The organism is Peribacillus sedimenti, from assembly GCF_046237635.1.
GTDB lineage: Bacteria > Bacillota > Bacilli > Bacillales > DSM-1321 > Peribacillus > Peribacillus sedimenti.
Map to the genome: position 1 here is coordinate 4,977,672 of NZ_CP143547.1, position 57,671 is coordinate 5,035,342.

Genomic DNA, 57,671 nt, shown 5'->3' on the forward strand with positions numbered 1-57,671 from the left:
CAGTCAGTTTTTGAAGCTCCGCGGTAATTTGAATAGCCAGCTCCCGTGTTGGAGAGACAATGAGGGACTGGATATGAGAAGTGGCCGGCTTTACTTTTTCCAAAATCGGTAATAGGAAGGCAAGTGTCTTGCCGGTTCCTGTTTGGGCCCTGCCAATTATATCTTTTCCTTCAAGAATAGAAGGAATGGCTTTTTCCTGAATGGAAGTAGGCTGCGATATACCGGATTCGATCAGAATTTTATTTCGTTTAGTTGAGATTCCTAACTGGGTAAAGTTCATTATAATAAACCTTCTTCCTTGGCGTTCATTTTGACCAGTATAGCAAATAACATAGTGGTAATGTTGGATGAGACAAATATTTAGGATCATCGGTTAAATTCGCCACGTCCTGTGGCAACACCGATGTTAGCACTTCCATGTGCGTCAAGGATCATCGGTTGAATTCGCCACGTCCTGTGACAATACCGATGTTAGCACATCCATGTGAGTCAAGTATCATCGCCTTAGTTCGCCACATGTTGACGTGAGCTTATCCCCTCACATCTGTTCCAACAATCATTGCCCCGCCTCATGCGCAGCCTGGCAACTCTGGGTGGCCCACATCCTTGTGCGGGCTTGGCTCAACCAATTTCTTGTTAGCCTGACATCATGGTGACATCATACCCTGGGGCGAGGTACCAATACTGAATTCATCTCCCACCAGGTCTGATTAAGTCAATGACCTCATCTATCTGGTGTCTGGCGATGTGGCCGTCCACCTCATAGAGCCTGGGACGTTACTTATCTCACCTGATGGGTCGTAATACCTTAAGTGGCCTCACCTCATGCGGCATAATAAAGTCCGCAATATATCCGGGTTCGCGTTAAAGACACCGTTTGCAATTAACTCACTTTTGCGATTATAACCTCATTTATTGTGGTGTTAAACGGAATCCAATATAATTTATAATATTTGCATTTGGGAAGACACTAAGGCCGAGGGTCTTTTCATCGTAACGTCCTTCTTTAGCACATTTATTGCAACAAAGGCCTTATACATAAAAGGAGTGGCAGAATGTTTAAATTACAGCAAAGAAATACCAGTGTAAGGACAGAAATTTTAGCAGGGCTGACTACCTTTCTGACCTTGGCTTACATCGTGGTGGTCAATCCAATGATATTATCTGATGCAGGAGTGCCTTTTGACCAGGCTTTTACCGCCACTATTATCGCAACAATCGCCGGAACACTTTTCATGGCTTTTTTCGCAAATTATCCCATCATTATTGCTCCAGCAATGGGACTGAACGCTTATTTTGCCTATTCAGTGCTTGGCACTCATAATATTCCCTATTCAATAGCTTTTTCTGCGGTTTTCATAACCGGTATATTATTTTTAATTCTTTCCCTCACTTCATTCAGGGCAAAGCTGATTGATGCGATTCCAAATAATCTAAAGCATGCTATCAGTGCGGGAATCGGATTGTTCATCACATTTATTGGGCTCCGTCTTTCCGGAATTGTGGCCGACCATCCGTCAAACCTCGTAGCCTTAGGCAATTTTAAAGATCCAAAGGTTTCATTGACACTTATTGGAATTGCAATCACTATTACCTTGATGACTTTAAATATACAGGGTGCATTATTTATCGGGATGGTGATAACTGGGGCAATAGCATTTTTTTCCGGTCAGCTGCATTTTAATAAAGGAGTGGTGGCTGCGCCCCGATTACCGGAAGGATTGGTGGTATTTAATCCGCTCACATCAATAAACGACATTATTGAATTCGGGTTATATGGAGTTGTTTTTTCATTCCTTTTGGTCATGTTATTTGATACCACCGGGGCTTTATTGGGAATTGTAAGACAGGCAGGATTACTGAAAGAAGGCAAGCTTGAACGCGCTGGCAGTGCATTCTTTGCCGATTCAATCGGAACAACTATTGGTGCTATGTTCGGAACGAGCCCTACGGCGGCCTCTGTTGAATCATCAGCAGGTGTCGGTGCAGGTGGTAAAACCGGCCTAACAGGAATCACAGTAGCAGTCTTATTTCTTATCACAGCTTTTTTCAGCCCGCTGATTGGAGCTGTATCAGATGTTACGGCCATAACGGCACCCAGCTTAATCATTGTGGGAAGCTTTATGATCAGGAGTGTATCTGAAATTAATTGGCATGATTTTGATGAAGCATTTCCTGCGTTTCTGGTAATTGTCAGCATGCCGTTAACTTCCAGTATCGCAAACGGTATTGCACTTGGATTTATTTCATATCCCATTATGAAGATCGCTAAACGAAAGTTCCGGGACGTTCACCCTCTTGTTTATATTTTTGCAATCCTATTCTTGTATCAGTTGATCTATCTTGCAAAATAGAATTTGGCAGCTGCTAATATTATTAGCAGCTTTTTTTCTTTCATCTCCAGACAAGGGCATTCCAAATCAAGACACCATTGGTTTGTAACATGCAATATAAAAGCCTTAAAAACAAAAAGATGCCTGAATCAGGCATCTTGAGCACTACTTATTCATTTGGGCCAAGAAGTCTCCAAGCAGGTCATCCAGTGTTTCCTCTCTCGGTTCTTTATCTTCCATTTCCCTATCTTGTTCCGGTAAAGCATGACTCCAGTCGAAATTATCCAGGTCTTGTTCACTTGCACTTAACACATGTTCATCCGATTCAGCCTGTATTTCCTCCAATTTAACTGGTAACTGTTGTTTTTCCTGCAGATACAGTGCATCATCAATTTCAAGTGCATTACTGTTAAGTGAAGCCAATAAAGCAGTTGCCCTTAAGGGATCCGACAGCAATTGGAAAACGATGCTCCCCAGCAAGGCTTCTGAATGGGCATGTTTTAACCAATCGCGCTGGGTTTTCGTAAGCTTCTGCGGAAGGGGGATTTGGATCATCTCTCTGTCTTGGATGGAATGTTTACCTACTCCTTCCATTACAAACTCCGCAACTTTGCTGGAAAAATTCCTTTTTTCTGTCTCTTTCAGTTTTTGCAGCTGGCGAATGATATGGTCAGGAGTATCAGAGGGTAGGCGAAAAGTGATCGCCTGTCCCCTTTGAATCCCTGGAGAAGTTGTTTTTTTCATACTTTCACCTATTTAGAAGTAGTGGCTTTTTGACTTTCCTTTTTGGATTCTGTTGCCTTAGCTTCCGTTTCTTTAGATGTTCTTCTTATATTGTCGGCAATTAGTTTATAATATGCATTTGCCATCATCCAGATGCTTTCCTTTTCATCTTCAAAGAAATCGATGTTAAATCCATCAAGGTTATTATTTAAAGTTTTAATATAATCCTTTAATACGATGGCACCGCCACCAACAAAGTAGCAAATTTCTGTTTGGGAGTTCTTTTGCCATACATTTCGAAGATGGCGATATTGCTTTTTGGCAAGCTCGCCCAAGATACGATCAGTTATATCATGAACGCTTGTACGGCTTCCTTTCACCATGATGTGATTTCGGTCATTTTTCTTTGTGATGATTTCCACTACATCACGTCTGCTGTCCAGCTCTACTCCATGCTTCTTTCTTATCTCTTCCCTGATTGCTTCAAGAGCTTCGGCTACACCCAGATTGAAGCCCTGTGCCTTATCGTCATCGACCTTGCGATTTTTGATTACAGCAATATCAGTGGAAAGGCCTCCTATATCCTGAATAAGGATACGCTTATCTATAAGGTCCCTATTAATGATATTTAGGTTATTGTCCATCACCAAATTGATATAGGCTGCAAAACCTTCAGGGTATACCTTCACTTCATCAAATTTAATATTCACCTTAATTCCCTGGTACTTTGGTGTTATCAAAAACTCAACCTGATGAACAGATCCCAATAATTTAGAACGGTAACCAACATCTTTTCCTTCTTTTACTTCCCTTAGCGGAAGACCTGTTCCTAAAACATACGAAGCATCCACTACGTTGTTATTTCTTTTGAACAATCCTGCATTCTCTTCTTTTACAGCATCCAGGGCCAGGGCCGCAAAAAGCATAACCAAGGTTTGGTCCTCTTCTGATTTGCTGCTTCCCGGGTCCAATTCTGATGGATTGTCACTCTTTGTAGCCAAATTGCCTACACGGTAGATGGCATTATTGTCCTGAAGGGCAGGGGAGTGGACCCTGATATGGATTCCATCAATCGGATCTTGCTCATTTAATTCTTCAATTCCTATTACAGGACGGTCCTCTGTATCTCGGGCAATCACATTTGGTATGTATAGTTCAGAGTCCAGCTTCCCAAAAATTGCTTTTATCGCGTCATTACCTACATCAACTGCAGCGATTCTAGAATTACTCAAAATATTTCAACCCTTCCATATTTATCTTTTAATAGTAAATGTAAGATTAACATTTAACTTAATCATATGAGGGTTTGTACAAATGGTCAATACTTCTTTTGATTCATAATAGAATTGTAAACTTGTAAACTTTTTTGTAAACAATATATACAAAAATGTACACATCCCGTTATATCAACATGTATACATTATTGTTTACTTGTAAACATTTTTTGTGTACAACGTATACACTTTTGTTTACTTGTATACGTATTTTGTATACATACTTAATGTATCCTAATTTATTCCAAAAACCTCCTTCTGTTAAAAATAATTGCAGCCCCTTTTTATTCTATCTCCCCTCCTTTATTTTCACTTACACATACATGACTCCCTCACCATTCTATTAAAGGGTAAGCCCATTCAGTTAAAGCTTTGAGAGTATATACATGGTATTTGGGTATGGTAAATAATGGACCCCATTAAAATTATTATTATAAGGAGGTTGAATAATGACAGAGAAAATCGGCAGCAAACTGCCTCAATTCCCAGAACCATTTTGGAGAGATTTTGTTGCATTGCCCGCCTATGAGAAACTGGCGAACGACATCGAGACCGATGTGGCAATTGTCGGTGGCGGAATTACAGGGATAACGGCAGCCTATTTATTGGCCAAGGCCGGAGTAAATGTTGTATTAATTGAAGCCGGTGATCTGTTGAATGGAACAACAGGCCATACTACAGCAAAAGTAACAGCACAGCACGGTTTAATATATGATCAGCTGATAAAGGATATTGGAGAAGAGGCAGCAAAATTATATTATGAAGCAAACAATGAAGCTTTAAAATTTATTAAAGACATAATATCCGAACTGGGAATAGATTGTGAATTAACAACTGAGGACGCATATGTATTCGCGATGACCGATGAGTATGTGACAAAAATACAGGATGAATTAAAAGCATATAAGCTTCTGGGCATACCTGGTGCATATGCTGAATCCATCCCCTTTTCCATTTCATGCAAAGCCGCTGTAATTATGAAGGATCAGGCACAGTTCCATCCTGTAAAATATTTATCCGGATTGTTGCAGGAAATTACAGAAATGGGCGGGAAGATTTTTGAACAAACCACGGCTGCTACCTTAGATGATGAAGCAGGCGTACCGATCATCACTACGAGGGATGGACACAAGATAAAGTGTAACTACTCCATCTCAGCCTCCCACTTTCCTTTTAATGATGCCATGGGTTTTTATTTTGCCAGAATGCACGCTGAACGTTCTTATGTTATAGCTATAAAATCCAACCAGCAGTACCCAGGAGGCATGTACATTAATGCAGAAACTCCTACCCGTTCCTTACGATATACAAAGCTTGACGGAGAGGACCTAATACTGGTTAGTGGAGACCATCACAAAACCGGCCAGGACGTTTCCACCCACAAGCATTATGAGGCACTAGTGGAATTCAGTGAAAAATATCTTGGCGTCTCGGAGATTCCATACCGATGGTCAGCACAAGATATGGTTCCTATAGATAAAATCCCTTTTATAGGTCAAGCCACCGAAAAGCATCCAAATGTGCTGGTAGCGACAGGCTATAAAAAGTGGGGAATGACGAGCGGAACTGCTGCCGCACTTTTGCTTTCTGACTTAATCCTAAAGAAAGAGAACCGCTTCGCTGAGCTGTTCTCCCCTTCCCGTTTCCATGCCAAGCCCGGATTGAAGAATATTATTAGAGATAACGCCGATGTCGTAAAACATTTTGTAGAAGGTAAGTTCGCCATGGTGGATAAACACCCTGATGAATTAGGTCCAGATCAAGCAGCCTTAGTCAAAATTAACGGCAATAAAGCAGGATGTTACCGCGATTTGGATGGACAGATACATCTGGTTGATTCCACCTGTACCCATATGGGCTGCGAGGTTCAATGGAATGATGGCGAACGCACATGGGATTGCCCTTGTCATGGATCTCGTTTTTCTATCGATGGAGAAGTGGTTGAAGGACCAGCGGTAGAACCACTAAAGAAAATAAAGATTGATTAAGACAAAGCCCCTTTTTGGGGTTTTTTTTATTTTCATTTAAATTAGCAAGCTTTCTTAATCCCTAAATTAATCATTAATATAGTTGCCTGCAGGAGGTAAAGGCTAAATAAACATTCATGGCCGACCATCGTACCCAATGCTTACTGTTACCGGCCAGGAATCATTACAGGGAACACCCGAAAAAGCTTTGAAAATACTAGGTACTGTAACAATAGACTCGACCGTTCAGAACGCCGAGAAGCAAAATAAGAGGGCTATACATAATTGAATCACTAATGAGAATTGGCCAAGAGCACAGAAAAATAAAGACAGTGGATTACCGCATCGAACCATTATTCAAATATAACGAGGAAAACAAACATTTACAGGGTACAGGGTGATACATCTATTGCAAATTACCGTCTAACAAACATTGCAGGAATGATAATCGATACGGCCTTACACTTCGATGCAAATATTGTTTCTAATATAGCAATAACCTTATCCAATCAGTCCATTTATAACCCCTCGCGTTTCTCTGGCATATCAATCTGCACGGCATAAAGCTATGACACTGGCAAAATAAATGTGGTCAAACCTACCTCCTCCCCAATCAGAGTAGAAGATAAGAAGACAGCGGCTCCACTCGAGGCAGCACCAGTGTTTAAGCTAGGCCCCGCTCCAATAATGACAAAAGAAATAACAATCACAGCTGTCATCCGAGTAGTCTTCACAATCAAATAACGGAAAGAAACAGGTCCTCTCAGAGTGGAGACATATGTTTGCATTATGTATAACAAACCAGAAAAATGAAACTCCAATATTCCCTATTTTTCCAGTTTATCTAACAAGATGGTTAGATTTTTTTAGTATTTGGGTAAATGACTTTATAACAAAAGACTTTTTGTTCTAGAAGGGGGATCCATACTCGGCATGGTGAAAAAATGCTTGCTATTATTCTCACCCATTCTTCTTATCGCATTCCTATCCGGCTGTGCAGCAAAAGATAAGTTGGAAGATGGCTCGGAGCTGATTGATAAGGATACATTCGTATATGCAGCCTCAGGCGAATTCAAGCCATTCAGTTATGTAGAAGATGACATGACATTGACCGGTTTTGATATTGAGGTTGGACGGGCCATCGCCAAAGAATTAGGTTTAAAGCCTGTTGAAAAAAGAATTAAGTTTAAGGGAATCGTAGAAGGAGTTAAAACAGGGAGGGCTGATGCTGCTGTTGCGAGCCATACAATAAATCCTCAGCGTGCAAAACAAGTAGCGTTCTCAACTCCCTACTACTATTCCGGCCCGCAAATATTTGTTCGTCCTGACAGCAAGATCAAGACAGTAAATGACCTGAAAGGCAAAGAAGTGGCTGTAGCAAAAGGATCCACATATGCTGATGTGGCCTCAAAGTACTCCGATAACATCAAGATGTATGACAGCGATATAACCGCACTAAAGGCATTATCCGGCGGCCGTCATGATGCAGTAATAACAGATTTTGTAACAGGAAAGACCGCAGCTAAAGAAGGATTTGAAATCACCGGCAGACAATTGATTGAACGTAGTGAGCAGGCCGTTGTCCTACCCAAAGATAACCCTCAGCTTTTAAAGCGCGTCAACCAAGCCCTTCAACACCTTCGAGAGGATGGCACCTTAAAGAGAATCAGCAAAAAATACTTCGGAGAAGATATCACAACAAAACCTGAATAATTTAGTAGAAAGGGAGTTGTCCACTTGCCAAGTTTTTCTCATTTTTTTGAAACCTTAACTGGGTCGACCGGCGTCTTCGTTGACGCAATGCTTCTTACCTTGAAGCTGACTGTGGTTTCCATCCTTGTGGGAATCGTCATAGGATTAATTTTTGCACTCTTAAAAATATCGAATATTAAAATACTAGGCTATATATCAGACGCCTATATTTATCTAGTACGCGGGACACCGCTTATTGTCCAGATTTTCATCTTATACTTCGGGCTGAGCGGAATATTCCTTCTCCCGGATTTCTGGGCAGCCGCATTGGCTCTTGCCCTCCATAACGGTGCTTATATTGCCGAAATATTCCGTGGAACGATTCAGTCCATTGACTCCGGGCAAATGGAGGCGGCCCGTTCCTTAGGGATGAATAAATCACTCGCCATGCGCAGAATTATTTTGCCGCAGGCTTTTCGCAGGGCATTGCCTCCATTGGGCAACCAATTCATCATTGGGCTGAAGGACTCCTCCCTGGCTGCCTTCATCTCCATGAATGAGCTGTTTAACGTAGCAACAACACTTGGATCGAATAACTTTGACGAAATGACATATTTATTGATTGTCGCGGTCTACTATTTGATCCTCGTAGCCATCCTGACAATTCTTGTAAATATTCTTGAGCGGAAACTAGCAGTTAGTGATCGATAGGAGGATTAATAGTGAGAGAAAAGAGAAATATGATTACGGTAAATAAGCTGAATAAATCATATGGAGATTTACATGTCCTAAAAGATATAGACTTACAGGTGGAGGAAAGCCAGGTCGTCTGCCTTATCGGCTCATCTGGTTCCGGAAAAAGCACCCTGCTCCGCTGCCTGAACTTTCTTGAACAAAGGGATAGCGGCCAGATTATTATTGAAGGCGAAGAAATAGATCCAGCAAAACAGAACATTAATGAAATAAGGGAAAAGGTTGGGATGGTGTTTCAGCATTTTCAATTGTTTCCGCATATGACAGTATTGGAAAATATCATTGAAGCGCCGACGCATGTTAAAAAAACACCGAAAAAGCAGGCTGTCATAGAAGCTAAAGACCTGCTTTCAAAAGTGGGCCTGTCCGATAAGGCCGATGTGTATCCAAGCAGGCTTTCCGGGGGCCAGAAGCAGCGTGTAGCCATAGCCAGGGCGCTCGCAATGAAGCCCGACATTCTGCTATTTGATGAACCAACCTCGGCACTTGATCCTGAGCTTGTCGGAGAGGTACTTACAACCATGAAAGAACTGGCGGAAGAAGGCATGACCATGGTTGTCGTAACCCATGAGATGGGATTCGCCCGGGAAGTCGGCGATTGGATTGTTTTCATGCACGATGGCAGGATTATCGAGAGCGCAGCACCCGAAGAATTCTTCACCAATCCTAAGAAAGAACGAACAAAGGAATTTTTAAAGACTACAGCACTTAAATAATCGTTACTTTGGAAACTTTATAGCTATTTCAGACTGTAGACAAACGCGATGAATAATCGGGCTTGTCTACAGTCTTTTTTTGTCCCCTGTAAATGGGGACTGTTGATTTGTGTTTCAGGCCGTTCGTTTTCCGCGGGCGGGCGGTGTGCCTCCTCGTCGCTGCCGCAGGAGTTTCTTGCTTTCACTGCAATAAACAGGGTTTCGATGTTATGGCTGAACGCTGCCAAATATTTTAACCAAGTAATTAAAAATGAGTGTTTCATGCATGAATTCATTCTTCTTTGCTAATACATACAGCTATTTACCTATTTTCTGACATGTGTATATGGCAAATCACCCTTTTACTGTTATTTTTTGGTTAAATTTATATCCCTTGTGTTAACAACTGTTAATTTATGGTTAAATACGCGTTCACTAGCTTCCTTTGCCGTTTTATTCTCTTATAATTAGCTATGAAAACAGAAGAAATGACATCAGTTTTCAAAAAATTTCATTTTCATAGTATAGGAGGCTGGAAGAAATGAACTTTATAAAAAAACATGCACTGATAACTGGGCTTGCAGTGGTGATGGGACTCGGGCCAGCTACCGGCTATGCCGAGGCTGCGAAGCATGAACCAACAGAGAATGATAAATTCCTCGTCGTGGCACATCGGGGTGTCAGCGGACTGGCGCCGGAGCATACCTTTGCTTCTTATGACTTGGTTAAACAAAACAAAGGTGATTATATCGAAGTGGATCTGCAAATGACAAAGGATGGACAGCTGATTGCGATGCATGATGAAACTGTGGACCGTACGACGGATGGAACCGGAGATGTCGCTGACAAAACATTGGCGGAAATAAAGAAACTTGATGCTGGCAGCTGGTTCAATGAAAGGTACCCGGATAAAGTACGAGCACAGTATGTGGGAGCAAAGGTTCCTACTCTGGAAGAAATATTCCAGCGTTATGGAACAGACGCCCGATACTACATCGAAACAAAATCTCCTGAAGTCTATCCTGGCATGGAGAAGAAACTCGTTAGTCTGATAGAAAAGTATAAACTAGATGGAACGAATCAGCGCTCAAGCAAGGTAATTATTCAGTCTTTCAGCAAAGAAAGCCTGTTGATTACAAAAGAGTTAAACCCTACGCTTCCGCTTGTACAATTACTATGGTATGCATATGATTCAAATGGCCAACTGTATGAGGACACAGGCATCACATCGGGACCAAATGCCGTAACTGACCAGGAATTTGAGGAAATCGCCTCTTATGCAATGGGTATTGGATCAAACTATCAAATCAAAGATACCCTAATCTTAAATAAACAGTTTATCGACAAAGCCAGGGAACATGGCTTGCTCGTCCATCCATATACAGTGAATAATGAAGCGGATATGAAGCTGTTGCTTGATTACGGGGTAACAGGCATGTTCTCAGACTACGCTGGCCTTCTATATCAGGTATACAAAGATTATAAAAAAGCAGAAAAATTTTATGATGGTCACTAAAAGATTCAACTTTTAACCTGCGTTAGCCTGGTCTTATGCACTTGAAATTCATAAATCATACATTCTATTTAACCGCACCTTAGTTTAAGGAACGGTTATTTTTTTATTAGCGATATGGTGATAATAATAACATTTTCTTAAGTAAAACATCTTCTGCTTATCTGGCTTTAAGGGTTTCGTTTTTTAGCTGGCAGGCCCCCTTTTGTGAATTTTGAAACCTGCCCGCACCCAAACACAAATGGCAGCATGGAAAATTGATTGTTTTTATGGTATATATAGATAAATATCAAAGAAGTAAAACTCATGAAAGAGGTTGAGTATAGTTGGAACATCACTCTTCAAATTTTATAAGAAATATTATCAAAGAGGATATTGAGACTGGCAAGCATGATAAAATCATTACCCGCTTTCCTCCGGAACCAAATGGCTATTTACATATTGGACATGCTAAATCCATCGTTTTAAACTTTGGCGTTGCCGATGAATTTGGAGGAAAAACAAACCTTAGATTTGATGATACGAATCCTCTGAAAGAGGATATTGAATTTGTAAATTCTATCAAAGAGGATGTTAAATGGCTGGGGTATGATTGGGACAATCTGTTTTTTGCCTCAGATTACTTTGAGGAAATGTACAACCGTGCCGTCCTTCTTATAGAAAAAGGCCTGGCATATGTAGATGATTTATCAGGAGATGAAATCAGGGAATACCGTGGAACCTTAACCGAGCCAGGTAAACCAAGCCCCTACAGAGATCGCACTATAGAAGAGAACCTCGACCTGTTTACACGCATGCGCAATGGAGAATTTGGCAATGGAGAAAAGGTGCTCCGGGCAAAAATTGATATGTCTTCACCAAACATTAACCTGCGCGACCCTGTAATCTACAGAATTTCTCATGCAACACACCACAATACCGGCGATAAATGGTGCATCTATCCGATGTACGCCTTTGCCCATCCTCTGGAGGATGCAATTGAAGGTGTAACCCACTCCATCTGCACACTGGAATTTGAAGACCAAAGGCCGCTTTATGACTGGGTAGTGGAAAACTGTAATATGGAAAGTACGCCAAGGCAATATGAATTTGGGCGATTGAACCTTACCAACACGGTTATGAGTAAAAGAAAGCTTAAGCAACTGGTTGAGGAAGGATATGTAGACGGATGGGATGATCCTCGAATGCCTACTATATCCGGTTTGAGGAGACGCGGCTTTACACCAGAAGCGATACGCGCTTTTTGCCAGGAAATAGGCGTATCTAAAACCAGCGGTGTAGTAGACTCTCGTATGCTTGATCATTTTGTAAGAGAGGACCTGAAGCTGAAAGCCCCCCGAACAATGGGCGTGTTAAGGCCGCTTAAGGTTGTGATTACGAACTATCCCGAAGGCCAGACCGAAATGTTGGATGCAGAGATTAACCCGGAAGTTCCGGAAATGGGAATACGGCAAATACCGTTTTCACGTGAAATTTATATTGAGCAGGACGACTTTATGGAAAATCCTCCCAGCAAGTATTTCCGCCTTTTCCCGGGCAATGAGGTCCGCTTAAAGCATGCTTACTTTATAAAGTGCGAAGAAGTCATTAAAGATGAGAACGGAAATGTCATAGAGCTTCGATGTACGTATGATCCGGAAACAAAGAGTGGAACAGGCTTCACAGGACGCAAGGTAAAAGGGACAATTCATTGGGTTGAAGCAACCCAGGCGATACAAGCAGAATTCCGTTTATACCAGCCGCTAATTTTGGATGAAGAAATGAATGAGGAGGAAGAAGGAAAATCTTTCCTTGAACGGGTAAATCCTAATTCATTAGAAATATTAAAAGGGTTTGTTGAGCCGAATATGGCAGATGTAAAGGCTCAGGACAAATTCCAATTTTTTAGACATGGCTACTTCAATGTAGACCCAAAACATACAGCAACCGACCATCTTGTTTTCAACCAAATCGTTGAGCTGAAAAGCTCTTTCAGAATGTAATCAACGTGAAACCAAAGATCCAATTATGGATTTTTGGTTTTTTTATTACCCTCCGATAATTTCCAGTTCTTACATGCAACTTCCCTCTTTCTGTGGCTTCCCCTGCCTCCATTCGACAGATACATCCTGTATAATATAAGATAAAATCACAAAAAAATGAAAAGGTGCAGCCTATGGTTCATTTACTTCCTCTGATGCTGGAACGTGTCGGCATTATGCTTATTGCGGTCTTTCTCCTTTCTCAGCTGAAAGCCTTCCGACATATCATCCATAATGAGCAAGGTATAAAAGAAAGAATTTTATTAATTGTTGTCTTCGGATTATTCGGCGTGATCAGCAATTATACGGGGATTGAAATTCGGTATAACTCAGTCGCGGAAAATAGTTGGCTTATTCATGTAGAGCCTGACAGTGCCATCGCAAATACCCGGGTCATGGGCATTGCAATCGGGTCATTGCTCGGAGGGCCAATCGTGGGATTTGGCATAGGACTAATTTCCGGCATTCATCGCTATTTCTTAGGTGGATTTACTGCCACAGCATGTGCCGTGTCAGCAGTGCTGGCTGGAGTTGCGGCAGGTTATCTTGGAATGTTGCGAAGAAAAAGGAGGGCACCGGTGTCACCAGGCTTTGCGGTGCTTGTCGGGATGTTGATGGAAATGACTCAAATGGCGATTATACTGTTGATAACCAAGCCATTTGAGCTAGCTTTAGATTTGGTGAATGTCATTGGGATACCGATGGTCATGCTGAATGGTTTAGGCATGCTGCTATTCATGCTTATTATCCAGTCAATTCTTCGTGAACAGGAACGCACCAAGGCCCTTCAAACCAGCAAAGCCTTTTATATCGCAGATCAAACCCTTCCCTTCTTTCGAAAAGGTTTAAATTCTGAATCCTGTAAAGAAGTGGCCGAAGTCATGCTTGCGCTTACCGATGCGGATGCCATTGCGATTACCAATGATGAATCCGTATTGGCACATGTTGGTTCAGCCTCTGACCACCATGTGCCGACAAAGGGCTTTTCTACAGAATTAACCAAAAAAGTTCTCAAGGAAGGCAGGGTTCTCACCGCAAAAAGGCGTGAAGAGATCTTATGCTCTCACAAAGACTGCCCTCTTCTTGCTGCTGTAGTGCTGCCATTGAGGATCCATGAAAAGACTGTAGGAACCCTTAAGTTGTATTTCCACAATCCGGGCGATCTTACTGAAGTGGAACAGGAGCTTGCAGAAGGTCTGGCCAATCTGTTTTCTACCCAGCTGGAACTTGCAGAAGCAGAACAGCAAAGTAAGTTATTGAAGGATGCGGAAATAAAGGCTCTTCATGCCCAGGTACATCCTCATTTCCTCTTTAATGCGATTAATACGATTTCTGTGCTGTGCCGGACTAACCCTGAAAAAGCCCGGACTCTATTATTGGAGCTAAGCCAGTTTTTCAGAAGCAATTTGCAAGGTGCCAGGCATACTTTGATCACCCTTGAAAAAGAGCTTGAACATGTTAAGGCATATCTATCAATAGAGCAAGCTCGGTTTCCCGGTAAATATGAAGTCCGCTTTAACATAGAACCCGGGATTGAAAAAGTCCTGCTGCCTCCTTTCATTCTTCAGCCGCTCGTGGAAAATAGCATCCGGCACGCCTTTTCACGAACAAAAGGCAAGGGTGAAGTACAAGTGGAGGCATTGTTGAAAAATGAGTGTTTGCATATTGAGGTAACGGATAACGGCAAAGGAATTTCTTCTGGCAAACTCGATTCCCTCGGCCAGGAGGCTATTGAATCTAAATCAGGAACAGGAACAGCATTGGTAAACATTCGAGAGCGCCTGGAGGGCTTCTACAATAAAGAAGCTGATTTCAGGATTAATAGCCTTGAAGGACATGGCACGACCATTACCATTTGTCTGCCTATAGATAGAAAGGGAGGCATCGAACAACATGATCAGAACATTTATAGTGGATGATGAACCCCTTGCGCGGGATGAACTTAAATATCTTTTACTGCGGTCCCGGGAAGCTGAAATAGTTGGCGAAGCGAGCAATATGGAGGATGCTCTGGAACACATTACGCGTCTGCTGCCAGATTTGGTCTTTCTGGATATTGAACTTTCGGAAGACAGCGGCCTTGTGCTTGCTGAGCAGATTCACAAACTGCACCCCTCCCCTGCCATTGTCTTTGCAACAGCCTACGACGAATTTGCCTTGCAGGCCTTTGATTTAGATGCACTGGACTATTTATTAAAGCCATTTGACGAAAAGCGCATAAAACAGACACTGGAAAAGATTAAAGCAATAAAGAAGATTGGCAAAGCCGGATCCCTTCCAGTTTCAGAACCGTCCAAAACCGCATCTCAACAAACAGGAAAGTTAGCCATCATGGCTGATGAAAGGATTGTTTTGATCGATAAACAGAGCATCGTTTATATCACTGCGGTTGAAGGAAGGACGTTAATTAAAACCATGGATGCGGAATATAGAATATCGGAGACATTAACCTGGATTGAAAAGAAACTGAGTGATGCCCCATTAATCAGGGTACATCGCAGTTATCTAGTCAATCTTGATCATATCTCCGAAATAGAGCCATGGTTCAATTCAACCTACAATTTAATTATGAAGGATGGTTCTAAGGTTCCTGTAAGCCGTACTTATGTTAAAGAATTAAAGCAGCTGATTGGTTTTTAACTAAATTTTTTGACATTAACGAAAGGAGAGTTGTATTTCATCCCTCAATTTTTGCATTTCAGCTTTCAATACAGGTAAAACGCATTGAAAACGCTCTCATTTTATTTTCATTGGGTATAGTCAAGATGTAAATAGATATGGGGGGTTAGACAAAAATGAATGCGGTTACAATGGTTATCGGGTCTATCTGTGTTCTTATGATTGCATATCGTTTATATGGTACATTTATGGCCGTCAAGGTTTTGAAATTAAAAAAAATGGAAGAGGCCAGGAAGACTCCAGCCCATACTTTAGAGGATGGGAAGGATTATGTGCCCACTAATAAATGGGTTTCATTTGGCCACCATTTTGCAGCAATCGCTGCTGCCGGTCCTCTTGTAGGGCCAATTTTGGCAGCACAGTTCGGTTATCTTCCTTCACTATTATGGCTTTTAATCGGGGCCGTTATAGGCGGGGCAGTCCACGACGCTGTCGTCCTATTCGCGTCTATGAGACAGAATGGAGAGTCCTTGGCTGAGGTAGCTAAGAAGGAATTAGGCCCTGTTGCCGGTTTCTGTACAGGACTTGCGATGTTATTCATCATTACCATTACTATGGCTGGTTTATCCATGGTTGTCCTGCATGCGCTGGAGCATAATCCTTGGGGGACTTTCGCCGTAGGCATCACCATTCCTATTGCTATGGGAGTAGGATTGTATCATCGAAAAACAGGCAACTTAAAAGTTGCGACCATAGTTGGTTTTGCGTTAATCATGCTTGCAGTATTTCTCGGCCCTAAGATTCAGGGAACATTCCTTGGGGAACTGCTTAATTTAGATGTAAAGCAATTATCTCTTATTCTGCCGATCTATGCATTTTTTGCAGCGGCCTTGCCAGTTTGGCTATTGCTTGCTCCACGTGATTACTTAAGCAGTTTTATGAAAATCGGAGTATTTATCGCTTTGATCGCCGGAGTATTTATCGTTAACCCGACCATTCAATTCCCGGCGTTGACTGAGTTTATCCATGGCGGCGGCCCAATCCTTGCCGGTCCGGTTTGGCCATTCATTTCCATTACCATAGCCTGTGGAGCGATCTCTGGATTCCATGCTTTCGTAGGTTCCGGTACAACTCCTAAAATGCTTGACCGCTGGACTGACATCAAGGTTGTAGGATTCGGCGCAATGCTGGTTGAGTGTGTGGTGGCAATCATGGCGTTGGTTGCTGCGACAGCCCTTCAGCCTGCGGATTACTTTGCTATCAACTCCACTCCTGAAGTATTCAAAACATTAGGAATGGAAACGGTTCACCTGAAAGAGCTAAGCGAAGAAATTGGATTAAATCTAGAAGGCCGTACAGGCGGCGCAGTAACACTGGCAGTTGGCATGACATATATCTTTACAGAAATCCCATGGTTCGATAAACTTGCTTCTTTCTTCTTCCAATTCGTCATTATGTTTGAAGCATTATTCATCCTGACAGCTATCGACTCTGGTACACGGGTTGCTCGTTATCTGATACAGGACTTCGGCGGTGCCTTCTATAAGCCTCTGAAGCGGATAGATTGGATTCCCGGCAATATTTTCGCAAGTGCATTAGCATGCTTCCTCTGGGGTTATCTATTATTCTCAGGTGATATTGGTTCTGTGTGGGCGCTATTCGGGGTCTCCAATCAGCTAATGGCTTCTATCGGGCTCATTGTCGGGGCAACAGTCATCTTGAGGGTTGCTGACAAGCGCCGTTACATGCTGACCTGCTTAATTCCACTTGCATACCTTTATGTAACTGTTAACTATGCAGGCTACTGGATGGTGAAGAACGTATACTTAAATTCAGCCGCTGCGGGATATAGCGTACTGAATGGCATTTTATCCATCATCATGCTCATCTTAGGTGCCGTCATCATCGTAACAGCGGCCAAAAACTGGCTGGCAACATGGAATGCTCCAGCTGCTAAATTAACCAGAAAAACCGCTTAAGAAAGAATGTAAGGAAAGGCTATTGCGAATTGCAATAGCCTTTTTCGATTTATCACTCTATTGTCCCGTGGCAGGTTCAATATCTTTACTTTATTGAAAATAATAACAGCATATCGCCGTAGCCCTCTACTTCCATTTTTTCTTTCGGGATGAAATGGAGCGCCGCTGAATTAATGCAATATCGAAGGCCCTTTGGTCCAGGACCATCCGGAAAGACATGGCCGAGATGGGAATCTGCTTCCCTGCTCCTAACTTCTGTTCTTGTCATTCTATGGCTTAAGTCCACTTTTTCTTTTACGCTTGCCGACATGATGGGCTTTGTGAAGCTTGGCCAGCCGCAGCCACTGTCGTACTGATCCCGAGAGCTGAACAGCGGTTCCCCGGAAACGACGTCTACATAAATCCCCTCTTCTTCGTTGTTGTAGTACTCATTGTCAAAAGGAGGCTCTGTGCCGTTTTCCTGGGTCACATAATACTGCATCTCTGTCAGCTCTTCTTTTAATTGGGTTTTATCTTGCCAATGTTCTTTTATGAAGGACTCTCTTCCTGAGCCTCTTTGATATAATGCATACCGGAATGGATTCTTTTTATAAAAGTCCTGATGATACTCTTCTGCAGGATAAAAATTCTTTGCCGGAAGAATCTGTGTTACAACGGGCTCCGAAAAATGACCGTTATGTTCCAGATCCCGTTTGGACTCCTCTGCGGCAACCCTTTGTTCTTCACTATGATAAAAAATGGCTGTCCGATAGGACTCTCCACGGTCAGAAAACTGTCCGCCTTCATCAGTAGGGTCGATTTGCCTCCAGTAAAGATCCAGCAGCATGGGATAAGAAAGGACGGCAGGGTCGAATGTAATCTGAACGGCCTCATAATGTCCAGTTTGATTGGAGCAAACTTCTTTATAAGTAGGATTTTCTGTGCGACCTCCCGTATAACCGGAGACAACTTCTTTGACACCTGCCATCTCATCGAATGGAGAAACCATACACCAAAAGCATCCGCCTGCAAATGTAGCTTTTTCAAAGGGTTTCTGCGCCTCTTTTGACATTGTTATCGCCACTTTCTCATTTTGATTGATTTTTAAATTCCTAAATGGAAGGATTTAATATATTATTGCAGAATTACAATTATGAAAGTCATAAAGGAGGGACTTATGTGATAGAGCTTGTTAAAGTAAAACCTGAGCAGATAAATATCCTGCATAATTTGCTGCAGTTTTACATTTATGAATTCACCAGTTTTAACCAACAAATTACGCTGGAAGAACATGGGCTGTTTAAGCCTTTTGATTTAGAGGATTATTTCACTGTTCCGGAAAAGCACCCTTTTTTCATAAAGAATGAAGAGGAATATGTCGGGTTTGCACTTGTAGAAAGCGGTACCGGAGAAAAGCCAAGTAACATCGATGAATTTCTAATCATGCGAAAACATAAAGGCAAGGGTTACGGAAAAGCTGCCGCAACAAGCATATTTGAAATGTTTCCAGGACGATGGACCGTCTTCCAAATTGAGCGTAATACACCCGCGCAAGGGTTTTGGAGAAAGGTTATACACGATTATACCGGAGGGAATTACACGGAGAAAACGGATGAATACAAAAGGGTGAAACAGGAATTCACAATACATTCGATTATGGTATAGGGATTTTCTCACACAACTCCATATGCTCTCTTAACTTAAGACCATATTCACAACTATAAATCCTTTTTGAAGGACAACACAATCAAAAAGGCTTCGTATGGCATATAAAAGGGTGAAACACACCAAGACGTGCTTCACCCTTTATTTTGCTCGCGATCGAATTTTTTTATAAAACAAAGCTTACGATGATAGCTGATAGTACACTAACCAATGTTGCTCCATAAAGCAGCTTAAGTCCAAATCTGGCAACAACATTTCCCTGGCTTTCATTGAGCCCTTTAACCGCTCCGGCAATTATACCGATAGAGGAGAAGTTTGCAAAAGATACAAGGAAAACAGAAATTATCCCCAGTGTCCTTGCACTCATTTCCGCTTGCACCTTCCCTAGTTCGATCATGGCCACGAATTCGTTTGTAACAAGCTTCGTTGCCATAAGGCCTCCAGCTGTGACAGACTCCTTCACAGGTACACCCATTAGAATGGCAATAGGTGCGAAAATGTATCCGAGAATCTCCTGAAAGCTCTTGCCGAATGCAAGATCGAACAGATTATTGATTAAAGCGATCAATGCTACGAAACCAATGAGCATGGCTGCAACAATGATTGCCACTTTAAACCCGTCCATAATATATTCCCCGATCATTTCGAAAAAGGACTGCTTTGCTTCCTCCTGTACCTCGAGGATGTCCTCCTTGTCTTCAACTGTATAGGGGTTTATGATTGCTGAGATGATGAAGCCTCCAAACAGGTTGAGCACAATAGCAGTCAGAACGTATTTCGGCTCAATCATTGTCATATAGGCTCCGACAATGGACATGGAAACCGTGGACATCGCAGATGCACATAAGGTGTAGAGACGATGCTCCGGCAGATGGGCAAGCTGTTTCTTCACTGTAATAAATACTTCGGATTGGCCAACAATTGCGGAAGCGACGGCATTGTACGATTCCAGCTTCCCCATCCCATTTATTTTGCTGAGAACAAAACCGATTCCTTTCATGATGAACGGCAGTATTTTAAAATGCTGAAGAATTCCGATTAACACAGAGATAAACACGATAGGAAGGAGCACATTCAGGAAAAATGGGGTTTGTCCCTCATTTGCCAGTCCTCCAAACACGAAGGAAATTCCTTCACCCGCGAATGCTAATAGTTTTTCAAATGCTTTTGCAATTCCCCTGATAAGGATAAGACCAAATTTTGTATTTAACAAAACATATGATAAGACTAACTGAATGGCAACCATGACTATGATTGGTATCACTTTTACCTTTTTACGATTGTTACTCGCAAGCCATGCGAGGCCGAATACGACAAGAAGTCCGATAATTGCAATGATGTATTTCATATACGCCTCCACTAAGTTGAAATTTCTGGTTTGTCATTAGCCGGGGTAGAGCAGAATGATAAATTTTTTAAACGAATGTTTGCTGTTATTGGATTAGTCCATATCGTCTGCTTTAAAGAATCCAGGCAGTAATTCGTCTATAGTTGTGTCCTGGACATCGCCATGCAGATTGCTTAAGTATATCTTGGTATCCGGAGCTGCAAATTCAGCGATCACCTGACGGCATGCCCCGCAGGGAGATACTGGCCCGTCGGTGTCCCCTACCACTGCAATCGCCTCAAACTCATGAAAACCTTCAGATACTGCTTTGAAGATGGCTGTCCTTTCCGCACAATTCGTGAGACCATAAGAAGCGTTCTCAATATTGCAGCCGCGAAAAATTTTCCCGTCCTTGGTTAATAGGGCTGCTCCCACCAGGAATTTAGAATATGGAACATAAGCCTTCTTCATAGCTTCCTTTGCTTCAGCAATCAACATGTTTTTATCCATTCATATTCTCCCCAATCTGTAAGGTTATCACACAAATTCACCAATGTTTCTTTCTAATTTCAGCAAACGCTTTCAAGGTGTACTGCTGCCAAAGAGGTACGTACATCTTAATATATGTCTACTATAACAAATACTAAAACAGTCTGCCTATTATATTTTATAAACTTCCTTTAAAAATATTTCCTTCCTGCAGCTGAAATTGGACATTTAGAGCGCCAGCATTAGAAAAACCGATTCCTAATGAAATCGGTTTTTCGCTACAGCGAGCTATGCTGTAATCCAAATCGTATGTTCGAATCCTGCTTCTATTTCTTTATGACACTGTGGCCGCCAAATTCATTTCTTAAAGCAGCCACTACTTTTCCAGAGAATGTATCTTCATCTAAAGAACGATATCTCATCATTAGTGACATGGCGATTATAGGAGTGGCCGCCTGGAGGTCAAGTGCCGTCTCCACTGTCCATTTTCCTTCTCCAGATGATTGCATAATGCCTTTTAGCCCTTCGAGTTTAGCATCCTTAGAGAACGCATTTTCTGTTAGTTCCATTAACCATGAACGGATGACTGAACCATTATTCCATACTCTTGCTACCTTCTCATAATCAAAGTCGAAGTTGCTTTTTTCAAGAACTTCAAATCCTTCAGCTATAGATTGCATCATTCCGTATTCCACACCGTTATGTACCATTTTAAGGAAATGGCCGCTTCCACTCTCTCCGGCGTACAGATATCCGTTCTCAACAGAAATGTCCTGGAATAGCCCTTCTACATAATTGAATGCCTCTTGATTTCCTCCAATCATGGTACATACACCATTGCGTGCACCTTCCATGCCGCCGCTTGTCCCAACATCAAGGAAATGAATGCCCAGTTCCTGTAATTCTTTTCCTCTGCGGATGGAATCTTTATAATTAGAGTTTCCTCCATCTATGACAATATCTCCGGACGCTAACAGACCTTTTAACTCTCCAAGTACATTCTCCGTAATATTGCCTGCTGGAACCATCATCCAAACGACACGGCGCCCTTCTAGATTCTCAACTAACTCTTTAATTGAGGATGCGCCTATTCCGCCTTCAGCTGATACTTTTTTAACGTTTTCCTGTTCTACGTCGAATGCCACAACTTCATGGTTCCTCATTATATTTAAAGATAGGTTGTAACCCATTTTTCCAAGACCGATTAATCCTAATTTCATTCTTCGACACCTTACTTTCCTGTTTTTTTGACAGTTTACCTGTAATTTCTCCTCTCTATTATAAGAAAAATTTTTCATTTATCCAATATTAATAAGAAAAATTTTTTCACACTCTTCCATGTGTTATAATCTGTGCAGATAAATCCTGAAAGGAATATTCCTATGACTCAGAGTTGCCTAGGTAAAATACGTTCGTATTACGCTCGTTTCAGTGACAAAGAAAAAAAGATTGCTAATTATATATTGGAAAACCCGGAACAAATTATACATTGTACAATCAATGAGGTTGCTGAAGACTTAGATGTTGCAGATGCAACCGTTTTCCGTTTTTGTAAACGGATTGGCTTTAAGGGCTATCAAGCGATGAAAATTGCGCTTGCGTCTGAAATTATGACTCCCATACAGCAGATTCATGAGGAAATTACTGAAAGGGATAGTGAAAAGACAGTTGCAGACAAAATATTCAGATCCAATATTCGTTCACTGGAGAATACCTTGCAGGTCCTTGATGCAAATTCAATCAACAAAGCTGTATCCATCCTTTTGAATGCAGAAAGAATTGAATTCTACGGAACAGGCGGCTCCTCTATGATCGCCATGGATGCATATCATAAATTTATAAGGACAGGAATTAAAACGTTTGCCTTTGTAGACTCTCATTTTCAGCTGATGGCAGCATCCCAATTGACTTCTAAAGATGCAGCTGTGGTCATATCTCACTCAGGTACAAATAAAGATACTATCCGCATTTTAGAAACCGCCAATGAAAACGGTGCTAAAACCATAGGGATTACCAGCTTTCCTAAATCACCTGTCAGCCAAAAGGCAGATGTTGCTCTTATCACAAGTGCTGAAGAAACAGAATACAGGTCTGAAGCACTTGCCTCAAGAATCAGTCAGTTAAGCTTAATAGATGCATTATATGTCAATATAATGATTAAGAATAAAGAGCATGCGAACCGCTCCCTGGAAAAAGTACGGAATGCAATCTCAGAGACAAGGATGTAAATATAAACAAGGCGTGCATATACCGCTTCCGCCTTGTTTTTTTGTCCTCTTAAGGATTGATAATAGAATGAGCTTGTATACCAAAATACCCATTATTATTTTCTGAATTTACAATCTTTTTAAATAAATGTATAATATTTCATGCAGGCAAGTGCCTGTATAATTATAAATAAAGGAGGAATAAGTATTGGCAGTTAACCAGTCAGTAGCTAAGAAAAGCCGGAAAGCCGCTTCACTCGATTACAGCAAAATCGTTCAGTCAGCATCCTTCAAAGAGCTGATGCATGAGAAAAAGAAATTTATACTTCCTATGTCTATCTTTTTTATGGTATTTTACTTCACTCTTCCAGTCCTCACCGCGTATTTCACAGTATTAAACAAATCTGCAATCGGTTCCATTTCATGGGCCTGGCTTTTTGCTTTCGCCCAATTCGTAATGACAATTACACTATGCATGATTTATACAAAAAAAGCCGGGAAATTTGATGAAATGGTAGACAAAATTGCTAAAGAAGCCGGAAAGTAAGGGAGAATGAACTCAGATGAATATGCTCGCTTTTTCTTTATTTGTAGCCATTGTCGCAATAACTCTGATTATTACCTATATAGCCTCTAAAAGAACAAAAACGGCAAGTGATTTCTATACAGCAGACGGAAGCCTAACCGGGTGGCAAAACGGTTTAGCCATAGCGGGGGATTACATGTCTGCAGCCTCATTTTTAGGGATTGCTGGAATGGTAGCGCTTTCAGGATTCGACGGTTTCTTCTATAGCATCGGTTTCCTCGTAGCATATCTTGTCGTTCTCTTTATTGTGGCAGAGCCATTGAGGAACCTGGGGAAATATACCCTAGCTGATATGATTGCAGCCCGTTTTGACGAGAAAAAAGTACGTGGTGTGGCAGCTTTAAACACTATAACGATTTCCACTTTTTATATGATTGCCCAGTTGGTTGGCGCAGGTGCACTCATAAAATTATTATTAGGCATTGATTATGTATGGTCCGTATTAATAGTCGGAGTCTTAATGACATTGTATGTAGTTTTTGGCGGCATGATGGCCACTAGCTGGGTACAAATCGTCAAAGCTATATTGCTGATGGGAGGAACACTGCTCATTTCCATCATGGTTTTCGCCAAATTTGATTTCAGTGTTGTACAGATGTTTGAAAAAATGAAAACAGCCACTCCGCTTGGAGCCGATTACCTTAATCCAGGAAATAAATTCAAGAATCCGATTGATACACTTTCGCTAAATCTGGCTCTTGTATTAGGTACTGCAGGACTTCCGCATATCCTGATCCGTTTCTTCACAGTAAAAGACGCCATAACAGCACGTAAGTCTGTAGTGTATGCTACATGGATTCTTGCTGTATTCTATATTATGACCATCTTCCTTGGCTTTGGAGCAGCCGCGTTTGTCGGCTATGACAAAATTGTCGAAGCCAATGCTGCGGGAAATATGGCAGCACCGCTTCTTGCACAGGCTTTAGGCGGAGATTTCCTTTTCGCCTTCGTTTCTGCTGTTGCATTTGCGACGATCCTTGCCGTGGTGGCTGGACTTGTTCTTTCCGCCGCCTCAGCCTTTGCACATGACTTTTATAGCCATATACTACGCCGCGGACAAGCTACCGAAAAAGAACAGGTAGTTGCCGCTCGCTGGGCATCAATCGGTGTTTCTGTTATTTCTATCATTCTTGCACTATTTGCCCAAACGTTAAATGTCGCTTTCCTCGTAGCTTTGGCATTTGCAGTGGCAGCTAGTGCGAATCTTCCAATTATCATGCTTACAATCTTCTGGAAAAAATTCAATACAACCGGAGCTATTTCCGGTATGCTGGTAGGACTATTCAGCGCTTTATTCCTTGTGGCAATCAGCCCTAACGTTTGGAATCCCGAAAAAGGTGTGGCCATTCTGGTAGGTGACCCTCTTATCACTTTGACCAACCCAGGCATTATTTCGATTCCACTAGGGTTCCTAGCTGCCATTGTTGGTACCATGGTATCCAGCAAAAAAGCAGATGCCAAGAAATTTGATGAAATACTTGTTAAAGCAAATACCGGTATCAATGGTTCTGCCAGTATAAAATAAGATCGGCCATATATTGCTTACATAAAAAAACCGAAGTGCTATATAAAGCAGCCTTCGGTTTTTTTGTGGAATTACAGGTACAAGTTTATCTTGGTTGAGCTACAACACCATTGTGAACTTTAATATATCCATGCCGAAGGATATTAAATCCGCCTTCATATACATACAGCCCCATCTGCCTAATATCCATCAGTTCCCGGTACGTATGGTTCATGACATCAGCCATGATCATATAAATAGCTTAGACTTTGCCTGTAAGCGCGGTGTGGTCATGATGGCATAACCACCAGGCTTCAGAAACTTTCTGTGCCAATCCATAGCTTCCTTCTTGAACGCATCTGGAAAATGTTCCAGCAGACCAACACTAAGGACAATATCAAACTCCTGTCCAAATGATAGATTTCTTATATCATCCACCACATAATGTATATTCATTTCGTTTTTGTGCCACACCTTTGGATGTCCTGAAGCGGGATTGACACCAAGGAAAGGATAGCTTTCCGGGAAATGTCCGAACCGATCAGTACGGCAGAAGTCATCATAATCCACCATTACAATTTCCCCTTCAGGATACATAGCGTACAGCTGCATCGCTTCATATCCCTCTGCGGCACCAAGAAAAAGAATCCTCGGCTTCTTTACATCCAAGCCTTGAAATAAAGCACGCTTTCCACGGGGGTCCCAAACCCCATCCTCAATACGGTGGGCATAATTCCATAGAGACAAACGTATCGTCTCACCTAATGCTTTCTTTACGTCACTTAGCTGGAATCTGGACATATATTTTTTCAAATCGTCTTTCTTTTTCGTTAGCTCATCCGGTACATCCTTGACAAACCACTCATGGAATGATTTATTAAAAAATTCCCAAGATGTTTTTACGGACATTTCGCCATTTTCCTTTTCCCATTCACTTTTTGCAGCAGCAACTGTCTTCACTTCATATGGCTTACCAATGTCCTTCCATTTAACAAGCGACCAGTCGGAAACAATATTGGCATTAATAAACTGATCAAGCTTTTCACTGCAAGGATTTCTTAAATCTACACGATAACTGGGTTCAAGCCAGGTCGTTTCAAAATCAACTTCTGAAAATAACGGCTCATCTACTTTTAGCTGGCTAACGCTCACGCCATATTCACTTCCTTTTCGATAGATTTCGGACACTCTTAGCTGTACACATAATATTTTCTCGGCACATTGCAAAGTTCCATGACCCCTAGATTAGCGATGCCATATTATTTCCTTAACAAAAAATTAGGAAACTGCATAAGCCAAATTACCTTGTCAAAAAAACTCTCACATTACCCCTGATGTGCTGTTTTCACAAATACTAGATAATACTTAGTTAAAAAAGAGAGAGCAAAAATTTTTGTCATTCCAAAATTCGTTTTAGACCTCCATTTATTTAAGTAAGCGTTTTCATTATAATTTCCACAGTTATTGGCCGATTCCTTTTTTTCCTGAAAAGATAGCAAAAAATATATATAAAAAAGCAGGAACAAAACATTCCTGCTAGTTTGAGGCTATTATTTCATATTGTATTTTCTTACCAATTGGTTCATAACTTCTGACAATAATAAGCCCATCGCAATGGCTCCAGAAAACATAAAAGCCTTAGCTGCCAGCTGGATGGCCATATTATAATCATTGCTGACAAAATGCCGCATTGCGTCATATGCAAGTCCGCCCGGTACTAATGGTATGATCCCGGATACGCTGAAAATAATAACGGGAGTTTTATAAAACTTGGCAAAATATTGAGCTATCACCGCGACCAAGAATGCGGCTGCAAGAGTTGCAAGCACGCTGTCGGCATCCCTTGATACAAGCCCATAATAAACCGCCCATCCTGCCATCCCTACGAATCCACATTTTATCAATGATTGTTTCGGGACATTAAATATTACCCCAAAAGCTGCTGAAGCAATAAAACTGGTAATAAGCTGTGCTATCATATTGTTTCCCTTTCTCAGTAGAATGCAAAAACCACTGCTATTCCTGTACCAATTGCAAAAGCCGTAAGAAATGCCTCTGCCCCTTTTGTTATACCTGATACCAGATGTCCTGCAATTAGATCCCTCACAGCATTCGTGATCAGCACCCCGGGAACCAAGGGCATAACTGATCCGATTATTATCTTATCTATTTCATGCCCTGCTCCAATTTTCACAAACAAAAAAGCCAGCAGACCGATTACAACGGAAGAAAGGAACTCAGCGAAGAACTTTATTTCCAGGAGACGGTGTAAAAAGATCACTCCGGATAAACCTACGGCTCCTGTTATACATGCCGGAAGAAAATCATGCCATTGGCCCTGATACATGATCAAGAAGCAGCCGCTGGATATAAACGCAGCAAAAATTTGTATCCAAAGCGGATAGGCATCTCTTTCTTTTTCAATTTGCCTAAGCTGTGTGAGCGCATCTTGAGGAGAAAGTATGCCACTGGCGATTTGCCTGGAAAGACTGTTAACAACCGTTACCTTCCGTAAATCCGTTGAACGCTCAGAAATCCGAACCAGTTTGGCAGGATCCGCTCCATCTATAGAAAAAATAATGCCGGTTGGCGTTACATAGCTGTGTGAATGATCGATTCCGAAGGACATTGCGATTCTAGTCATTGTATCTTCTACCCTGTAGGTTTCTGCACCGCTTTCGAGCATAATCTTGCCTGCAAGAAGGCAAACTTCTATTATTTCATATGTATAAACCCGTTTTTCCATATTTCATCTCTCCGATTAAGGCCTCTTTCTTTCAACTTTCATTCATCATAATCTATTTTAAACAAAAAGGATATTAAAGACAGTTTACGTTTCGAAAAAATCAAGAAAATAACCTCTTGAACAGCGTAGAGGTTATGTAATTCACCATTATGAAAATGTAAAAGTTTATATTTGCATATCAGTTTAACAATTGAACCCTTTATGGTGCTTCACTATCGAAGTCTACCCCTTTTGTAAGAAGCCAAACGTTCAAATCGTTTAAAGACCGCAATGCAGGTATTGCTGTTTCACGTGAAACACATGGAAACTAGCTTGTGATAAATTGAGATTAACTGAATCCGAATTTTAAAACCGATCATCCTGCCGCGTACTTATTTGATTTTCTTCGAAATTTTACGGCTAACAGTACGATTGCACTTTTTCAAGAAACGTTTTCATACTATAATTAATTATCTGAATCATCAGTTGTTCAAAGGAGATGTATATTATGATTAAAGTTGGTATTATTGGCCTTGGAGCGATTGGCCAAAGGTTGATTCACCAGTTCAACCAGCATCCATCCACACAAATTGCAGCAGTTTGTGATATAAACCAAGAATTGGCTGAAAAGACCGCTAAAACCCTTGGCAGCATTCCATTCTTTATGAATCATGGAGAAATGCTTGAAAAGGTACAGCTGGATCTTGTTTATGTAGCCGTACCGCCTAAATATCACCATAGGGTCTCTACAGATGTCATCAGCAAGGGAATCCATATTCTGTGTGAAAAACCGCTTGCCAACTCTCTTGATGAGGCAAATATTATGCTGGAGCAGGCTCAGAAAGCAGATATTGTCCATGCCATGAACTTCCCTCTTAACTATAGTGCCGGCAGCAATACTTTTGCCAGATTAATCAAGGAACATTACGTTGGTACTCTTCGCCGTCTGGAGCTTGTCATGCGTTTCCCTCAATGGCCGAGAGCCTGGCAGCAAAACGAGTGGGTCGCGAGCAAGGAACAAGGTGGTTTTGTGCTTGAGGTGGGCATCCATTTCATCCAGCAAATACAAAGTATCTTCGGTGCCCTCTCAGTAAGGGACAGAATCATCCAGTTCCCAGAAGATCCTAATGCTTCTGAAAACAGTATACTGGCTACACTTTATATCAATGAAGAAGTTCCATTCTTAATAGATGGATTAAGCGGAATAGCAGGAAATGAACAAATCAAATTAACAGCCTACGGAACAGAAGGAACTCTTTCCCTGGTGAATTGGGGCTTGCTCGAAGGTGGAAAGCTAAATGAAGAGGTAGCTCCACTTCAAGCAGATCAAGATTTAGAAGAGTCGCTCATAGATCATCTAGTAACAGCAATTCAAGGCAAAGAAGCTACCATAATAGATTTTGCAGCAGGATACCAGGCGCAGGGCATCCTAGAGCAATTGCGAAAATAAAAAAAGAAGCACAGCTGCTCTGTCAGCTGTGCTCTTTTCATATTACTGTACTTCCATATGCAAATCTCCCTTTTTTGCCCATCCAACCATCTTAATAATCTGATAGATTCCTAGAGTAAGGGCAATCGGTAAAATCACTCCCACCGCAATATAAATAAGGAACACAATCCATCCTTGATTAGCTAAAATATTTAAAGGCGCGATGAAAGAATTCAGCCCAAGCCCGGCCAATTCGTACGGAACCTTAAAGTCGAATCCTATTGTAGCGATAGGTGCACAAATAATTGCAGCAACAAACGTAGGAATCACGAGTTTTGGATTTTTGATCAAGTTAGGAAACTGTACTTTAGGTGTGATTAAAGCCTGTGCAAGAAACCCGCCTAAATCATTCTGCTTTAGTGACATGGCTGTAAAACCAGCAAACTGAACGGTACATCCAATTAGTGCAGCCGCACTGGAAACGGGATCCAACTGCAATGCAATTGCTATAGCTGCCGATGATGCCGGTGACATTAGCAATATACTCCATACCAAGGCAATAACCATGGAAGCAAGAACTGGAGACCCTTGTACAGAAGATGTTATTTCTGCACTTAGCCATTGTAATAACGGTGTTGTAACTGCCGCTAAGCCTACCCCGGCAATCCCCCCTGCCAGCACTGCTCCGGCAGGAATAGCCATCATATCAAGCTTTGTTCTGCCAGTTATCCTTTTTCCAACCCATGTAGCAATCACAGCTGCCAGAATAGCACTGAGCGGCTGTCCCGGAACAATTGTGAAAACTCCCTCCGGAGTGGCATGAATCGCATTCGCTCCAACCGCCGCACTTGCCATGGCACTAAATATAACCAGGCTATTTCCTCCAAGCTGGTAGGCAACTCCTGCCCCTATCGCTGGTGCAAGCAGTACTTTAGCTGCCGATCCGATTCCGATAAAGGCCTCCCAGCCAATGAACTTCCCTATTGTCTCAAACAATAAACCGATGCCCAATGTTACCAAAACTGCATTGGCAATACCAGTTGAGGCTTTATACATACGCTCTACTGCATAATTTTTCATGGTTAACTGACTCCCCTGCTGTTATTTTTCAATAAAAAAACCCGTCCGATATTGGATGGGCGCTACTCTTACGTTTGAGCGCCTTGTCAAAACGCAAGCTGGACTCAAACATGCCATTTACGAATGGTAGTTTCAGTCCTCTACGTAATAATAATAATTCCCTTATGCGTCTTAGTGTGAGTGTACATGATAATGACTCCTAACCCATTCATGTTTTTTGTTATACTAACATAAATTTTCTGAATTTGTAAATAACTTTTTTTATTTAAAATATTTAAAACGCTTACATATTATAAGTCCTGATATTCTTTTCTGAAATAATAAAAGTTCTTGTATTGTAATAACAAATAAAAAAGTACGGATACCCATATTACCTAGCCTAATTGGAATCATCCGTACCGTCTATTCAACCCTTATCAGCTATGCTTTCCCAAGCCCGGTGAAGCAGGCGTATCCCCTCTTCTATTTCTTTTTCTGATAATGCACCAAAACCAAGCATGATTAAGGAGGGCTCTGTCGCTTCTTTAGCAAACCAATACTTCAAAGTGGAGTACACCTTAACTCCGTATTGCCCAGCCTTTTTTATTAGGCTTTCATTGTCTTTGTTATGTGTTTGCAATAGCAAATGTAGTCCAGCCTTGCTTCCGACAATTTCTACCTGGTCACCAAAGTAAGTCTCTACCGCTTTTAACAGTGTTTTATGTTTTACTTGATATATTTTTCTCATTTTTCGAATATGGCGTTCGAAATAGCCCTCTTTCATGAAAAGACACATGGCCTTTTGGATAATAGGAGAAACAGTTTGATTATAATGCGACAAATGCCCGTCCATTTTCTGCATCAATGTCTGAGGCAGCACCAGGTAGCTCATTCTGGTGGAAGGCAAAAAGGATTTTGAGAACGTCCCCAAATAAATTACTTTGTCATGGGCATCAAGTGCCTTTAATGATGGAACAGGCTGACCCTGATAGCGGAATTCACTGTCGTAGTCATCTTCAATGATATAACGGTCATTGGCATAAGCCCACTCCAGCAGCTTTAGCCGCTTTTGAATAGGCAGAACCATACCCATTGGGAACTGATGAGAAGGAGTAATATAGACTGCCGCTGCGTTCTTCTGTTCCAAGTCCAGTTTCGATAGATTAATGCCGTCAGAATCCAGTTTTATAGGAGTAATTTTGCAGCCATAGTTCAGGAAGACCTTTCTGACCCCATCATAGCCGGGATCTTCAAATGCAATGGATTGCCCCTGGAGAGAAAGAAGCTGACAAATTAGGCTTATCGCATTTTGTGTCCCTCCGCATATTATGATTTGTTGCGGCGAACAGGCTACGCCCCGGGATTGAAACAAGTAATTGGCTATTTCTGTACGCAGCCCTAGGTCACCCTTCGCCTCCCCATATCCAAATAATCCTGCTTCGTCTTTGTACAAGGCCTCCTGTAAGCAACGTTTCCAGATTTTCATTGGAAAATGGTTTCGATCCACATTTCCATATTTAAAGTCTATGACTTCTTCCATTCCTTTTGACTCTTTCTCATCCTCAGCATTATCAACAACAAGCCGATCCGGCTGCCAAACAGGCTGGTCGACCTCCAAAACCATTAAGCCGCTGCGGGGCCGGCTCTCGACATACCCTTCCGCTACAAGCTGCTGGTAAGCATTTTCTACCGTATTCTTGCTGACGTTTAAATGCTCGCTTAAATAACGGATGGACGGGAGCTGAGAATGAGCAGGTATGCCTCCATTCTCTATTTCCCTCTTAATATATGTATAAAGCTGGACATAAAGTGGGCTATCCAATTTCCTATCCAGAAAAGGAGTAATCTCGTACATGTTTTGCCTCCATCTGACCCCAAGATAATTTCGCCGCCTGTCACTTTTAGCGGTGCCAGGATACAGGTAAAATCATTTTATCATATCGGCAAATCAGTTAAGGGGGGTTTCTTGTGCGTTACTCAACACGTGAATGGGACGATGAAGCAGGCATGGAGATGTTTCTTGTTAACGCGAGAACCGGTTTTCTAGGTTTAGCAGATGAAAAGCTGCCTTATGTCGTTCCTCTAAATTTTGTTTATTATAACCGGGCTATATATATTCATGGGGCAGCCCATGGGCGAAAAATTGACATCATCGGACGAAATTCAAATGCCTGTTTTACAGTCAGTGAAGACCTTGGTACATTAACAGATCCTGTCCCAGCGAAGACAGACACCTCTTACATGAGCGTTATGTTATTTGGACATATTCAAATAGTGACTGACTTGAACGAAGCCACTTCTGCGATGCAGGAGATGCTGAACAAGTATGTACCTGGGTACTACCACTCTCCCCTTTCCAAAAGCCATGTTGAAAAATATCGTTCTTCGCTGGGGAGCAGGACGGCTGTTTTAAAACTAGTGCCTGAGTCCATTTCTGCAAAATTAAATGAAGTAAATGAAGCTGCAAAATTTTATCCAGGCAAAACCGCGCTCGATAAATCCAGATGATTTCACAGCATATTTGTAGACGCACTGGGTAAATGGGCCGGTAAAACAAATAGTTAAAAACTTTCCATTTTAATCCACCGCCTTCATTGCGTGATATATAATATTTAGGAGTATATTTGTTTGAAAGGAACCTGTTTATGGCTCAAACGATCATTGATAGAAACAAAGGCAGGATAAACTCCAAATGGATCATTTTATCAGTGCTGACACTTTGCTTACTATTCTTTCTGCTATGTAATTTATATCCGGTTCAAAAAGTTAATCAAAAAAAATTTTTTCAGAATGGAAGGCCTTTAGTTATTGCTCACCAAGGCGGTGAGCTGTTGGCGCCCTCCAATACCATGGCTGCATTTCAAAATGCTGCTGATTTGGGAGTGGATGTGCTGGAGACAGATATTCACATAACAAAGGACGGCCATCTGGTTGCCATTCATGACCCTAGTGTGGACCGCACAACCAATGGCACGGGAAAGGTGTCCGACTTTACATTGGAAGAGATTCAAACATTGGATGCCGGCTACCATTTTAAAGACTTGCAAGGCCAGTACAGCTACCGTGGAAAAGGAGTATATATTCCGACTGTAGAAGAAATGTTCCGGGAGTTTCCCGATATGCGTATCGAAATCGAAATCAAAGATGATAATCCGCCAAAGCGCATCGAAGAAATGGCCTCCAAGCTTTGGGATTTAATTGAAGAATATCATATGGAGCACAAAGTTTTGATTGCCTCCTTTGACCAGGACATCCTGCGGACTTTTGAAAAATATTCCAAAGGCAAAACCGCAATGGTTGCCGGAAAACAGGAAGTTACGCGCTTTGTCATTTTTCATAAAATCTTCCTGCCTAATCTATATTCCCCGGATGTTGACGCATTTCAGGTGCCTACGGAAGAAAGCATCTTTGATTTGACTGATGGTAATTTAATTCGAGGAGCGCACCGGCGCGGCTTACAGATGCATTATTGGACAATAGATGATCCTAAAACGATGGAAAAACTGCTGAAATCGGGAGCGGACGGAATATTGACAAACCGGCCAGATTTACTGCTTGAACTGATGAACAAGACAAAGTGATACAGGTACCGGGCTATCTGACTCCGGTTTTTTTTGTAATTTTTAGCTCCAAAATAAGCCAAACTATTTCCGTTGTGTTTTCCCATTTTGTTAAGATAAAAGCATGCAATATATACAAAGGAGTGTATGGAATGGCGGAAAAAGTACGTATCGGAAAAACTGAATTGTATGTTAATCCTATTGGCTTAGGTACAAACGCTGTCGGCGGCCACAATATTTATCCGAATTTAAATGAAGAGACCGGAAAAGATGTAGTTCGTACAGCTCTGGAAAACGGTATTAACTTTTTGGATACGGCTTTTATTTACGGACCTGAGCGATCTGAAGAACTCATTGGCGAAGTCATAAAAGAAAGAGGACGCCGTGACGAAGTGGTGATCGCTACCAAAGGAGCCCATAAGTTTGTCGACGGCAAGATCGTCTTTGATAATTCCCCGGCTTTTCTTAAAGACTCCGTCGAGGGCAGTTTAAAGAGACTTCAAACAGATTATATTGACTTATTTTATATCCACTTCCCTGACGAAAACACGCCTAAGGATGAAGCGGTAGGTGCCCTAAAGGAATTAAAAGACCAGGGCAAAATAAGGGCAATCGGTGTTTCTAACTTTTCAATTGAACAAATGAAAGAAGGCAATAAAGATGGCTACATAGAAGTTTTACAATCGGAGTATAACCTCTTTAAGCGTGAAGCTGAGTCCGATTTGCTTCCTTATTCAGCAGAAAATGGCATCTCTTTCATTCCGTACTTCCCTCTTGCTGCCGGACTGCTGGGCGGCAGATATACGAAGGACACTACATTTAATGACGGCCGCGCCAAGAATCCTATGTTCCAGGGCGAAACCTTTGAGCGCAACTTGGAGAAAGTAGAACTAGTCCGGGAAATTGCTGAAGCAAAGGGCGCAGAAGTAGCCCATGTCGTGCTTGCCTGGTATCTCACCCAAAACGCAATTGATGTTCTTATTCCTGGTGCCAAAAGACCTGAGCAGGTGCAGAACAATTTAAAAACATTGAATGTAAACTTAACGGATGAAGAGGTTGTGAAAATTAGCCGTATTTTCCAGGCTTAATGAAAAGAGGGAATTGGCTCAATATGCCAATTCCCATATTTTATGCTGCACCTTCCAGGGCTTCCAAAGTAACTGATACTTTAAACAGATCACCATCCGCTTCAATCTCTAAATTCCCGCCATGAAGATCCACAATGGATTTGGAAATTGCTAGGCCTAAACCAGACCCTTCTGTATGTCTGGATGCATCCCCTCTTTTAAACCTTTCCAGCAATTCATCGGTGTCCCCGCCAAGTTCGAATTGAGACACATTTTTAAAGGTTATTACAGCATGTCCGTTTATATGGTTAACTGATATATACACTCTTGTCTGATTTAAAGAATACTTCAGAATATTCCCTATCAAATTATCAAACACCCTCCAAATCTTCTGTCCATCTACATAGGCATAGATTGGCTTCTCGCGTATATTCAACCGGAACTTCAGAGTAGAATGCTTAATCATTTCGTCATATTCTCCCAATGCCTGGTGAAGAAGCTGAATAATATCTATCTTTTCCTGATACAATTCGATGTTTCCGCTTGCCATTTTAGAAGCCTCAAACAAGTCATCGATCAATATTTTTAACCGTTTGGATTTGCGATCAATAATCTCGAGGTATGCTTTACGATCATCTTCCGTCAACTCCGGAGTCTTCATTAGTTCTGTGTAAGTAATGATCGAAGTTAATGGCGTTCTCAAATCATGACTGACATTTGTAATTAACTCCGTTTTCAATCTTTCACTTTTCGCCTGTTCCCTTTGAGAAGCGTTGACGCCCTGCTTCAGTGTATTAACATTTGCAGCGAGTTTTGCCAAAACTGATGATTTGCCTGTTACAGGGAGATCAGGAGCTGTTCGTCCTTCTGCAAGCTGATTGGCATTCTTGATGATCATGTTGAAATACCCAATTCTTTTCATCATGATGACAAAAGTTGGAACGGTTACAGCAAGAAATAAAATTATGTAAATAAACGACGTTTCCGGAATAAATAAGACCACACCCAAGCCGAATCCTGAAGCCAATATTACACCTAAACAAAGAAACAGCTGAATACCTATGCTCTTTTGAAGAAAAGCCATTTTAAGCATACTCGAGGAACGAAAGACTACACCCCTCTTTAACTGAAATGCCATTTTTTCAGAATCCTTTAGGACTGGTATCAGCCACATCGCCTGAATGATAGTAACTGTGAGAAAAATCATGGTAATTAAGCTGCCTGTTATTAATTGATCAAGAAGATAAGAGTATGGATTGAATAAATATTGTTCATTCATAGCTGCAAGGGCCCACAAACTGCAAATAATGTTAAGACAAAACAGCAAAATTCTTACATCGAGTGGAATTCGATCATAAAGTATTTTTATAGTCTTCATATAGTCGATTAGAATAGCTTGTCTTTTTTTCCAATATAACAGGACTGATATGAGGAGAGAGATAACACCCATACCCGAAAAGGTATAGTATAGCATTTGCATCTTTTTATAATCTTGATTTTCAGTCATGACTGGATTGTTAGATGTTATGTTCTTTGGAATGGCTATTGTACCTTCATATTTTTGGCTTTCCCCATCTTTAATAACGGCTACCACATCATCATAGCCGGTTAATATAGTATTGTCCTCCGTGTTCAAAATATCATTTCCTGCTGCGCTATAAGATCGAGAGAAATTTACCTTTCCTTGGTCGACATCATCCTGTAATTTCGCCCCATTGATATTGGCATAAATTTCTTTCGTATCAAGATTCCTCAAATGATACACAAAAACATCCTTATCAGCCTCGAAATCCTGTCTATAATTCCCCAGTTCTTTAAAGTATTCATCCACCCTGTTCAATTTTTCCCGGATGACTTTTTCACGCACGTATTCGTCATTCTTAAAATTATTCGTTATATCCTCCAGCTTCCTATCGCGTTCCTTTTCGTAAAGCTTTGCGACTTCCTCTCTTTTAGCATTGCGGGCATCCTCAATCTTTGATTCGTATTGGCTATATATATTGGCCGTTTGTTCCGACAAAGTACCATAGCGATACCGATACTCCTCTATCTCTTCCTTGGAAACCTCGATCTTCGATTTTATATCCTCCCTGTTTTTAATGTTTAACTCATATATCGATAATAAATTTAGAAAATGCCCATATTTTTCATTAAATGCAACTGAATCAAAGTAATTCCTGGTGAGTGAGTGATTATTCAAGTGGACAAGAAAAAAAACGGTGCCCATAATTCCAGCGGAAGTCAGTAGACTCCAAATTATAAATAGGATGCTATTTTTCGATTTTGTAGCCAATTCCCCATACCACCTTTAAAAACCTTGGATTTTTCGGATCAATCTCTATTTTTTCACGTATTTTCCTTATATGTACTGCCACTGTATTTTCAGCGTTATAGTAAGGCTCTTTCCAAACGCGCTCGTAAATCTCATTAATGGAAAAAACTCTCCCCGGATGGCTCATTAGCAATTCTACAATCCTATATTCGATAGGAGTCAGTTTTATAGCTTCCCCATTAACGGACACCTGTTTTGCTTGCCGATCCAGCATTAGGCCGTTGAGGTTCACCAGCTTTTCCTTTCTTTCATATGTACCAAGTGTGACATACCTTCTTAGCTGAGATTTTACCCGCGCCAGCAATTCCATTGGATTGAAGGGCTTTGTTACATAATCATCAGCCCCGACCTGTAAGCCTAAAATTTTATCGGTATCTTCACTTTTCGCGCTTAAGATAATAATAGGAATATTTTTCTCTTCTCTAATTCTAAATGTAGTAGAAATACCATCCAACCTAGGCATCATTACATCCAATATAATCAGGTGTATTTGTTTCTCATTCAGTTTTTCCAATGCTTCAATACCATCAGCAGCTTTAATTACAGTAATTCCTTCATTTTTTAAATATATTTCAATCGCATCCCGGATTTCTTTTTCATCATCCACTACCAGAACATTAAACTGATTCATATTCTTCACTCCCCTCCAGATTATACCATTTCTTATTTATTGAATTTAACTATATCCTAAGCAATTAATCTTAACTTTTACCTATCTAAATTCTTAAGATTTTCTTAAGTTAATCTGAATAAACGCTGAACCTCCTATTTATTTCTGTTCGAAACCATTGCTACACTTTTTTCAGTTTGGTATATTGAGTGAAATACATAGCAGCTTTGCACAAATTAGGAAGAGGCGAGCCTTAATCATGAAAAAGTACCATGTGCTAATGTTCCTTATACTTGCCAATTTATTTTGGGCAGGAAATTACATGTTTGGAAAGTATGTTGTCGAAGACATGTCTCCCCTGCAAATGACGTTTTCCCGTTGGCTGATTGCGGTATTTCTTATGTTCCCATTGGCTCATTTCATTGAACGGCCAAATTGGAAGCTGGTATGGCGAGAATGGAAAATCCTCGTTGTGATGGCCGTTTTGGGTATTATTGGTTATAATTTTCTCCTTTATGAGGCACTTCGTTTTACAACACCGATGAATGCCTCGCTAGTCAACTCGATCAACCCAGCTTTAATCGTGTTATTCGCCTTTTTATTTCTTAAGGAAAAGATATCTCGCACTAATATTATTGGATTGGCGGTTTCATTGCTGGGTGTGATACTGGTTTTGACGCGGGGACAAATTCAAAAATTATTGGAAACAAATTATAATCTTGGAGATCTTTTAATGCTTGCGGCCATTCTGGTTTGGACCGTCTACTCGATTGTGGGAAGAAGGACGAAACATATCCCTCCTATTTCAGCAACTGCCGTATCCGTCGTGTTTGCATTGATTTTACTGCTGCCTTTCATCCTTGCTTCAGGAATACAGCTGCCAAGTCAAAAAGAATCATTAATCGGAATCATTTATATGGGGATTTTCCCTTCAGTGGGCTCCTTTATTTTTTGGAACATTTCCGTTCGAGAAATTGGGCCAAGCAAAGCAGGAGTATATCTGAACTTGATCACTGTATTCACAGCTATCTTCAGCCTGGTCATGGGACAGAGCATAACAGCTGTGCAAATCATTGGGGGTATCCTTGTTTTTACGGGCGTTTATCTCACCAGCCAAGGCCGCAAAAAAAACGCTATTGCACAGCATGAGACTGGTGCGTCACACAATTAAACACATAATTGTCTGGCAACAGAAAAAAGCATCTTGAAAGAGGGAAGTTCTCCATCAAGATGCTTTTTGTACTGCTACTTATTGTGTTACTGCTGCCGGCACTGCTTGTGCTTGTGCTATGCGGCCTTCTGCTTTGTATTCAAATGGTTTCGGAAGAGATTTTACGTAATCAACCGTAGCCTGAAGATCTTCTGGACCTACTTCTAAATCAGTTGATAGTGCTCCAATTCCGTATTTTGCGTTTCCATACATATAGTTGTTCACAACAACTGTATATTCTTTCGTATTGTCTATCTTGCTTCCATCTGGAAGGAAGATATCTACGACCTTACCTGTTTTAGTATTAGTATCATAAGAGTATGTGTATTTAAATCCAGCAATATGGAAGTCAAGGCCACGATCGGAAATTTGGTTATTCAACACTGTTTCTAAATCCGCACCACTTAATTTCACTTTGTTTAAGACATTTCCGAACGGCTGAATGGAGAATAAATCACCGAAAGTCACTTCACCTTCATCCAGTGGTGCACGTACCCCTCCACCATTCATTAATGCAAAATCAGAGTTCATGGCAGCCTTCATGCCATCGGCAATTAAATTACCAAGTGCAGTGTCTCCAAACCCACCTGTAGATGATGGATAGCCAGATGGCAATGCAGTGGCAGAATGACCAACTACTTCTGCCTTAATAGGAGCCACTTTATCTTCATACTTCTTCATGATAGCTGAAACAGCTAGATCGGGAGTGTAATCTTTCTGGAAAACTGTTACGATTTCAGCATTTTTCTTCACAACGTCCCCTGTGATGGGATTTAACTCAAGGTCTACATCAGAGAATGCTGAACCATAAGAGTATGCTTGCACAATAAGCTTGTTATCTACTACCTTATTTACTTTTACATGGTTATGTGCAGCGAAAATTACATCCACTTCATCGTCTATATTTTCTGCAATCTTGGAGGCATCGAATGAATCAGACTTACCTGTTTGTGTTGTTGGGTTATGGGCAAGAACGACGATCGCCTCAACACCTTGTTCCTTTAATTCAGCAGTATATTTATTAATAGCTACTGCTTCATCCGTTATTTGAAGGTTCTCATTGCCCTTAGTGATGATCATGTTTGGTGTTTCTTGTGTAACAACCCCTATAAAGCCTATTTTCTTCCCAGCCACTTTTTTAATGGCATACGGCTCAGTGAGTAATTGGCCAGTTGATTTATCATAAGCATTCGCTGCTACCACCGGGAAATTCATTCCGTCGTAATTTGGATCTCCTTTTGGATGAGCGCCTCCCTTAATCATACGGTGCAGCTCTGTGATTCCTTCATCAAATTCATGGTTTCCAATTGTACCGACATCAAAACCCATAGCCTCCATCACTTCAACCGTTGGCTCATCCTGAAATAAAGCGGAAATTAGCGGACTTCCGCCGATCATATCACCAGCGTGAACAAGAAGCGTGTTAGGGTTCGTTGCTTCTTCCTGTTTCATTGCTGCTGCGGTGTATTTCATATTGCCTGCGTTGTCATTTCCAACCTTTGTGCTGGTATCAAGCTGTCCATGTAAATCATTTAGTCCTAGTAATTGAACTTTAATAGGACTTAAATTTAGTTTAAATATCCCAAAGCCATTGCCGTCTGTTTTGCCAGTATAAGAGATGTTGCTTCCTTCTTTAATATATCCTTCCGCGTTTGGCGAAGTGGCAAATGTAATATTCACATCTCCCTCGATTGGCGCAATTGACCAGTTGCTATCAGCAGTCGGAGTGATTTCTTTTTGTTCTGTAATATAATCCATTAGAACTTGACGGTTCTCATCCGCTGAATCTACAACAAGCTCGCTGCCTTTCACACCAGGGAAATTACCTCCACCACCGGCGCGGTAATTATTAGTAACAACAATGAAATCTTGGTTCGGATCGACCGGCTTCCCATTGTATGTAAGATTCATCACACGGCTTGAATCCGGATTAATCACATTTCCATTCGGATCATATTTTGCTGGTTTCGTTACGTCAATTTGATACTGTACTCCGTCAATTACATCAAAATTATATACTTGGAAACCAGGGTTTAACAATTGCTGTTCCTCAGTTTTGAAAGGATCAATTTGATTAAATTTCCCTGCACTCATTTCAATCCATTCTTTAACAACCGAGCCTTTTACTTTGATTGCTTTTAGAGTATTGTCATACAGGTATAAGTCCCCTGCACTACGGATTGTCAAATCACCTTTTTTAATCTCTGTATACTCTGATACGCCGTTTCTGCCCGCCTTAAATGGCGCTCCAACTGACAGGATTGGGAGCTCTTTATACTCAGGTTTCTTCTCAGCCACATACTTTTCCACGTACCATTTTTGTGCATTGGTTACTACTTGGATCGAAGGGTCATCCTGTACAAGTGAAAAATAGCTGTGAATATCATCAGTCGTCTTTCCGATCGGGGTGTTCACATATTTAATGGTTGCATCATGAACCTGTTTAACATCGTCAACGATTGATTGGACAGGAGTCACGGTACTTTCGGTTACAGTTTTATTGGTAGCCGGATCTTTAACGTCTTTATAAATTTCCCTGGTAGTGGATTGAGAGTTCACAACCGACCATTTTCCTCTTTCTTTCTTGAGCTCAAGATCGATGATACCTAATGACCCTCCGCCATATCCCGCTTGTACTGCAGGGACACCGTTGATTGTTCCTTTTGCATTATCCACACCTGGCAGCGGCTTTTTATCTGCACCAAGGAATAAGCCATCCAAAGCAGCTTCACTCTTTGCAGGGAATACTTTATGAGTGTGAGAGAATGTGATGGCATCAATCCCAGGTACTTCACTCAAGGAATATATCACATCTTCAGTATTCGCTTTGTTGCTGCTGAATCCGGAATGTGTCATGGCAATTACCACATCAGCGCCTTCTTCTCTCATTTGCGGAATGAATTTCTTCGCGGATTCAACAATGTTTTTTGTGATGACCCGGCCTTCAAGATTAGCTTTATCCCACTCATTGATTTGAGGAGGAACAAAACCGATATAACCTACCTTGATCACATGCTTTTTGCCACTTTCATCAATTACTTTCTTCTCTACAATTTTGTATGGCACGAATTTATTTTGATCATTATCTGGATTATTATCTTTATCGTCTACATATACATTTGCATTTACATATGGGAAGTTAGCATCATCATATACCTCATCAAGGAAATCGAGGCCATAGTTGAATTCATGGTTTCCTAATGTGGCCATATCATAATCCATTTGGTTCATTGCTTTTATTACAGGGTGAAACTCTCCATCCTTTAATGGGTCAACTTTCGCTTTATATGTTCCTAGCGGTGTTCCCTGGATGAGGTCCCCATTGTCTACTAAAACACTATTTTTTGCCTCTTCACGTGCATTTTTGACAAGGGCGGCTGTACTTGCAAGACCTACTTTTAAATAATCAGCATTTTTATAATAGTCATAGGATAATAGGTTGGTATGAATATCAGTGGTCTCCATTAAACGAAGCTTTACTAAATCACGCTCACCTTGAAAAGGCTTTTTCGCCATAACATTGACTGGCGACTTTTTTGACTGTGCGGCATCTGCAGCACTTGCCGGTGCAGAAAGGAACGGAGAGGATATAAGAGTTAATGCAAGTGAAGCTGATAAAATCTTATTAGCACTGCGATTGTTTCTTTTTTTCATTCCTGATTCACCTTTCTAGTGAAGAATAATAGTTGAGCTAGCAAATTAGCAACCTGCCTATGACAATTTCGATAAGCCCATCGTAAAGTCAGTTTCAATATTGCGAAAAATAGCCCCCCCTCATAATAATAAGAAAATTTCCCTGTGCTAATAAGGGTAAAAGGTCATATGGGACTAAATGCATATTTTTGACAAAAATCTATAAAGTACAACACTTTCCACCAATAAACCTACGTATCACAAACCTAAATCAATCGAAAATTCTCTTTAGTTGTGACATTTATACTAATTATTCCTGTAATGACTTTGTTACGCATATTGCTAAAAAATCAAGTGATTCCGCTTACTGACTGATCGACAAATAAAAAACACCCAGAATAAATCTGAGTGCCTTGTCATTTAATTTAGGTATTTTATAGATTGTATTTCGCTTTTTGTGAATTTCCATTTACCTTTTACCAGTTTGAGATAGTGGGTAGCTACCACCTGGTTGTTTCTGAATGCCGGCCCTTTTACTTTTTTTGTTATCTGGGTGACCGATACTTTGGCAGTCGTTTTAGTTGTGGAAATAATTTTAAATTTAGTAATTTTATAGGTTAGATCGTACTGCCGGAATAAATCGATATAGATTAATTTCGTCTGTCTTTGCTGATCCGTTGTCAAATACAGACCATCCATAACTTTTGTTACATTTTCCTCTTGAAGATACTTAGCGTTGGCATAAACGGCATTTTTAATTTGCGTATCCACAGCAGTCGTTGTAACCGCCTGAGCGCTCATAGGCAATAGCTGAACACTTAGGGCAAAAGAAGCTATAACAATCAGTGAAATAAATTTTTTTAACATCCGAATTTCTCCTTTCCACTTGTATTTGCTCAACATCATTTCAAAATTATAATATAAATTGTAAAAATATACCATTCAAAATTTCAATCAGTTTTAAAAATATAATACAAAAAACATGCAGACTTTATTGTCCGCATGCTCCCTTTTCTATTATTTTTTAAATGTCACTTTTTCCGCACCTTCACCAAGTGTAATTTTCGTTTCGCTGGGTTTTGTTTCAGCAATGACCGCTCCATTTCTAATCGAATAAAGTACTGGAGACTGTTGGCGAATGGCCTCATACTCATTTTCAGCAGCTAAAACGATTAGATTGGCTGGCCTTCCTTCTGCAATTCCGTATGATTCATTTAAATGCAGTGTTTTCGCGCTGTTCTCTGTAATCAAATCAATCGAATTCACGATTTGCTCATAGCCCATCAATTGTGTCACATGGATTCCCATATGGAGCACCTGCAGCATATTCCCTGTTCCGAGCGGATACCAAGGATCAAAAATATCATCATGGCCGAAGCAAACATTAATTCCCGCTTCCTGCAATTCTTTTACCCTAGTGATACCCCTTCGTTTTGGGTATGTATCAAAACGGCCCTGTAAATGAATGTTTACAAGCGGGTTAGCCACGAAATTTATTTGGGACATCTTTAGAAGTCTAAATAACTTGGACGCATATGCATCATTGTAAGAAGCCATGGCAGTTGTATGGCTTGCAGTTACCCGTTCTCCCATACCAAGGCGGAGTGCTTCTGCAGCCACTACTTCTACAAAGCGGGACTGTTCATCATCAATTTCATCACAATGAATATCAACAAGACGGTCATACTTCTCAGCTAATTGGAACGCAGCTTTTAATGAGTCCACCCCATATTCCCTGGTGAATTCATAATGTGGAATCCCTCCTACTACATCAGAACCCATTTTTAATGACTCTTCAAGCAATTCCAGCCCATTTGGATAGGAAAGGATTCCTTCCTGAGGAAAGGCAACAATCTGAATATCCACGAAGCGGGACATTTCCTCCTTCACTTCCAGCATTGCCTTTAAAGCCGTCAATTCAGGGTCTGTAACATCGACATGCGTACGGACATGCTGGATTCCCTGGGCAATTTGCCATTTCAATGCAGTTTTTGCACGCGTTTTAACATCTTCGGCTGTCAGGGTTTGCTTGCGTTCAGACCATCTCTGAATACCCTCAAATAGAGTGCCGCTCTCGTTCCATTTCGGTTCCCCTGCGGTAAGTGTAGTATCAAGATGGATATGCGGTTCGATAAATGGAGGAAGGACAATTTTTCCATCCACGTCCATTACCTCTTGACCCTCCATAATATCTATCTGGTTTGCAACCCTTTTAATTTCTCCATCTTCTATTAAAATCTGCCATAGGCCTTCTCTGTTTCTTAGTTTAGCATTTTTTATGATCATGCTTCGCTCACCTTGTTCGCTTCAATTTTTTCTGTTGTTTGTTTTACTTTATTATCTACTATGGTCAGTAACACATAGCTTACTGCCGTAGCAATCAGGCCATTTAATGGTGGAATACCCGGCAGCAGTTTTGCAGCTGCAAATCCAAGCGCCCAGGCAATAAGGGCTGTCCAATTGACTGACTTAAATTTCATTTTTTCAAAATCAGCATATCTTCCACGGTTCACTATAAAAAAGTCCGCTATAATGATTGCCCCTATCGGCGGCAGTGCAGAGCCAAGCAGTGTAAGGAAGCCAACAAAGTTGTTATACAGCCACATCGCCAATATTGTTCCGACAATTCCATTAAAGATTACCACTTTACTCTTTTTGATTTTAGTAATGTTGGAAATGCCAAGTCCAGAAGCATAGATTGCATTATCATTTGTTGTCCAGATATTCAAACCAAGTACGATAATAGCCGGAACGATTAAGCCTTGCAGGAACATTACTTCGGAAATATCAGATTTACCTGTTGCGATCGCTCCCACTGCTCCAAAGAAGAACATTAATGAATTTCCGATAAAGAACGCCACTACTGTGGAAACAACTGCTGATTTCTTTGTACCGGCGAATCTAGTAAAGTCAGGAGTCAAAGTCCCACCGCTTATAAATGAGCCCACACAAATCGTTAAGGCGGCCGCCATCCCAATTGTTTCAGCCGGCTGGTGCTGCATCAGTGCATCAAACCCGCCCATGGAGCCAACTGCCTTAAGTGCAGAGAACCCACCTAGCGCTACAATAGCGGGGACCGCCACAAAACTTAAAATAGCCAGAGCCTTCATGCCAAAGAACGCAGTTGATGTCATTAGTAAACCAGCGATTGCAATCAAAACATACGTATCGATCCCTGTAACCTTTTGAACCGGCACCGCAAACATCGCGACCCCGACCCCAAACCAGCCTACCTGTGTAGCACTCAACAAGAAGGAAGAAAGGTAGGAGCCCTTTTCTCCAAAAGCATACCTGGTTAATAGATGTGTCGATAATCCGGTTTTGGCAGAGATATAAGAGAGAGCACCTGTATATGCCCCTAAGATAAAGTTTCCTGCCAATACAATCAAAATAAATTGAGGCATTGTAAGCCCTAAACCGAGTGTTCCTCCTCCAAGCATACTTGCCGAGAAGAATGTAAACCCAAGCATTACCACCATCATTCTCCAAAAACCATGTCTATGTGACTGCGGCACAGCCTGAAGTGAAAAATCAAGATCTACCTTTTTGTTTTCCATACCAATTCCTCCTTAATTTATAAATGAACTGGTACCGAAGAGAGACCTTCGATAATTGGTTTTAAGAGATAAAATAGAAAAGGCTTCTTGCCATTTCTGACAAGAAGCCTGATGTTTCTACATGGAAAACCCCACAGGTATACAAAACACCCTGGGTATTCCAGTTTTATCCGCTGTCCTTGTCAGCCTCACGGGACTGCTCTTAAAGGTACCAGTATTTAATTAACATCATTATTGCAGGAAAAGTGATTAAATGTCAATTAGAATATAAATGCAAGATTGCTTTTTTTTGAAACATCAATCATCTCTTCCACTTTTCCAGCAACGGTCCCTTTTCTCCGAATACCGGGTCAGTTTCGGGTACAGATACCTGCTTTATTTCCGTTACAGCCTGGGCGCGCAAGCCTGGATCTTTCTTTCTCAAGTTATGGGCCATCCCATCAGGATAGGCACCCACTACTTCAAAATCGTCACTGCTTTCAATATTCTTATGTCCCGTGCCAGCAGGAAGCACCACAACATCGCCGACCTTCAATTCGAGACGTTCCCCGTCATCTCCGCCAACCAAAATGGTAGCTGTTCCTGCCTTGACGCCCAATACCTCATGAGTGTTGCTGTGGTAATGATGATAGTCAAAGATGCCCCCTGACCAGCTTCCCCGCCAGTTATGGCGATTAAATGCCGACTCTATATCGTTTGGATTTCCGCTAAAGATCCCTTCATATACGATGACGGGAAGTTCCTGATTATTTGGGATGTCTCCTGCATCCTTTAGCTTAAAAGATCTCACTTGAGAATTCATCAATGAATCAGCTCCCTTTCGTATTTGTAGAAAGTAAAGTTAACCCGCGATTTCTCCGTTTATCTACCAATCTGCACCAAATGTATCTCCACCCTCTATAGTGCCGTTTTCAAACCCTTTATAAAACCATTGCTTGCGCTGTTCAGAGGTTCCATGTGTAAAACTTTCAGGTACCACATAGCCCTGTGCCTTTTTTTGGATATTGTCATCCCCGACTGCATTAGCGGCATTTAGAGCTTCCTCCAGATCTCCCTCTTCCAGTACATCCATTCCCTGTGCATGGTGTGCCCAAACGCCGGCGTAATAATCTGCCTGCAGTTCAAATCGAACCTGGTATTTATTGTACTCAGTCTGGCTTAACCGCTGCCGCAGGGGTGCCAGCTTATCAGTGGTGCCTAACAAAGTTTGGACATGGTGCCCCACTTCATGAGCAATGACATAAGCCATTGCGAAATCTCCTGGAGCCTGAAATTTCTGCTGGAGTTCATCATAAAAACTAAGGTCAATGTAAAGTTTTTGGTCACCGGGACAATAAAATGGACCAACCGCTGAACCCGCTACCCCGCATGCCGACTGCACACTGTCCGTATATAAAACAAGTGTCGGCTTCGTATATTCCAAACCTTCCTGTTTGAAGATGTCCGTCCATACTTCCTCGGTGTCTGCAAGAACTACCGAAACAAATTCGGATAGTTCCTTCTCCTGGGCTGTTTCCTGGTAAGGTGATGGATTATCTGAACCTGTGGATGTCATGCTGTTTAACAGATCGGTCGGATCGCCGCCAAGAAGGGTCACAAGCAGCAGTATAACAATGCCGCCAATCCCGCCCCCCATGGCCATTTTGCCTCCGCCTCCCATTCCCCGGCGGTCCTCGACATTAGAGCTGCCTCTTCTACCTCTCCATTGCATCTTGTTTCCTCCCTGGTAAATCAATGTCGTTTAAAGGTATATACCCCAGGATGGATTATTTTAATTAACATGGTGCTCATTTCTTTTGGTAAATTAATCATAGACATAAAAAAGAAACCCGGCCAAGTCTGGCTGGATTTCTCGGAGATTTACGATTACACCATGATTTTGCATATATCATTAGTAAACTCTACTGGATCCTGCAAAGGCAATCCTTCAATAAGCAGTGCCTGATTGTACAGCAGACTCGTATATAAATTTGCTTTGTCTTTATCATTTTTAAAGGACTCTTTTAGTGAATTGAACACTTCGTGATTAGGATTGATTTCCAATACCTTTTCAGCCTGTATATTCTGGTTGTTTGGCATTGCCTGCAAGACTTTTTCCATTTCTATCGTTACTTCACCATCGGTAGCCAGGCATACTGGATGTGATCTTAATCTTTTTGATGCCCTCACATCTTTTACCTTTCCTGCCAAAATGTTTTTCATATACTCGAACAGCTCTTTGTTTTCGCCTTGATCTGCCTGATCGTTGCTGTCTTTATCTTCTGCTTCAATTCCTAGATCACCGCTTGAAACAGATTTGAACTGTTTATCTATATAGGCCATTAACATTTTGATGGCAAATTCATCTATATCGTCAGTAAAGTATAAAATTTCAAAGCCTTTTTCTGCTACCATTTCAGTCTGCGGCAGCTTTTCAATTCTTTCATTCGACTCGCCGGACGCATAGTATATATATTTCTGTTCCTCAGGCATTCTTGATACATACTCATCTAACGTCACAAGCTTCTTCTCTTTTGATGAGTAAAACAACAATAAATCCTGTAATGTCTCTTTATTCGCTCCAAAATCACTGTAGACCCCGAATTTTAGCTGTCTGCCAAATGATTTATAAAATTCTTCATACCTATCTCTTTCATTTTTTAACAGACTCTGCAATTCACTTTTAATTTTCTTGCTTATGTTTTTCGCGATCAGCTTCAATTGCCGGTCATGCTGTAATATCTCCCTGGATATGTTAAGTGAAAGATCATCAGAATCAACCATCCCCTTCACAAAGCTGAAATGGTCAGGCAGCAGGTCGGCACACTTATTCATGATCAGGACACCATTGGAGTAAAGTTCAAGCCCCTTCTCAAATTCCTGCGTATAATAATCAAAAGGAATTTTCTCCGGAATAAATAGGATGGCATTATACCTCACTGCACCATCCACATTGATATGAATGTGTTTAAGAGGCTTGTCAAAGCCATAATGTTTTTCATTATAAAAATTCTCATAGTCCTCGGGAGTAAGCTCATTCTTATTCTTTCTCCAAATCGGGACCATGCTGTTTATAACTTGCTCTTCAGTATAATCTTCAAAATCATCCTCGCTGCCTTCTTTGGGTCTTCTTCCGCTAATATCCATTTTTATAGGATATCGAATAAAATCAGAATACTTCTTGATGATTGCTTTTAAGCGGTATTCCTCCAGATATTCATCATAGCTTTCTTCTTCAATATTTTCCTTAATTTTCAATAAAATCTCGGTTCCCACCGACTCTTTCTCATATGGCTCGATTGTGTATCCATCAGCTCCGGCAGATTCCCATTTGTATGCTGTTTCACTGCCTAACGCCTTGCTTATTACAGTAACAACATCTGCGACCATGAACGCTGAATAAAAACCTACCCCAAATTGGCCAATAATATCATGTCCATCCTTGGCTTCAGTTTCATTTTTAAATGATAAAGAACCGCTCTTTGCAATGACGCCCAGGTTATTTTCCAGTTCCTCTTTGGTCATTCCAATCCCGGCATCCATAATTCTTAAGATGCGGTTGTTTTTATCAGGTGAAACTTTTATGTAATAGCTATCTTGATCAAATGTTAAAGATTCATCTGTTAATGCTCTGTAATAAATTTTATCTATCGCGTCACTTGCATTGGAAATTAATTCTCTTAAGAAAATCTCTTTTTGTGAGTAAATGGAGTTGATCATCATCTCCAACAGCCGTTTCGATTCAGCCTTAAATTGCATTTTCTCCATTCAAATTTCTCCTTTCGATCAGAAAATTGTGACTCATTTTCTTTCCTTTAGCACTCTCTGTTATCGAGTGCTAATCAATTATTAAATATCATACAAAACTGATTTATGTCAATATACATATTTTTCTACCCAATATAAATTTGAAGGTCACAATTGCACTGTGCACCTTCTATAGATAAAGAATAAACTATTTCTCAATAATAAAAAAAGACATAGTTTTATGAATATTTATTAGGTAAAATGAACTATATGTGACATTTCCCAAATTTTGAATATTCATTCTTCATCTGATTTTACTATGATTGCAGGGGAGTCAAAAATGGCCAACGAAAAACTTATAAGTCAATTAAAAAATGGAGATATAATCACTACCGACGTCTACTTTAATCACACCTTATTGCTAAAAGCAGGCACGGTAGTCAATGAAAGCATCATTCAAAAGCTGCATAGCTGGGGGATTACCAAGCTTAATTTCGTATACTCCAAAATGGATCCAGCCCTTTTAGAAAGAGATTCCTTCCTTGAAAACAAAAAAGAAAAGATTTTTTATTCCAAGGAACTGTTTGATATTAAACAATTATTTTATGAAAGTCTGCAATATGTAGTTAACGAGGCAAGGTACGGCGTCATCCTGAATAATAATCATCAGCTTCGATGGCTTGAAAGCCTTTTTATTTCTTCCTTGTCCGATACCAGGATTTCAACAAGCTTATTCTCATTAAAAAAAGCGGATTCTTATAGTTACTTTCATTCATTTGATGTTTTTCTGCTGGGCTCTTTATTGGCAGACGTATCAGGGATCAAGGATATAAATTCGTTTGCTGTCGGCTGCCTGATACATGACATAGGAAAATTAAAGACAAAGAAGGCCTTACTGCAAAAGGAAGGAAAATTATCAAAAAGTGAATTTGAGGAAATCCAAAAGCACACAATCTATGGTGTGCAATGGCTAAAAGAGAACGGGTTTCCAGCTTCCTATGAGGAATTAACCAAGTCCCATCATGAGCGGATAGATGGCTCAGGCTATCCTGATGGTCTAAAGGGAGATTCCATTTCACCGGAAATTCGAATTCTGTCCATCGTTGATACCTATTCTGCACTTACGTTAAAACGTACATATAAGGAACCTGTACCTGCAACAATAGCACTGGAATTGCTGCTGAGCAAAAAGAACAAGTTTGATTTGAAATACGTAATTAACTTTTTGGAACTGCTTAATATTTATCCCGCTGATTCCATTGTCAGGCTCTCGACTGGTAAAAAAGCACGTGTCAAATCGGTCAACGAAAACCAGCCATACCGGCCGCTGCTTGAGGAAATAGGGACGTCAAAAACATTCGAACTGCCTATTAATTTTTCTGTCACCATTCGCCGGTTTATTGAGTGGAATGAAATATTGGATGTCGATGATGACGAACAAGAGAATGCAAAAAAACATGACTTAAACTCATTCCTTGATCAGCTGACAAACGGCAACAGGGAAGAAACCATGAATATCTTTTCAGCTATCTCTGAAGGAATGACCTTAAACAATATTTTTATAGATATCATAGTCAAGTCTATAAAAGAAGTTGAAACAAAATGGGAAGAAGGCCGATTATCCATAGGTGAAGAACATGATGCCTTATTAACGATCAAGGATATCTTGGAGGTAACATTAACAAATATGCAAGATAAGTAGTGCGACATAACATTTAATAAGATATTTACAGGGTCTACCCTTTTATTGGAGCGGCAGGCAGACTGCTTACAAGCAATGTTTATTATTGACCTGTCGCAGTCTGATACCCGCCTGACTCAAGTCTATGTCGTCCGCCAATACTTCAAGCATCACTACTTATATAAATGGTTCAACACTGATTCTCCACATAGGGAGACCCAATCTTTAACGTTTTTTGTAGAAATGGTTCTTCACTACCCATTCATGGCTCAATTAACGCAATATCTTTCTCCTTCTTTCAAGAATTCCATCTAACTCTTACTTAATTCGACAACGTGAACATTTTGTTAACATTCACCCTAAATATGGAAATTAATTTCCTGCGTATTTATAATTGAGGAGAAAAACAAGCCAACTTTTAAAAGGAGCGATTGGTATGCCAAACATTGTTTTTGTTTCTCCCAATAAATATATACAGGGAAAAAATGCTCTATATGATTTAGGAAAGTATATCAAAGAATTGGGCAGCAAATCTCTTATTATCGCTGATGGAATTGTTTGGGATATCACGCAAGCTTCAATTAACGAAAGTTTGTCCTCGGCATCTATTGATTATCACTTCGTTGAGTTTAATGGAGAAGCTTCCAACAATGAAGTGAACCGGATTATACAAGAAGGACGTGTAAATGAAATTGATTTAGTTATTGGTGTGGGCGGCGGAAAAACCCTTGATACCGCAAAAGCGGTTGCTGATGATTTAAAAGTAAAGATTGTGATCGTACCGACTACAGCATCTACAGATGCACCAACAAGTGCGTTATCGGTGATATATAGCGACGAGGGAGTTTTTGAGTCTTATAGATTGTACAATAAAAACCCTGACCTGGTACTTGTCGATACTGCTGTTATCGTTAAAGCCCCGCCACGATTATTTGCGTCAGGAATAGCCGATGCAATGGCCACTTGGGTGGAAGTAAGGGCGACTATAAAAAGCAATGGACAAGCAATGGCCGGCGGAAAAACCAGCATTGCGGCTAGAGCGATTGCGCAAGCCTGTGAAGAAACATTATTTCTATACGGCATTCCTGCATTTAAAGCGGTACAGCAAGGGGTAGTAACGAATCATGTAGAGGCCGTAGTTGAAGCAAATACGTTGCTATCTGGTCTGGGCTTTGAAAGTGGCGGCCTGGCAGCCGCACACGCAATCCATAATGGTTTTACTGTGTTAGATGGTGATATCCATCATCTGACTCATGGTGAAAAAGTCGCATATGGCACACTTGTTCAGCTTATGTTAGAGCTGCATCCTGAGCAGGAAATCCTTAAATATATAGATTTTTACCGTAAGCTTGGTTTGCCGACTACATTGCAAGAGTTGCATCTAGAAAATGCCTCATATGAAGATTTAATTAAAGTCGGAGAGGCGTCTATCCAGCCCGGTGAAACAATGAGTAATCTTTCAAGTGACATTACAGCAGAGGATGTGGCAAATGCAATCCTTGCTGTCGACATTCTAAGTAAGCAAACCATAAAGTAACACAAAAAAGGAACCAGATTATAGGACTGGTTCCTTTTTTCCTGCCTGATAGTTACACCTATCCCTGTTTTTTTACAACTGGTATCATTCTACTCTTTTCTGCTGCTATCCAGGATTTTGCCTAAAAAGAAACCATCAATTTCATTTATTTTTCCTCGCCAAAGGATTTCACCTTTGGAGGGCGTAGGCTTATTATCACCGCAGTATACCTTAGTTTCTTTCATGTGGATAAAGAACGCCTCGGAGTCATCATTGGACTGAGATGCTTCTCCAGCTTTACCAAGCTGTTCACTTAACATCTGAGCAACCTCATTTCCATCCACGAATATTTCACTGAGTGTGTTGAAGTACTCTCTTGCAGAAATCATCGTTCCAGTAATAACGGCACCTTTTACGTTTAAGGTAATATCTAAGGAGAAATCATGTTTATTGGCTGCCTGAACAAAAAACTCAAGAATGCTGTCCTTCGTTGCGCCATTTCTTGTACTCATCCTTACGACTCCTTCCTTAATCCATCTAAATGAAGATATGTTTCCTCCACCTCTTCATCGGAAAGAACATTATAATAGCTGATTTGACCATCCTTAGCAGATTTGTTTGATTTTGACATTGTTTTACCGTTGTCCTCGTCCGAAGTATCTGTGTTTTCATTAGAATGATATTTTTTATTTTTCTGGTCTTTATCACTATCAAATTGATTTTCAACTTCGGCTTCTTCATCGCCATCTTCTTGATCTTTTTCCTTATGGTCAATATCTTGGCTCTCTATATCCTGATCTTCGCTTTTTACATCTTTGCTATCCTCTGTCCCCGCTTCGGACACATTGCTCTCCTTTTGCGGCTCTTCTTTTTCTTTAGTTTCCTGGCTGTTTCCCTGATTGTCCGCCTCGTCTTTCATTTCTTTATTTTTCTTATCATCCTGCTTGGATTCATCATCCTTTTTGTGCGCCTCTGCTTCATCCTGTTCGCCTTTCCCCTGGTCTTCTGCATCCTTTTTATTTAGATGTTTTTTTTTTTGAAAATCGTCTTTTTCTGATCCCTCATTCTGACTAGAATTCTCTGTTTTCCCTTGATTTGTTTTTTCATGAAGCACTTTTGTCAGCAATTCTTCAATACTGCTCAAGCGATCTTGGAGTTTTTCATTTTCTTTTTTTAATGATTCATAATCTTCATTAGCAGCTTGGGTGGCTGCATCGGTTTGTGTATATTTTTCCACATCTCCTGAAGATGAAGGTACCTGTTTATGCTCCATTTCTATGTCTGCTTCTGTTTGAGCGTTTTTACTTTTTTTCTGGTTGTCAGATTCAGATTGATTTTCTTGTTTATCCTTTGGCTTCTCTAGTTGAGATTGTGACTGTTTATGCTTTTCCGTGCCGGCAGTTCCGGTTCGATTGTCCGAGCTGCCTGCTCGGGATACTTGATTATCCCCTTGAGCTTGCGATGGACTATCTTCATTCAGAGGACCTTGTAAATAGGATTCCTTACTTGTTTCATCACCTGATGATTCAAGGCTTCCTTCTTGTTTTTGTGGATTGTCCTGCTTGTTTTCTCCGGAAGACAAGGGTTGCTCTGTAGAATTATTCTCTTGTTCGTTTTGATCCTGGCTCCCGCCGTTTTTTTCCTCGATAAGCTTTGTTAGCATCGCCTCTAAGCGATCTAATCGGTGCGTCATATTTTCATTTTCTTTATGTGAAGAATCTTTATTTTCATTAATAGGTGAGTCCAGGCTTGTCTCATTGCCAGCTTCTGTTTGATCCTCTTCATTAGAGTATCCCTTGATATCCACATCTTCTTTTTTGTTAAATATCTTTCCAGTCGAGTTTTTAATGGAGCCCACTGCTTTCTTTGACTTTTCCTTAACTGCCTGGCCTAAGCCCGAGCCTGAATTTTTCAATTTTTCTGGCTGGAAAGTCTCCAAGAGTTTCTTGCCATTCTCAGGAGTAGCCACATAGCCCACTGCCGCTCCTATCAGCCCTCCTGTGATTGAACGTTTGATTGAATTGCCAGTTGGTCCTTTCTCTTTTTTCTTATCCTGTGTTTGTGTTTCGACGCTTTTTGTATTTTCCATGTTAAAAACCTCCAATTAATAATTAAGTTCAGTCGAAGCTAATCGGTTTGTCGGAATGCTTTTTTCAAGGGCTTCAATACGTTCCTGCAGCCTCTTGTTTTCTTCTTCAAGTGCCTTCGTATCATTGTTTGCAGCTTTGGATGTTAAATATGGATCTGTTTCCCACCAGTCCATGCCAATTTCCTTTGCTTTATCGACGGAAGCAACAATCAGGCGTATTTTGATGGTCAAGAGTTCCACGTCCGCAATACCCACGGTGATATCGCCTGCAATAACCACTCCTTTATCCAAAATTTTCTCTAGTACGTCAACAATCGTGCTGGATTGCATGGAATGTTCCATTTTTCAAGTCCCCCTCGCCGATGGTTTTAAAGTAAACTCCCTAAAGGACCAAGATCGATATTTAGGTCTTCATCATCCAGACCGAAGATTTCTTTCAATTCTTCCATCTTTTCTTCCAGATTCATGAGCGCCTCGCCCAAATTCTCAATTTGCTCGTCCGTCAAAGTTCCACCTTCAACACGCCTTATAGCATGCCGTTCTACAATTTGCCGTAACAGCTCGATCACCGTTAAAACCAACTGCGCCAATCCATGCTCTGCGTTATCAGGATCTAAATTAATTCTTCCATTTGTTTGGCTGGCCGGTGGCATCAGTCAACGCCTCCCTCTGTTTATCAAATTGTTCCGAAGATACGGCTTTCCGACTTCCCTGCTGTGCCTGAACAAGGGATTCTACTGAAGCAATCAGTACTCTAAGATCCAAATAAACCAGGTCAACTCCTGCAATGGAAATCACTAAATCTGCTTTGATTGCAACACCCTTATCGAGGATTACATCCAGAATGTCTATTAATGCGATATCCTTGTTTTCTATCGATTCTCGTAATGACATAGACTTCCATCCTCACTTATGAAAAACTGGAAAAATGATAGGCTGGCCATGGGCCAGATGCCTCAAACCGCCACCCTGTTTCTCTCATTTCCTTTTCATATTGTTGGATTTGTTCCAGAAACTTTTCTACCTTTGACTCTGAAATAAGATAGACGCTATTCCAGGCCATATTGTCCTTTCTCCCTGTTACATCCTTACTCCAGGTTCTTTTTACATTTCCTTTCAATGCAAATTCCGTAAGATGGGAATGAACTTTTTCACTAATTTTGTTCTTTTCTTCTTCCAGTTCAGATTCAATCAATTTATCCAGCTTTTTCTTTTCAAAAAATTGTTTGCCTTTCGGCAGTTGACTGATTTCCGCCCTCTTTGCTTCAATGACAGGATTACCCAGGCTCACTCGTTCTTTTAATACCTGATCATCACAGTACATTTTCAAGTTCCATTCTTCATTCCCGCTAATCAAAGCAAAGGTATCCATCATTTTGGTTTCATTTGACAGGACGGCCGTTTTCAAACTGTCTTGATTGTTATATAACGTACAAAACTTCAGAGGTATGATGGTAAAGATCTTTGACAGCGCCATTACCGTTTCATGATGGTGGAAAGCTTTTGCCTGAAGCCATTCCATATCATTATTAATCTTGTCTTTAATGCTTTCTTCCGAGTATTTATCTGAATTTAGAGTACATACAATAGCTGTAATATTGCCTATGGGAATGATATATACATCTTCTGTATCAAAGCCTTTAAAAGATGGAAACGATTTTTCGGTCCCTTCCTTTGTCGGAATTAATCCATATAAATAAATTAAGCCGCCCATCTTCTCACTGCCCTCATTTCTTCTTTGTCATCTGTTCCCATTGTTCCATTTCCATTCGTTTTGCCATTTCATATCTTATGATCAGTTCTTCTTCCTTGGCTTTATATGCTTCCTCGGGAATCTCGCCCAGCTCATACATCATTTGCAGCTGAATCAGCTTTTGCTGGATGGTGGAAAGGTCATATAACTCTTTATCTGCCTCTTCTTTAACCTTTTCTGCAATTTTAATTACTAGATTAATAGGAGCAGAAACCAGTTTATGCAGCATCAGGAGTCCTCGACTTTTAATTTGATATTGATAAAGTTATATGCTGGCCATGGGCCGCTGTAGTTGAACTCGACCTTATCCGCCCAAGTCTCGTGTATCTCATTTACTCTTTGGTCAAACTCTGCTTCCTTGTCCCGATCCACAAGGAAGGCGGCATTTAAGAGCATTT

Annotated in this window: 50 protein-coding genes (2 of these 50 cut by a window edge); 21 read left to right on the forward strand and 29 right to left on the reverse strand. The window is 40.9% G+C overall.

Features of this window, described 5'->3' with window-relative positions; translation table 11 throughout:
• Nucleotides 1-280: the start of a DEAD/DEAH box helicase gene (locus V1500_RS24250; protein WP_409303362.1), read on the reverse strand. 1,043 nt of this gene lie to the left of the window's left edge; 280 of the gene's 1,323 nt are visible here — the first part of the coding sequence; it begins with the start codon at nucleotides 278-280; the stop codon falls past the left edge of the window.
• A 775-nt stretch (nucleotides 281-1,055) separates the two neighbouring features.
• Here V1500_RS24250 and V1500_RS24255 point away from each other — a divergent pair.
• Nucleotides 1,056-2,354: an NCS2 family permease gene (locus V1500_RS24255; protein WP_409303363.1), complete on the forward strand. Its 1,299-nt coding sequence runs from the start codon at nucleotides 1,056-1,058 to the stop codon at nucleotides 2,352-2,354.
• A gap of 144 nt (nucleotides 2,355-2,498) precedes the next feature.
• On the opposite strand, the gene V1500_RS24260 is transcribed toward V1500_RS24255, so the two are convergent.
• Nucleotides 2,499-3,077: a hypothetical protein gene (locus V1500_RS24260; protein ID WP_409303365.1), complete on the reverse strand. Its 579-nt coding sequence runs from the start codon at nucleotides 3,075-3,077 to the stop codon at nucleotides 2,499-2,501.
• 8 nt (nucleotides 3,078-3,085) lie between these two features.
• Entirely contained in the window at nucleotides 3,086-4,288 is a 1,203-nt protein-coding gene (locus V1500_RS24265; RefSeq protein ID WP_409303367.1) for a hypothetical protein, read from the reverse strand.
• A 491-nt stretch (nucleotides 4,289-4,779) separates the two neighbouring features.
• Here V1500_RS24265 and V1500_RS24270 point away from each other — a divergent pair, with 491 nt between their 5' ends.
• From V1500_RS24270 to cstA, 9 genes are all read left to right on the forward strand, one after another.
• Complete coding sequence (locus V1500_RS24270; protein WP_409303368.1) at nucleotides 4,780-6,318, forward strand: FAD-dependent oxidoreductase; 1,539 nt, start codon at nucleotides 4,780-4,782, stop codon at nucleotides 6,316-6,318.
• 912 nt (nucleotides 6,319-7,230) lie between these two features.
• Entirely contained in the window at nucleotides 7,231-8,010 is a 780-nt protein-coding gene (locus tag V1500_RS24275) for a transporter substrate-binding domain-containing protein (protein ID WP_409303370.1), read from the forward strand.
• A gap of 24 nt (nucleotides 8,011-8,034) precedes the next feature.
• Nucleotides 8,035-8,700: an amino acid ABC transporter permease gene (locus V1500_RS24280; RefSeq protein WP_409303372.1), complete on the forward strand. Its 666-nt coding sequence runs from the start codon at nucleotides 8,035-8,037 to the stop codon at nucleotides 8,698-8,700.
• 29 nt (nucleotides 8,701-8,729) lie between these two features.
• A complete protein-coding gene (locus V1500_RS24285) occupies nucleotides 8,730-9,458 on the forward strand; it encodes an amino acid ABC transporter ATP-binding protein (RefSeq protein WP_409306111.1) in 729 nt (242 codons plus the stop codon).
• Between the two features lie 520 nt (nucleotides 9,459-9,978).
• Entirely contained in the window at nucleotides 9,979-10,953 is a 975-nt protein-coding gene (locus tag V1500_RS24290) for a glycerophosphodiester phosphodiesterase (RefSeq protein WP_409303374.1), read from the forward strand.
• A gap of 323 nt (nucleotides 10,954-11,276) precedes the next feature.
• Nucleotides 11,277-12,932: a glutamine--tRNA ligase/YqeY domain fusion protein gene (locus V1500_RS24295; protein ID WP_409303376.1), complete on the forward strand. Its 1,656-nt coding sequence runs from the start codon at nucleotides 11,277-11,279 to the stop codon at nucleotides 12,930-12,932.
• 173 nt (nucleotides 12,933-13,105) lie between these two features.
• Nucleotides 13,106-14,890 carry a LytS/YhcK type 5TM receptor domain-containing protein gene (locus tag V1500_RS24300; protein WP_409303377.1) on the forward strand — a complete coding sequence of 595 codons (1,785 nt, stop codon included), beginning with the start codon at nucleotides 13,106-13,108 and terminating at the stop codon, nucleotides 14,888-14,890.
• Nucleotides 14,865-15,611 carry a LytR/AlgR family response regulator transcription factor gene (locus V1500_RS24305; RefSeq protein ID WP_409303379.1) on the forward strand — a complete coding sequence of 249 codons (747 nt, stop codon included), beginning with the start codon at nucleotides 14,865-14,867 and terminating at the stop codon, nucleotides 15,609-15,611. Before V1500_RS24300 ends, V1500_RS24305 begins: the two co-directional genes overlap by 26 nt.
• A 155-nt stretch (nucleotides 15,612-15,766) precedes the next feature.
• Nucleotides 15,767-17,569, forward strand: coding sequence for a carbon starvation protein CstA (gene cstA / locus V1500_RS24310; protein ID WP_409303381.1), 1,803 nt, complete (start codon nucleotides 15,767-15,769; stop codon nucleotides 17,567-17,569).
• Between the two features lie 85 nt (nucleotides 17,570-17,654).
• Here cstA and msrA read toward each other — a convergent pair whose 3' ends face one another.
• The gene (msrA, locus tag V1500_RS24315) at nucleotides 17,655-18,620 is read right to left on the reverse strand and encodes a peptide-methionine (S)-S-oxide reductase MsrA (protein WP_409303382.1); all 966 of its coding nucleotides are present in this window, start codon (nucleotides 18,618-18,620) and stop codon (nucleotides 17,655-17,657) included.
• Nucleotides 18,621-18,727: 107 nt separating this feature from the next.
• Between msrA and V1500_RS24320 the strand changes: the two genes are divergently transcribed.
• A complete protein-coding gene (locus V1500_RS24320; RefSeq protein WP_409303383.1) occupies nucleotides 18,728-19,213 on the forward strand; it encodes a GNAT family N-acetyltransferase in 486 nt (161 codons plus the stop codon).
• A gap of 166 nt (nucleotides 19,214-19,379) precedes the next feature.
• Here the strand turns inward: V1500_RS24320 and V1500_RS24325 are convergent, their stop codons facing one another.
• The 3 genes from V1500_RS24325 to gnd all read right to left on the reverse strand — a co-directional run bounded on the left by V1500_RS24325 (nucleotide 19,380) and on the right by gnd (nucleotide 22,249).
• The gene (locus V1500_RS24325; RefSeq protein WP_409303385.1) at nucleotides 19,380-20,561 is read right to left on the reverse strand and encodes a NupC/NupG family nucleoside CNT transporter; all 1,182 of its coding nucleotides are present in this window, start codon (nucleotides 20,559-20,561) and stop codon (nucleotides 19,380-19,382) included.
• Between the two features lie 93 nt (nucleotides 20,562-20,654).
• Nucleotides 20,655-21,050, reverse strand: a complete 396-nt coding sequence (locus V1500_RS24330) for a cytidine deaminase (RefSeq protein ID WP_409303387.1) — start codon at nucleotides 21,048-21,050, stop codon at nucleotides 20,655-20,657.
• A gap of 305 nt (nucleotides 21,051-21,355) precedes the next feature.
• Nucleotides 21,356-22,249 carry a phosphogluconate dehydrogenase (NAD(+)-dependent, decarboxylating) gene (gene gnd, locus V1500_RS24335; protein WP_409303388.1) on the reverse strand — a complete coding sequence of 298 codons (894 nt, stop codon included), beginning with the start codon at nucleotides 22,247-22,249 and terminating at the stop codon, nucleotides 21,356-21,358.
• A gap of 162 nt (nucleotides 22,250-22,411) precedes the next feature.
• On the opposite strand from gnd, the gene V1500_RS24340 reads away from it, so the two are divergent.
• The 3 genes from V1500_RS24340 (at nucleotide 22,412) to V1500_RS24350 (ending at nucleotide 25,347) form a co-directional block, all read left to right on the forward strand.
• Complete coding sequence (locus V1500_RS24340; protein ID WP_409303390.1) at nucleotides 22,412-23,257, forward strand: MurR/RpiR family transcriptional regulator; 846 nt, start codon at nucleotides 22,412-22,414, stop codon at nucleotides 23,255-23,257.
• Between the two features lie 187 nt (nucleotides 23,258-23,444).
• Nucleotides 23,445-23,783, forward strand: coding sequence for a DUF485 domain-containing protein (locus tag V1500_RS24345; protein ID WP_409303392.1), 339 nt, complete (start codon nucleotides 23,445-23,447; stop codon nucleotides 23,781-23,783).
• A gap of 16 nt (nucleotides 23,784-23,799) precedes the next feature.
• The gene (locus V1500_RS24350; protein WP_409303394.1) at nucleotides 23,800-25,347 is read left to right on the forward strand and encodes a cation acetate symporter; all 1,548 of its coding nucleotides are present in this window, start codon (nucleotides 23,800-23,802) and stop codon (nucleotides 25,345-25,347) included.
• A 228-nt stretch (nucleotides 25,348-25,575) separates the two neighbouring features.
• On the opposite strand, the gene V1500_RS24355 is transcribed toward V1500_RS24350, so the two are convergent.
• From V1500_RS24355 to V1500_RS24365, 3 genes are all read right to left on the reverse strand, one after another.
• Nucleotides 25,576-26,553 carry a class I SAM-dependent methyltransferase gene (locus V1500_RS24355; protein ID WP_409303396.1) on the reverse strand — a complete coding sequence of 326 codons (978 nt, stop codon included), beginning with the start codon at nucleotides 26,551-26,553 and terminating at the stop codon, nucleotides 25,576-25,578.
• Between the two features lie 323 nt (nucleotides 26,554-26,876).
• Entirely contained in the window at nucleotides 26,877-27,305 is a 429-nt protein-coding gene (locus V1500_RS24360; protein WP_409303397.1) for a threonine/serine exporter family protein, read from the reverse strand.
• Between the two features lie 14 nt (nucleotides 27,306-27,319).
• Nucleotides 27,320-28,072: a threonine/serine exporter family protein gene (locus tag V1500_RS24365; protein WP_409303398.1), complete on the reverse strand. Its 753-nt coding sequence runs from the start codon at nucleotides 28,070-28,072 to the stop codon at nucleotides 27,320-27,322.
• Nucleotides 28,073-28,559: 487 nt separating this feature from the next.
• On the opposite strand from V1500_RS24365, the gene V1500_RS24370 reads away from it, so the two are divergent.
• Nucleotides 28,560-29,501, forward strand: coding sequence for a Gfo/Idh/MocA family protein (locus V1500_RS24370; RefSeq protein ID WP_409303400.1), 942 nt, complete (start codon nucleotides 28,560-28,562; stop codon nucleotides 29,499-29,501).
• A 42-nt stretch (nucleotides 29,502-29,543) separates the two neighbouring features.
• On the opposite strand, the gene V1500_RS24375 is transcribed toward V1500_RS24370, so the two are convergent.
• Together V1500_RS24375 and V1500_RS24380 are read right to left on the reverse strand one after the other, a co-directional pair.
• Nucleotides 29,544-30,560 carry a PTS transporter subunit IIC gene (locus V1500_RS24375; RefSeq protein ID WP_409303401.1) on the reverse strand — a complete coding sequence of 339 codons (1,017 nt, stop codon included), beginning with the start codon at nucleotides 30,558-30,560 and terminating at the stop codon, nucleotides 29,544-29,546.
• A 406-nt stretch (nucleotides 30,561-30,966) separates the two neighbouring features.
• Nucleotides 30,967-32,394 (reverse strand): PLP-dependent aminotransferase family protein, encoded by a 1,428-nt coding sequence (locus tag V1500_RS24380; protein WP_409303403.1) that lies wholly within the window; start codon nucleotides 32,392-32,394, stop codon nucleotides 30,967-30,969.
• Nucleotides 32,395-32,546: 152 nt separating this feature from the next.
• Between V1500_RS24380 and V1500_RS24385 the strand changes: the two genes are divergently transcribed.
• The 3 genes from V1500_RS24385 (at nucleotide 32,547) to V1500_RS24395 (ending at nucleotide 35,187) form a co-directional block, all read left to right on the forward strand.
• Nucleotides 32,547-33,047 carry a pyridoxamine 5'-phosphate oxidase family protein gene (locus tag V1500_RS24385; protein WP_409306112.1) on the forward strand — a complete coding sequence of 167 codons (501 nt, stop codon included), beginning with the start codon at nucleotides 32,547-32,549 and terminating at the stop codon, nucleotides 33,045-33,047.
• A gap of 116 nt (nucleotides 33,048-33,163) precedes the next feature.
• A complete protein-coding gene (locus V1500_RS24390) occupies nucleotides 33,164-34,120 on the forward strand; it encodes a glycerophosphodiester phosphodiesterase (protein ID WP_409303405.1) in 957 nt (318 codons plus the stop codon).
• A gap of 131 nt (nucleotides 34,121-34,251) precedes the next feature.
• A complete protein-coding gene (locus V1500_RS24395) occupies nucleotides 34,252-35,187 on the forward strand; it encodes an aldo/keto reductase (RefSeq protein ID WP_409303407.1) in 936 nt (311 codons plus the stop codon).
• Between the two features lie 40 nt (nucleotides 35,188-35,227).
• On the opposite strand, the gene V1500_RS24400 is transcribed toward V1500_RS24395, so the two are convergent.
• The gene (locus tag V1500_RS24400) at nucleotides 35,228-37,459 is read right to left on the reverse strand and encodes a histidine kinase dimerization/phospho-acceptor domain-containing protein (protein ID WP_409303408.1); all 2,232 of its coding nucleotides are present in this window, start codon (nucleotides 37,457-37,459) and stop codon (nucleotides 35,228-35,230) included.
• Nucleotides 37,437-38,129 carry a response regulator transcription factor gene (locus V1500_RS24405; protein ID WP_409303409.1) on the reverse strand — a complete coding sequence of 231 codons (693 nt, stop codon included), beginning with the start codon at nucleotides 38,127-38,129 and terminating at the stop codon, nucleotides 37,437-37,439. Before V1500_RS24405 ends, V1500_RS24400 begins: the two co-directional genes overlap by 23 nt.
• A gap of 238 nt (nucleotides 38,130-38,367) precedes the next feature.
• Here V1500_RS24405 and V1500_RS24410 point away from each other — a divergent pair, with 238 nt between their 5' ends.
• On the forward strand, nucleotides 38,368-39,279 hold the full coding sequence (locus tag V1500_RS24410) for a DMT family transporter (protein WP_409303410.1): 912 nt from the start codon (nucleotides 38,368-38,370) through the stop codon (nucleotides 39,277-39,279).
• Between the two features lie 78 nt (nucleotides 39,280-39,357).
• Here the strand turns inward: V1500_RS24410 and V1500_RS24415 are convergent, their stop codons facing one another.
• The 7 genes from V1500_RS24415 to htpG form a co-directional block, all read right to left on the reverse strand.
• The gene (locus tag V1500_RS24415) at nucleotides 39,358-42,972 is read right to left on the reverse strand and encodes a bifunctional 2',3'-cyclic-nucleotide 2'-phosphodiesterase/3'-nucleotidase (RefSeq protein ID WP_409303411.1); all 3,615 of its coding nucleotides are present in this window, start codon (nucleotides 42,970-42,972) and stop codon (nucleotides 39,358-39,360) included.
• 399 nt (nucleotides 42,973-43,371) lie between these two features.
• The gene (locus V1500_RS24420) at nucleotides 43,372-43,818 is read right to left on the reverse strand and encodes a hypothetical protein (protein WP_409303413.1); all 447 of its coding nucleotides are present in this window, start codon (nucleotides 43,816-43,818) and stop codon (nucleotides 43,372-43,374) included.
• A 150-nt stretch (nucleotides 43,819-43,968) separates the two neighbouring features.
• Nucleotides 43,969-45,237 carry a cytosine deaminase gene (locus V1500_RS24425; protein ID WP_409303415.1) on the reverse strand — a complete coding sequence of 423 codons (1,269 nt, stop codon included), beginning with the start codon at nucleotides 45,235-45,237 and terminating at the stop codon, nucleotides 43,969-43,971.
• The gene (gene codB / locus V1500_RS24430; RefSeq protein ID WP_409303417.1) at nucleotides 45,234-46,508 is read right to left on the reverse strand and encodes a cytosine permease; all 1,275 of its coding nucleotides are present in this window, start codon (nucleotides 46,506-46,508) and stop codon (nucleotides 45,234-45,236) included. The genes V1500_RS24425 and codB overlap by 4 nt, the downstream gene beginning before the upstream one ends.
• Nucleotides 46,509-46,809: 301 nt before the next feature.
• Nucleotides 46,810-47,310, reverse strand: coding sequence for a cupin domain-containing protein (locus V1500_RS24435; protein ID WP_409306113.1), 501 nt, complete (start codon nucleotides 47,308-47,310; stop codon nucleotides 46,810-46,812).
• A 63-nt stretch (nucleotides 47,311-47,373) separates the two neighbouring features.
• Entirely contained in the window at nucleotides 47,374-48,219 is an 846-nt protein-coding gene (locus V1500_RS24440; protein WP_409303418.1) for a neutral zinc metallopeptidase, read from the reverse strand.
• Nucleotides 48,220-48,374: 155 nt separating this feature from the next.
• Nucleotides 48,375-50,255 (reverse strand): molecular chaperone HtpG, encoded by a 1,881-nt coding sequence (gene htpG, locus V1500_RS24445; protein WP_409303420.1) that lies wholly within the window; start codon nucleotides 50,253-50,255, stop codon nucleotides 48,375-48,377.
• 319 nt (nucleotides 50,256-50,574) lie between these two features.
• Here htpG and V1500_RS24450 point away from each other — a divergent pair, with 319 nt between their 5' ends.
• A complete protein-coding gene (locus V1500_RS24450) occupies nucleotides 50,575-51,936 on the forward strand; it encodes an HD domain-containing phosphohydrolase (RefSeq protein ID WP_409303422.1) in 1,362 nt (453 codons plus the stop codon).
• A 415-nt stretch (nucleotides 51,937-52,351) separates the two neighbouring features.
• The gene (locus tag V1500_RS24455; protein WP_409303424.1) at nucleotides 52,352-53,452 is read left to right on the forward strand and encodes a glycerol dehydrogenase; all 1,101 of its coding nucleotides are present in this window, start codon (nucleotides 52,352-52,354) and stop codon (nucleotides 53,450-53,452) included.
• An 89-nt stretch (nucleotides 53,453-53,541) separates the two neighbouring features.
• On the opposite strand, the gene gvpU is transcribed toward V1500_RS24455, so the two are convergent.
• The 8 genes in view from gvpU to V1500_RS24495 are tightly spaced (at most 26 nt apart) and all read right to left on the reverse strand, a layout consistent with a single transcriptional unit that may run on beyond the window.
• Nucleotides 53,542-53,943 carry a gas vesicle accessory protein GvpU gene (gvpU, locus tag V1500_RS24460; protein WP_409303426.1) on the reverse strand — a complete coding sequence of 134 codons (402 nt, stop codon included), beginning with the start codon at nucleotides 53,941-53,943 and terminating at the stop codon, nucleotides 53,542-53,544.
• Between the two features lie 2 nt (nucleotides 53,944-53,945).
• Nucleotides 53,946-55,520, reverse strand: a complete 1,575-nt coding sequence (gene gvpT / locus V1500_RS24465) for a GvpT/GvpP family gas vesicle accessory protein (RefSeq protein ID WP_409303428.1) — start codon at nucleotides 55,518-55,520, stop codon at nucleotides 53,946-53,948.
• Between the two features lie 15 nt (nucleotides 55,521-55,535).
• Nucleotides 55,536-55,862, reverse strand: a complete 327-nt coding sequence (gene gvpJ / locus V1500_RS24470) for a gas vesicle protein GvpJ (protein ID WP_409303430.1) — start codon at nucleotides 55,860-55,862, stop codon at nucleotides 55,536-55,538.
• Nucleotides 55,863-55,888: 26 nt separating this feature from the next.
• Nucleotides 55,889-56,173: a gas vesicle protein K gene (locus V1500_RS24475; protein ID WP_409303432.1), complete on the reverse strand. Its 285-nt coding sequence runs from the start codon at nucleotides 56,171-56,173 to the stop codon at nucleotides 55,889-55,891.
• Nucleotides 56,139-56,414 (reverse strand): gas vesicle protein, encoded by a 276-nt coding sequence (locus V1500_RS24480; RefSeq protein WP_409303434.1) that lies wholly within the window; start codon nucleotides 56,412-56,414, stop codon nucleotides 56,139-56,141. The genes V1500_RS24475 and V1500_RS24480 overlap by 35 nt, the downstream gene beginning before the upstream one ends.
• A gap of 16 nt (nucleotides 56,415-56,430) precedes the next feature.
• Entirely contained in the window at nucleotides 56,431-57,234 is an 804-nt protein-coding gene (locus V1500_RS24485; protein ID WP_409303435.1) for a GvpL/GvpF family gas vesicle protein, read from the reverse strand.
• Nucleotides 57,235-57,247: 13 nt separating this feature from the next.
• Nucleotides 57,248-57,502: a gas vesicle protein GvpG gene (locus V1500_RS24490; protein WP_409303437.1), complete on the reverse strand. Its 255-nt coding sequence runs from the start codon at nucleotides 57,500-57,502 to the stop codon at nucleotides 57,248-57,250.
• On the reverse strand, nucleotides 57,502-57,671 hold the 3' end of the coding sequence (locus tag V1500_RS24495) for a GvpL/GvpF family gas vesicle protein (protein ID WP_409303439.1). Its footprint extends 598 nt past the window's final position; the window shows 170 of its 768 coding nt (coding positions 599-768); the start codon falls outside the window, past its right edge — the gene reads right to left on this strand; the stop codon is at nucleotides 57,502-57,504. Before V1500_RS24495 ends, V1500_RS24490 begins: the two co-directional genes overlap by 1 nt.

Excerpts from the sequence above, each read along its gene's own strand:
- V1500_RS24255 (WP_409303363.1), top strand. The coding sequence starts at position 1,056 with ATGTTTAAATTACAGCAAAGAAATACCAGTGTAAGGACAGAAATTTTA.
- V1500_RS24260 (WP_409303365.1), bottom strand. The coding sequence starts at position 3,077 with ATGAAAAAAACAACTTCTCCAGGGATTCAAAGGGGACAGGCGATCACT.
- V1500_RS24270 (WP_409303368.1), top strand. The coding sequence starts at position 4,780 with ATGACAGAGAAAATCGGCAGCAAACTGCCTCAATTCCCAGAACCATTT.
- V1500_RS24275 (WP_409303370.1), top strand. The coding sequence starts at position 7,231 with ATGGTGAAAAAATGCTTGCTATTATTCTCACCCATTCTTCTTATCGCA.
- V1500_RS24285 (WP_409306111.1), top strand. The coding sequence starts at position 8,730 with ATGATTACGGTAAATAAGCTGAATAAATCATATGGAGATTTACATGTC.
- V1500_RS24290 (WP_409303374.1), top strand. The coding sequence starts at position 9,979 with ATGAACTTTATAAAAAAACATGCACTGATAACTGGGCTTGCAGTGGTG.
- V1500_RS24300 (WP_409303377.1), top strand. The coding sequence starts at position 13,106 with ATGGTTCATTTACTTCCTCTGATGCTGGAACGTGTCGGCATTATGCTT.
- V1500_RS24305 (WP_409303379.1), top strand. The coding sequence starts at position 14,865 with ATGATCAGAACATTTATAGTGGATGATGAACCCCTTGCGCGGGATGAA.
- cstA (WP_409303381.1), top strand. The coding sequence starts at position 15,767 with ATGAATGCGGTTACAATGGTTATCGGGTCTATCTGTGTTCTTATGATT.
- msrA (WP_409303382.1), bottom strand. The coding sequence starts at position 18,620 with ATGTCAAAAGAGGCGCAGAAACCCTTTGAAAAAGCTACATTTGCAGGC.
- V1500_RS24325 (WP_409303385.1), bottom strand. The coding sequence starts at position 20,561 with ATGAAATACATCATTGCAATTATCGGACTTCTTGTCGTATTCGGCCTC.
- V1500_RS24330 (WP_409303387.1), bottom strand. The coding sequence starts at position 21,050 with ATGGATAAAAACATGTTGATTGCTGAAGCAAAGGAAGCTATGAAGAAG.
- gnd (WP_409303388.1), bottom strand. The coding sequence starts at position 22,249 with ATGAAATTAGGATTAATCGGTCTTGGAAAAATGGGTTACAACCTATCT.
- V1500_RS24340 (WP_409303390.1), top strand. The coding sequence starts at position 22,412 with ATGACTCAGAGTTGCCTAGGTAAAATACGTTCGTATTACGCTCGTTTC.
- V1500_RS24350 (WP_409303394.1), top strand. The coding sequence starts at position 23,800 with ATGAATATGCTCGCTTTTTCTTTATTTGTAGCCATTGTCGCAATAACT.
- V1500_RS24360 (WP_409303397.1), bottom strand. The coding sequence starts at position 27,305 with ATGATAGCACAGCTTATTACCAGTTTTATTGCTTCAGCAGCTTTTGGG.
- V1500_RS24365 (WP_409303398.1), bottom strand. The coding sequence starts at position 28,072 with ATGGAAAAACGGGTTTATACATATGAAATAATAGAAGTTTGCCTTCTT.
- V1500_RS24370 (WP_409303400.1), top strand. The coding sequence starts at position 28,560 with ATGATTAAAGTTGGTATTATTGGCCTTGGAGCGATTGGCCAAAGGTTG.
- V1500_RS24375 (WP_409303401.1), bottom strand. The coding sequence starts at position 30,560 with ATGAAAAATTATGCAGTAGAGCGTATGTATAAAGCCTCAACTGGTATT.
- V1500_RS24380 (WP_409303403.1), bottom strand. The coding sequence starts at position 32,394 with ATGTACGAGATTACTCCTTTTCTGGATAGGAAATTGGATAGCCCACTT.
- V1500_RS24385 (WP_409306112.1), top strand. The coding sequence starts at position 32,547 with ATGGAGATGTTTCTTGTTAACGCGAGAACCGGTTTTCTAGGTTTAGCA.
- V1500_RS24395 (WP_409303407.1), top strand. The coding sequence starts at position 34,252 with ATGGCGGAAAAAGTACGTATCGGAAAAACTGAATTGTATGTTAATCCT.
- V1500_RS24405 (WP_409303409.1), bottom strand. The coding sequence starts at position 38,129 with ATGAATCAGTTTAATGTTCTGGTAGTGGATGATGAAAAAGAAATCCGG.
- V1500_RS24410 (WP_409303410.1), top strand. The coding sequence starts at position 38,368 with ATGAAAAAGTACCATGTGCTAATGTTCCTTATACTTGCCAATTTATTT.
- V1500_RS24415 (WP_409303411.1), bottom strand. The coding sequence starts at position 42,972 with ATGAAAAAAAGAAACAATCGCAGTGCTAATAAGATTTTATCAGCTTCA.
- V1500_RS24420 (WP_409303413.1), bottom strand. The coding sequence starts at position 43,818 with ATGTTAAAAAAATTTATTTCACTGATTGTTATAGCTTCTTTTGCCCTA.
- V1500_RS24425 (WP_409303415.1), bottom strand. The coding sequence starts at position 45,237 with ATGATCATAAAAAATGCTAAACTAAGAAACAGAGAAGGCCTATGGCAG.
- codB (WP_409303417.1), bottom strand. The coding sequence starts at position 46,508 with ATGGAAAACAAAAAGGTAGATCTTGATTTTTCACTTCAGGCTGTGCCG.
- V1500_RS24435 (WP_409306113.1), bottom strand. The coding sequence starts at position 47,310 with ATGAATTCTCAAGTGAGATCTTTTAAGCTAAAGGATGCAGGAGACATC.
- V1500_RS24440 (WP_409303418.1), bottom strand. The coding sequence starts at position 48,219 with ATGCAATGGAGAGGTAGAAGAGGCAGCTCTAATGTCGAGGACCGCCGG.
- htpG (WP_409303420.1), bottom strand. The coding sequence starts at position 50,255 with ATGGAGAAAATGCAATTTAAGGCTGAATCGAAACGGCTGTTGGAGATG.
- V1500_RS24450 (WP_409303422.1), top strand. The coding sequence starts at position 50,575 with ATGGCCAACGAAAAACTTATAAGTCAATTAAAAAATGGAGATATAATC.
- V1500_RS24455 (WP_409303424.1), top strand. The coding sequence starts at position 52,352 with ATGCCAAACATTGTTTTTGTTTCTCCCAATAAATATATACAGGGAAAA.
- gvpU (WP_409303426.1), bottom strand. The coding sequence starts at position 53,943 with ATGAGTACAAGAAATGGCGCAACGAAGGACAGCATTCTTGAGTTTTTT.
- gvpT (WP_409303428.1), bottom strand. The coding sequence starts at position 55,520 with ATGGAAAATACAAAAAGCGTCGAAACACAAACACAGGATAAGAAAAAA.
- gvpJ (WP_409303430.1), bottom strand. The coding sequence starts at position 55,862 with ATGGAACATTCCATGCAATCCAGCACGATTGTTGACGTACTAGAGAAA.
- V1500_RS24475 (WP_409303432.1), bottom strand. The coding sequence starts at position 56,173 with ATGCCACCGGCCAGCCAAACAAATGGAAGAATTAATTTAGATCCTGAT.
- V1500_RS24480 (WP_409303434.1), bottom strand. The coding sequence starts at position 56,414 with ATGTCATTACGAGAATCGATAGAAAACAAGGATATCGCATTAATAGAC.
- V1500_RS24485 (WP_409303435.1), bottom strand. The coding sequence starts at position 57,234 with ATGGGCGGCTTAATTTATTTATATGGATTAATTCCGACAAAGGAAGGG.
- V1500_RS24490 (WP_409303437.1), bottom strand. The coding sequence starts at position 57,502 with ATGCTGCATAAACTGGTTTCTGCTCCTATTAATCTAGTAATTAAAATT.